Raw genomic sequence first — 55,694 nt, 5'->3', positions numbered from 1 at the left:
CTTGGCCAGCCTGACGCCACGGCCATAGACCTCATCGATGGTCATCTGGGCGAGATCGGAGACGATCAGGAGATCGGCCAGCCTGCCCGGCGCGATCGAGCCGACTTCCCGCTCCAGCCTGAAATGCTGGGCGGTGTTCAGCGTCGCCATCTGGATCGCCGTCACCGGCTTCAGCCCCTGCTGAATCGCATGCCGCACCACCCGGTCCATATGGCCTTCATGCACCAGCGTGCCGGAATGGCTGTCGTCCGTGCACAGGATGAAGTTGCGCGGATCGATGCCGCCTTCCGTCACTGCCTTGATCTGGGCCGCGACGTCATACCAGGCAGAACCCAGCCTCAGCATCGCCTTCATGCCCTGGCGCACGCGGGCGATCGCGTCTTCGGCGCGCGTGCCTTCATGGTCGTCCTCGGCGCCGCCGGCGACATAGCCGTGGAAAGGCAGGCCGAGATCGGGCGAGGCATAGTGGCCGCCGACCGTCTTGCCGGCCTTGACGGTCTCGGCGATCTCGCCCGACATCACCGGATTGTTGGCGGCGACACCGGGAAAATTCATCACCTCGCCGAGGCCGATGATGTTTTCCCAGGTCATCGCCTCGGCGACGTCGGCGACTGTCAGCTCTGCGCCGGCATGCTCCAGGCCGGGCGCCGAAGGCACGCAGGACGGCATCTGCACATGCACGTTGATCGGCATTGCAACGGCCTCGTCATGCATCAGCCGGACGCCCGGCAGGCCCAGCACATTGGCGATCTCGTGCGGATCGATGAACATAGAGGTTGTGCCGTGCGGGATCACCGCGCGGCAGAATTCCGTCACCGTCACCATGCCGCTTTCGACATGCATATGCGCGTCGCAAAGACCGGGCACCAGATAGCGTCCGCCGGCATCGACCACCTTGGTCCCCTGCCCGATCGCATGGCCGGCATTCGGCCCGCAATAAGCAAAGCGGCCGGCAGCGATCGCAATATCGGTGCCGGGAATGATCTCGCCCGAATGGACATTCACCCAGCGGCCGTTGCGGATCACGAGGTCGGCTGGCTTGCGGCCCATCGCAACATCCACCAGATGCGTCGCCACCTCGGTCCAGAGCCTGGGTTTCATCTTATTCGCGCTTCCCGCCATGACGGACTCCTGTTTGCCCGACTGTGCCAAGCGGGCGCGGTTTTGACCAGTTGGCAAAACTGGTTTGTTTTTAAGGCAAACAGCAGTTTTGGCGGATAATCTCCTCCGGCAAGGCGAAATCGCTTAGACTGACGGCCCAGGCTGTCGTCCGGATAAAAGATGGCACAGACGATTCGGTTCGCAATTTTCGTGTTGTCGGCATGTCGCGCCGGCCTGGCCTTCTTCACCTTTCATTCGTTCTGGGCATGGGCCGCGCCGATCGCCATCCTCATCGCCGGCTCGTTGTTTACCGAATACGCTTTCAACCGGCTGGCCTCGTCCGAGGAGAAACAGCGCGATCTGGAAGATCGCGTGCACAACCCGCCGACGTAAACCACTGTTGCAGAAATACAATTCCGTTTTGCTGCGAATAACGCTAGGTTGTGCCAAGGAGTCTTTCGAAACCGCCATTTCGGAGCGCTCGATGCGTCGCCTGACGCTCGCCAGTGCCGGCTTTTTCGCCCTGCTGTCCGGGCCTGCCCTGGCCGCGGACATAGGCGCCGATTTGCCCATGACCGCGCCCGGTTTCGACTGGACGGGCTACTATGCCGGCCTCCAGGCCGGTTACGGCTGGGGCCGCTCCGACATCGCCGGCACGGAAGGCGAGCCTTTCGCCGCTTCACCCGATCTCGACGGCGGCTTTGTCGGCGGCCATGTCGCCGGCCTGTGGCAGTTCAACCAGGCGGTGATCGGTGCGCGGGCCGAACTCAACTATTCCGCGGTTGACGGTTCGGCCCTGCTGGCTCCCGGCAATTCCGTCGGCACCGACATCAAATGGCTGGGATCGGTCAATGCCGAGGCCGGCTTGGCGGCCGATCGCTGGCTGATCTACGGCGTCGGCGGCGTCGCCTTCGCCGGCATCGAGACTTCACAAGACGCCGGGCCCAGCTTCGCCGAGACACGCACCGGCGCCGGCTGGACGATCGGCGCCGGCGTCGACTATGCGTTGAGCAACAACATCGTCGTCGGCGCGCAGTACCGCTACTACGATTTCGGCAAGGAGCATTTCGACGTCCCGAACGACTTCTCCGATCGCGACCAGGACGTGAAGCTCCACACACTGGGCGTGAACTTCAGCTACAAGTTCTGAATTGCAAAGCAGCAGCAACGGAACGAAGGTGGCCGGCGCCCGCAGGGGGCGGGGGGGAATGGGTAGGGCCTGAAAGACGCCGGCCGCGGCGGATCAAGTCCACCGCGAGGAACCGTAGCGAACGCCTCCGGAGGCGTAATTGCGCGATCACGCCACTATCCAGGATCAAGCCGAAGTGGTCTTCCCGGCCGGCATGGCGGCCAGGCACTCCTCCAGCCGCTCCAGGCGCGCCTTTTGCCACCGCAAGCTGTGCGCAATGTCGTGGAGCTTTCCCTTGCCCCCCGAGTTGGCGGCCTCGATCAAGTCGAGCTCAAGCTGGGCAATCTCGCGCCGCAGCTCCTGCGCCTCGGTTGCCCGCAATCCTTTGATCCACCCTGCCCCGCGCATGGCTGCACGCATTCTGCCATCAACTTGGGCTCGATGTTGGCAAGGAAATGCTAACGATATCGGCTAGGACAATCTCGAATTTTAAACATAGCTAATATATTCGCACCGTGGTGCCGTTGTGCCTGTCATGGTTCCCGCAAGGACGCTTGTCTCGAAACATGCCTTGACGGCTACGGGCTGGCATCTGAAAAGGGCTTCGCCAGCGGACGTGGCGGAATTGGTAGACGCAAGGGACTTAAAATCCCTCGATCTCTGATCGTACGGGTTCGATTCCCGTCGTCCGCACCACATTGAAATTGCTAGAAGCGGCCGGCGTTGAATTCATCCCCGAGAATGGTGGCGGCGCCGGTGAGGCTCAGGAAGCGATCGGCGCTCTCGAATCAGTTGCCCGACGGCGAAGGCGGCATCATCGACAACAGCGAGATGTAGGTGGGGAGCAAATGCCGAATAGCAGGTGGCGCGTTCGGGTCTGGGCAATCAAGGTCTGACAATTCTTCACACGGAGAGGGTTGATCGCCAACGCCGCCATAATGTTCCACGAGTTTTGCGAATCCATAGGCGAAGGCGAAAAGAAGCGCCAGGACAACCACTATTCGGACGGCCATAAGGGACTGTAGCAGCATCCCGCATAGAATTGAGCATACCGCAAATTGCAGCATCCTCGATGCGATCATCCGTTTACCGCGCGCGCCACCTCCTGCTGAAATCGTCAAGCACTCCCCTTGCGGGAGCCGGCTTATGCGCGCCACAGTTGCGCGATTGGTTTCGGCTGGGACGGCGGGGCTTTCGTGATGATCAAGCCAGAACAAGAGGCACATATCGAGCGCCTCAAAAAGCGACGTCCGCAGGCTCTTGGCGTTCTTCTGGTGGGGCTCCCCTTGGCTCTCTTACTTGTAAAGCTCTGCAAGGCCGAAGGTTGGAATGGTCGGGTATATGTGCCCATCGTAACCGGCATCAGTATCTTGGTGGGGCGCGTTTCAACCGTGATGGTGCAGCGGTTCATCGCCAAGAAGTAAGCGACGTTCCCGTTCGCTGAGAACGTCAGGCCGCTCCCTTCGGAGACCGCTTGCCTTTGCGATGCCCGCACCAGTAGCATTCCGACTTCTTATTGGGTGCGGGGTTTGAATGAGCACATATGCGTTTGTGGACGGCTCGTCGCTGCTTTCGCTTATCGAGAGCGCCAGAAGCTATTTCAGCATGGATGAAGGCGCCATTTTCGATTTCGGCAGGTTCTTCCAATGGGAGGCTGACGCCGCAGCGCGAACCTTTTTTTACAACGCCTATCCTGACCAAAAGCCAGGTACTGACGAAGCTTCCCATCAGGTCCTGCTGGAGAAGAGCCAAAAGCTATTTGACAGGATCAATAGCTATCCTGGCGTTCACGTAAAGAACGGCGTAGCGAGGTCTAGGCCCAAGCGCGGGCAGGAGCAAAAAGGCGTCGATATATTGTTGGCGATCGATGTCTATCGACAGGCTGTAAATGGTCTCCATCGGGCTTTCCTGTTCGCCAATGACGGCGACTTTTACCCAGTCCTAGAGGCACTTCAAGGAACGCAAACCAGAACCATCCTCAAATGCATACGCGGCAAAACCCCGAAATATCTATATGAGTTGGCTGACGAGGTGTCCTACATCAACGAGCTTAACATCGTCGTTCATTTCGAAGGCGCTGGCGACGACGACCTATACGGGATAAGTGAATTGACGCCGAACCCGCCCTTGACCACGATCACCGATCAAGGCTTTGGCTTTTCCAAGACGTTCGTATTTGAAGGTGGCCACTCCTACGACATCTATGAGAACGCTCACCATCCGCACATCTACGCTGCGAAAGACAACCGGGCGATCTACAAGATGAGAAAACCCGAAGTATTCCTGAAATATGTGGAACGCCAATTCGGCCTGTTTCCACGGAAGGAGCCCGGTCGATAGTTCCGCTCTACATCGCCGCGATCGGGCCGTAATGCTCGCCAGCGCGGTCGGCGCTACCCCGCAAGACCGGCCCCTCCTCGAATCGCAGGCGCGCGTAGCGAAGTGTAGCATTTTAATACAATCCTCAATTTGTAGACTCCTGCGATGCATCGGCAGCTAGTGTCTCCGCCCAGGCTAAAGGAGGGAAACGCCGCGGACCGGGAGGAAAGCGATGTCTGTCCAAAAAGAAGACTTTCGAACGAACAGAGCCGACTATGCGATCGCCTCGATGCGAGGCCGAGCGGCCGCTGATGACGATCGCCATGAGATACTGGAAAGCAAGAACTCTCTGTGGCTAAGAGATCGGCGAATCGCCAGATTGGCTGCAAATCCGTGTGAAAGCTTGCCACCAAGAGCCAGACCCCCGCGCGGGGATTAGCGACGCTGGTGTTTCGTTAGCCGGTGCCCGGCGCTAGCCTTGCCGGGCCGCTTCCGGCTTCAAGGACAAGGCATCCAGCCCTTACGCTTATCCGGCGTCATTGCATGGTTGGTGAAATGCAAATTCCGATCATCGCAGCCGGCGGCGCGGCATTCGTGGCAATAGAGCACCTTAATCAGATCCCAATGCATCGCTCCGTGATCCGGCCCGAGCCGGCGCACCAGTTCTGCAACGTCAAGGATCGCATGGCGCCGGCAAGTGAGGCAGTCGACCGAAAGGCCTGTGCCGGCTTCCGGCTTCTTGCCAAGCGTGCCTTCGACGAAGGGGAATTTCATTGTCGTGACGATCTCCGAAATGAGGTCGCCGCACCGGGAGGATTATATTCCTCATCGCCGACAGGTTGCCAAGAGGTTACGCGATCACGCCATGTCCTTTTGAGGTAGAGATTAGCTATCTTGCATGTGCGGCGGACCAATCAGTTCGCCAGGCCGGCACCGGGCTCAGGCAATTCTCCCCCACGAGAAGGCGCCGGTCACCTTAGCCCGCCGCGCGGGTGTGGGGGCACACCCAGCGGCGGGTTATCGGCCCGTCTTCTGCCGAATATTAGCATCCTCTTGACGAGGTGGAAGCCAGCGCCAGACTCGTTGCATGGCGAAGGGCTCTATTAGCATCGGCGACGAGGTCGCCATCACCGCGACCGTGCGACGGCGGGTCACTGAAGACCGCATCAGCGTCTCGATCCCGTCCTACGGCTTCCCGCACTCGATCGTCGACCGCACGTCCAAGGTGAAGAAGGGCCAGCCGGTCGAGTTGATCGGCGATGTCACACATATCGATGGCGAGTGGGTGACGGTCAATCTCGGTGTGCCGGTAACGGTGAACATCGACACGCTCAGGCTGGTGACAGCCTATAAGCCGCCGACCAGGAAGGCGCCTTTGGTGGACAAGCCTAGATGAGCTGTCTCGTTTCGGGACCAGAATGCTGGCACCTGTCTTGCATTGAAGATATTGCCGGTACCTCCTCCACCGGCCCTGGTCGGGGGGCCAGGATACCTAATCTCGCCGGGCTTGAGGTGGCGGGGCCTCGCCCGGCGAGTCTTTCTTTCAGCAGTCGCTAAGAACTGGAGTCTTCGCACCAGATGATGGGATTCACAGCGATTCCATTTCGATCTAAGATTCATCCGAAGCCTTGGCGAAGGAGGAGTGTTGGCGGCTCGATGCAGCACCGCTGAGGCACCGGCAACGACTGCTGAGAAGGCAAGGTTACCCGATCGAAAGCTTTTCCGTGCATCAATGGCTGACGCGCATGGGAAGGGCTCGGGATGTCGACAATCGGGGCGATCTACCGCCGCACCCCTGCCTCGGTCGCGATCGTCTGGCTGGCGCTCAGCGCTGTTCTGAGCCTGCTGCTGTTGCAAGGCAAAATGCCCAACGGCGACGTCGACGACCTGATGAAGCTGCATGAAATCAGGCATCTGCTGCAAACGGGCAATCCGTTCGACAGGACGCTGACGGGCATCGCCCAGCCCGAACCCATGGTTTCGCACTGGCCGTGGATCGTCGACGCGCCCTATGCGCTGATGGCCGCTGCGATTGCGCCCTTTGTCGGGATGGAGGCTGCGGTCGCAGTCGCGGTATTCACCGTGCCGTTGCTGCTGCTGCTGGTCGCAGTGACCTTGCTTTTCCTGCTGATCAGGGAATTCGAGTTCGAACACCCCGGCGCGGTGCTGGCTGTCGCTGCGTTTGCCGGACTGCCGTCATTTTCCGAATTTCAACCCTGGCGTATCGACTACCACAATCTGCAGATGCTTATCCTCCTCGGCACGGCGCTGCTGACGATCCGTGGCGGACGGGTTGCCGCCGTGCTGAACGGTGCCTTGATGGCTCTATCCACTGCGATCAGCGCCGAAATGGCGCCGTTCCTTGTTCTGCCGGCCGGCTTCTACGCCTTGGCGTTCATCGCCGGTGAGAGCGACGCAGGGAAAGATCTCAGGGCTTACGGTCTCGCACTGGCGGCTGCCGGGATTGCAATGTTCTTTGTGGTCGTAGGGCCTCGGACTTATACAAGTGCCGCTTGCGACCGCTATTCGCTTCTGCACCTCACCGCGCTTGCAGTCACCGGTGTTACGCTTGCGGGCATCTCCACCGCGGGAACGGCCGGAAGCTGGCGGATAAGGGCCGCCTGTCTTTTGGTCGCCGCCTGTGCGAGCGCCGCGCTGCTTGTGTTCTTCTTTCCCCAGTGCGCAGGTGGACCGCTTGTCGGCGTGAGCGACTACGTGCGCGGCAATTGGCTTTTGCGCATCGACCAGGAACGCAGCATCTTCTACAGCGCGGACTTTATAAGCTCCGACCGTTTCACCCGTTTCTTCCTCGCCATTCTGGGCACTGCTGCGACATGCATCCTGGCCATCTCCGGCACGACAAGAAAGCGAACCTGGGTGGTTCTTGCGGTCTTCTCGACAGTCGGCCTCCTGTTAGGACTGCTCTATCTGCGATATCTCCGTTTCTTCCCGCTTTTCGTCGGTCCTGGGACAGCCCTGCTTATCCACCAGGGCCTTCCTGTCTGGCTGCCGCTAAGGCGCTATTTCGGCATAAGGTCGGACAACGGGTTGCCCGGCGTTTCGCTTCTTGCCGCTCCTGGAGTGGCGATTATCGCTGCCCTTTTTGCGGGCCATCTGGTCTGGCCTCCCCAGCTGACAAAACCAATCGGCATCGACATCGCCGATGCTTGCGAGAAAGCCGATGCCGGTCCTCATTTCGTCTGGCCGCAAGGCGCACGGCTGTTTGCGCCTCCCAATATCGGGGTCGCCGCGTTGGGGTCGCCGGTCGCCCTCGATGTCGTGGCCGTTCCCTTTCACACGGCGGCCAAGGGCATTGAGCGCATCCTGCGATTTTTCGATCCGGCTACGCCGGACCCGGCGCGACTGCTCGATGAAACGAAGGCCACCCATGTGGCGGTCTGCCGCGTGGAGGAGACAACGCTAAAGTCGATCGAAGCCCAATTCCCGCTGGCCAGCCGCTTGGCGACGGGAAAGCCTCCGGACTGGCTGACGGAGTGCCCCGTTGCCGGGCCGCTGCGCATCTATCGATATTCGGCGGCAGGCGGCCCTTCCGGCCAGTGTCCTGTCGCGGGCCAATGAGCCTTGGCGCCGTGACGTCCGTCAGGGCGCGATCGGGTTCAACTTCAAATGCTGGATCAGGATGATGGTCTTGGCGTCGACGATGCGGCCGTCGGCTATGCCGGCCAGCGCCTCGTCGAGCGGCATCTCCAGAACCTCGATGTCCTCGCCCTCCTCCGGCGCCCCGCCGCCATCGGAGATGCGGTCGGCCGGCGAATAGCGCGCAACGAAGAACCAGAGCCTTTCCGTCACGCTGCCGGGGCTCATATAGGGCGCGAACAGCCGCTGCACGTTCTTCAGCCGATAGCCGAGTTCCTCCTCCGCTTCCTTGCGGATGCAGGTTTCCGGATCGTTTTCATCGAGCAATCCGGCGCAGGCCTCGATGAGCGGCTCGCGATGGCCGGTGGCATAGGCCGGATAGCGGAACTGCCGCACCAGGAGCACCGTGGAGCGCTCCGGGTCGAAGGGCAGGATGACCGCGCCGTCGCCCCGGTCGTAGGTCTGGCGCGTCTGCGTTTCCCAGCGCCCGTCGCGGCGGCGGTAGTCGAGCACCGTCTTCTTCAGCACCGCCCAGTCGTCGGACAGGACTTCCTCCGAGCGGATGCGGACGCGATCTTCCATGGTGGGACTCCATGCTGCCGGCGGCAAGGGTTAGCCGCGAACCCGCGCCTGCGCAATCCCAGAAACCGACTGGTCCAGCGGGGCTTTCACCGGCTCGTGTCTGGCGCAAAGCGCCGCGGCTGCCTAGATAGCGATATCTCTCCCAGGAGCCCGTTTCATGACATCATCGCTTTTCCAGCCGATCACCCTCGGCGGTCTCACCTTCCCCAACCGCATCGCGGTGGCGCCGATGTGCCAGTATTCGGCCGAGGACGGCTCCGCCAGCGACTGGCACCTCCATCACTGGATGAACCTGGCCATGTCCGGCGCCGGCATGGTGACCGTCGAGATGACCGACGTCGAGCGGCGGGGCCGCATCTCGCATGGCTGCCTCGGCCTCTACTCCGACGACAACGAGGCGGCGGCCAAGCGCACGCTCGACGCTGCCAGGCGCGTCGCAGCACCCGGCACCAAATTCGGCGTCCAACTCGCCCATGCCGGCCGCAAGGCCTCCAACAGGAAGCCTTGGGAAGGCGGCGGCCCCCTGCAGCCGGGCGAGGATCCCTGGCAGACCGTTTCGGCTTCGGCCGTCGCCTACGACACGGGGTGGAATGTGCCGCACGCGCTGGACGAAGAAGAGATCCAGCAAGTCATCGGACGTTTCGCCGCGGCGGCCAGACGCGCCGCGCGCGCCGGCTTCGACTTCATCGAGCTGCACGCCGCTCACGGCTATCTGATCTTCCAGTTCCTGTCGCCGCTCTCCAACCAGCGCACGGACCGCTGGGGCGGCTCATTGGAAAACCGCATGCGCTTCGCCATCGAGATCGCCAGGGCGGTGAAGAAGGCCGCACCGGACCTGATGCTCGGCGCGCGCCTTTCGGTGAAGGAATGGGTCGATGGCGGCTTCGACGTCGAAGAGGCGATCGAAGTGGCCAAGGCGCTGAAGGCGGAGGGCGTCGCCTATCTCTGCTGTTCCAGCGGCGGCAATTCGCCTCTGCAGAAGCTGCCCAGCGGTCCCGGCTACCAGGTGCATCTGGCGGAAGCGATCCGCAAGGGCGCCGGCATCGCGACGCGCGCGGTGGGACTGATCGACAATCCGAAGCAGGCGGAAGCGATTGTCGCCGATGGCCGTGCCGACTTGGTGGCGCTGGCGCGCGCCTTCCTCGCCGACCCACGCTGGGGCTGGCGCGCGGCGGCGACGTTCGGCGAGGAGATCCGCCCGGCGCCGCAGTTGGCGCGTTCGGTCACGACCATGCAGCATTGGATGAAGGCGGCCAGTTGACGCCACGGACCTGAGACCATTGGGCGCAGGGGTTCCGTCACGATTGCAACCAAATTGGCCGCTTTGCGTTGGCGGCCATGACAGACAACAAGCCATTTGAAAAGCCGGTGGTGGTCGAACTCGGCCATGTCGGCAAATATCGCCAAATAAGCAGCACGCGCGAAGCCGCAGAGTGCCTGATGACGGTTTGGCCTCTCAATCGGGGCCAGCGGCATCGTGATGCGCTCGACACTTGCCTCAAGGCGCTGGAGGGTTATCGTTCGACGGCGGACGCACGCCGCGCATTGATCGAGGCGGCCGAGGAATCGGAAGTGCTGGTCCCCGAAGACAGGTTGCCTGACGAAAAGCTGCATTGAGCGAGCAAGGGTTTCTCGACCGGAGGATTCCATGGCGAAACTGACTTACAAGATCATCGAGCATGACGGCGGTTGGGCCTACAAGGTCGGCTCGACTTATTCAGAAACATTTCCCACCCACCAGGACGCGCTGCGCGCCGCCGAAATTGCTTCGGCCGAACAACAGGTCGCCGGCAATACGGACGGTATCCAGTATGAGGATTCCGAGGGTGTCTGGCATGACGAGCTGGCCGACGGTCGCGACCGGCCGCAAACCGAAGTCTCCGACTAGCTTTTACGCCCGCGCCGCGACCGACCATGCCCTTGCCTTCATGCCGGCCGCTGGCGGACGCGTCAGTTATTATTTGCCGCAGTACTGATCGTTGACGTTCTGCCCGGCATTGGCGTCGGGTCCGGGCGTATTCGAGGCGCATGGGCCGATGGGACCTGGATTGCCGAGGCTGTTTAGGCCGGTGGCTTCGCTGCTCGAAGAGATACTGCCGGTGGCGTAAGGATCGACCGGTACCGTCCGTTCGTTCGAAACCGGACGATCATGGTGCCACCACGACCACATGTCCGAGGACTGCGCCATAGCCGAGGTTGCCATACCCAGCATGAGCGCGGAGGCTGCAAGAATTTTCGTAAGCATTGGATACTCCATTTGGTTGGTCGCCGAGGTGTGACGGCGACGCCAATGAAACCCTGGGTTGGATGCAAAAGTTCCAAGAGAAAATCGGCGTGGAGCGGGATGCGCGACACGTTTGTGTGACGAGGCCGTGAGCAGCCGGATCATTCGGCTCGGCGCAATTGCCGTCGAAATTCAGGTCACGCCGGCAAACGCACGTGCGGCGATACGCTGGATGAAGGCGACAACGCGTTCCGGCTACGACGGGCATGTGGCCAAGCCCCTCGATCCGTTCGAAATCGAGCCCGTTGATCTTGTCCAGCATCGGCTCGCCATGAGTGGCAATGCCGATGACGCGATCCTCCGTGCCGAACAGAATGCCGGCCGGCACGGCGATCTCGCCATAGTGCTGCTCCAGGCGGCCGAGATCCTCTTCCACAGCCACCACATCGGTCGAAGTCGCGTGGAAATGAGTAGGCCGCAGCCCAAGCCATCCACCTCCAGCGATCATATAGTCCTCGGGAACGGTTTGCGGCGCGAAGATGAATTTCATCGTCGGTTCGGCGTATTTCAGACTGGCTGGTATCGCCACAGTATAGGCTATCACCCGACGCCACAGGCGTGAGGGAATATAGAGCAGGTCGAATTTCTGGCGCACCCGTTCTTCCAGATGCGTGAGCGGTGCAAGCAGCGCGATGCCGGAAATCGCCGCCGGATGCCCGACAGCAAGTGCAAGCGCGACGGCGCCGCCAAGCGAGTGGCCGACGATCAGGGGCCGTTCCAGCCCAAGTTCTCCGATGAAGCGCCGCACCATTTCGGCTTGCTCAGGCAGACGACCAGACGCCCCATCGGCCCGAACCGAATATCCCGAACCCGGCCGGTCGAGCGCGATCAGCCGGTAGCCGGCACCGAAATGTCCGAACAGCGTATGGCGGAAATGGTGAAGCTGCGCGCCGAGGCCGTGCAGGAAGACGATCGGCCTGCCCTCACCTGCTTCGACATAGTGGATGCGGTTGCCGTCGAACTCGACGAACTTTCCGCAAGCCGGCACCAGCCTTTCGGCCCGGGCCGCGATCCGCCATGTTGCAAGCATCAGGCCGAGCACGACGACAGCCGCCGCAACGAGCACGCCGCCGATCAGCCACGACAAAATAGATATCAGCATCTTCCACCCGAGCCGGACCGGCTCACCTTACCCGCAACCGGCTCTGCCACAAGAGCACCACCTTGCCTGCGCATTGCGGCCGGCCGCCGGCCGCGTTATCTCAGGCGAACTTATTGCCGGAGTGAGCCATGCCTGAAATCGTCACCGCCGCCATGCTTGTCATCGGCGACGAAATCCTCTCCGGCCGCACCAAGGACAAGAACATCGGCCATCTCGCCGACATCATGACGGCGATCGGCATCGACCTGAAGGAAGTACGCATCGTCCCCGACGAGGAGGACGAGATTGTCTCCGCCGTAAACGCGCTCCGCGCCCGCTACATCTACGTCTTCACCACCGGAGGCATCGGACCCACGCATGACGACATCACCGCCGACTCCGTCGCCAAGGCTTTCGGCGTGCCTTGCGAGTACGATGCCAAGGCCTATGCCATGCTCGAAGCAAGCTATGCTCAGCGCGGCATCGAATTCACCGAGGCGCGCAAGCGCATGGCGCGCATGCCGCGCGGCGCCGACCACATCGATAATCCGGTCTCGATCGCTCCCGGCTTCCGCATCGGCAACGTTCACGTGATGGCCGGCGTGCCGTCGATCTTCCAGGCGATGCTCGACAATGTCGTGACGACGCTGAAGACAGGCACCAAGATGCTGTCGGCCACGGTGCACTGCCCGTTCGGCGAAGGCCTGATCGGCGGGCCGCTGGCCGACATCCAGAAGGCGCACCCCGACACCATCATCGGCTCCTACCCGAAATACGGCGACGGCAAGTTCTGGACAGAGCTCGTGGTGCGCGCCCGCAGCGAAGAGGCGCTCGAGGCCGCGCGCAGGGACGTCGAGGCCATGGTGGCGGGCTTGTCGGCTGCAAGCTGACACCATCGTCGGACCGGAACCAAGGACGCCGTTACGGCGTTTGTTTTCCGGCGCGTTTGCGCCGGCATTTGAGGGCCGGACGCACATCTCGCGCCGACTCTTTTTTTGGGGGATGTCATGCGCTTCAAGACGATCGTCGCCATTCTGCAGAACGAGCAGGACGCGGAGCGCGTGCTCGACTGCGCCATTCCGCTCGCCGAGCGGTTCGAAAGCCACCTCGTCGGCATCCACGCGGAAGCGCTTCCGGTGCCCTATACGTCGGCCACCGGTTTTCCCGATACCGAATTTCTGCAGGTTTCGGCCGAGATGAACAAGGAGCGCGCCGACAGGCTGCAGGCGGTGTTCCTCGGGCGCGTTGAGGATTCCGGTCTCTCCTTCGAGTGGCGCAGCCTGGAAAGCTTCTCCGGCGACAGCGCGCTGACCGGCATATCGAGCGTGCGGGCGGCGGATCTGATCATCGCCGCGCAGCGCGATACGGGAGGCGATCCGGGCGCCGATGTCGACACACTGGTCTATGACGCGGGCCGGCCGGTGCTTGTCGTGCCGCATGCCGGGCCGCTGGTCACCACCTTCAGGCGTGTGCTGCTCGCCTGGAACGGCAGCAAGGAGGCGGCTCGCGCCGCATTCGATGCCCTGCCCTTCATCATTGAAGCCGACAAGACCGACATTCTCGTCATCGACCCGCCGGAGACACTGGATGAGGCTCCCGAGGCAGCGGGCGCCGAGATAGCGGCCGCGTTATCGCGCCATGGCGCCAATGTCAGCGTTTGCGTGCAGAAATCGAGCGGCGCCTCGGTCGACGATATCATCCAGGAAAGGATTGCCGAATCCGGCGCCGACCTGCTGGTGCTGGGCGCCTACAGCCACTCCTGGCTGCGCCAGCTTCTGTTCGGCGGCGTCACCCGCACCGTGCTGCACACGGCAAACGTTGCAGCCTTCCTGTCGAGATAAGCATGTCTGCCGAAAGTGGGAACCGGTTTCGGGACAAAGACACGCTGAACGCGTTTCGGCGCGACGCGCTGTAAGTCCACAGCCACCGCGAACTCCCACCTTGCCAAGCCTGGCGCTTTCCGGCTAATTCCGCCTGCATTCCATAGTATTTGCGCGCCGCGGCGCGCTTGCGGAGTGCGCGAACCATGTCCCTTCCTGAAAAAGCCTTTCCGGTCTCCTGGGACCAGTTCCACCGTGACGCCCGCGCGCTCTCCTGGCGGCTTTCCGGCGCCAACAAGGGACAGTGGAAGGCGATCGTCTGCATAACCCGAGGCGGCCTGGTGCCTGCGGCCATCATCGCGCGCGAGCTCGGTATCCGGGTCATCGAGACCGTCTGCGTGGCCTCCTACCATGACTACACGAGCCAGGGTCAGTTGCAGGTCCTAAAGGAGATCTCGCCTCCGCTGCTTGCCGACGACGGCGCCGGCGTGTTGATCATCGACGACCTCACCGATACCGGCAAGACGGCGGGCATCGTGCGCGCCATGATGCCGAAGGCGCATTTCGCGACGGTCTATGCCAAGCCGAAGGGCCGGCCTCTGGTCGATACATTCGTCACCGAGGTCAGCCAGGATACCTGGATCTACTTTCCATGGGACATGGGCTTCACCTACCAGAAGCCGATCGCCGACGATCACGCCGGCTGAGCACCGAGAAATTTTCAAAGAATCCGACTTTGAGGGCACGTTTGTGCCCCTCAAATCCTACCGGATGAACACAATTGCTTTTGGGACATTGACTTTTTCTGGTGGGATTTTCCCGAACGAGTGAAGTTTTTTACTTTTAAAGCTCATAATTCGCCGTAAGATTCGTAAAATGGCAAACGATTCCGGAGGCTGGGGGCAGCTTCTCCAATGTTGACGAGGCCGACGACGCACAACCAGATGGCCGAAAGAGTCAGGCGACTCTTCGGCATCGCGCCGTGCCGCCTGCAGGTTGCCGCCTTGCCCTGGCGCAAGGGTGAAAACGGCGTCGAGATCATGCTGATCACCAGCCGCGACACCGGACGCTGGGTTCTGCCCAAAGGCTGGCCAGAGGCCAGGGAGCCGCTTTGCGAGGCCGCCGCTCGGGAAGCGGGCGAAGAGGCCGGATTGCGCGGCACCATCTCGCATCTCGAAGCCGGCCGTTACTTTTACGCCAAGGTTCTGGCTTCAGGCGAGGAAGCGCCTTGCGAGGTCCTGGTGTTCCCGCTCAAGGTCGACCGCGTTGCCGACCGCTGGAAGGAAAAGCGCGCACGAACCCGCAAATGGGTCGGCTCCGCCGAGGCCGTCAGCATGGTCAATGAGCCCGATCTTTGCCAGATCATCACCTATTTCTGCGCCGATCCGCATAGATTCGCCTAATCATCGATCACATAACCACATATGCAGTGCGACGAGCATGCCCCGCATTGCGGCGCGCGGGCATCGGTGCTTTGTTTGCCGCTGCAAGTGCCGATTCGGCTAACGGCGTCGATCGATGATGAACCCCGCGCAACCACTCGAAGAAACCTCCGGCGAACACCGGCGCGAGCATCGCCAGCGCGTGCTCAAGGGCGGGACGATCATCACCGGCATCCAGAATTCCGAAGTCAGTTGTACGGTGCGCAATCAGAATCCCGGCGGCGCCGAACTGAAAGTGGCACCGGAATCGCGCGTTCCCGATCATTTCCTGCTCTACGTTCCGGTCGATGGCGTGGCCTATCGGGCGGAAGTGCGCTGGCGGCGCAACGACCGCGTCGGTGTCAAGTTCACCGGTATTGAGCCCAAGCCCAAGCTGCACTACGGCTGACTGTCCGCAAGGCAGGAAGGCATCCGGCCGAAGCCGGATGCCTTCCGTTTCACGCGACGAGCCCTTTGGTCAGTTCGAGCGCCTGGCGCTCGAACAGCCGCCGGTAGATGCCGCCATTGAGTCGGATCAGCTCGTCATGCGAGCCTTCCTCGACGATGCGGCCGCGGTCGAAAACCAGCAGCCGGTCGAGCGCACGCACGGTCGAAAGCCGGTGCGCGATGACCAATGTCGTGCGCCCGACCATCAGCCGCTCCATCGCCTTCTGGATGAGCACCTCCGATTCGGAATCGAGGCTCGATGTCGCTTCGTCGAGGATCAGGATGCGCGCATCGGCCAGGAAGGCGCGCGCGATCGCCACACGCTGGCGCTCGCCGCCCGACAGCTTCACGCCCCTTTCGCCGACCAGGGTTCCGTAGCCCTTGGGCAGATTGGCGATGAAATCGTGCGCGCTCGCGAGCTTCGCCGCATGCTCGATCTCGGCCTGCGTGGCGCCCGGCCTTGCGTAGGCGATGTTCTCGGCCAGCGAGCGGTGGAACAGGATCGGCTCCTGCTGCACGATGGCGATCTGGCTGCGCAGCGATGCCTGCGCCACCTGCGAGATATCCTGGCCGTCGATCCGGATCCTGCCCGCGTTCACGTCATAGAGGCGCTGGATCAGCTTGACGAAGGTCGTCTTGCCCGATCCCGAATGCCCGACCAGTCCGATGCGTTCTCCCGCCGCGACTTCGACCGAAAAGTCGCGATAGAGCGGCAGCCGATGGTTGCCGTAATGGAACGTCACCTTGTCGAACGCGATGCGGCCGTCGGTGATCCGGATCGGCGGCGCACCGGGCCGGTCCTCGATGCCGAGCGGCTCCGACCGGAAGTCGACCAGTTCCTCCATGTCGTTGATCGAGCGCTGCAGGTTGCGGATATGCGTGCCGATGTCGCGCAGATAGCCTTGCAGGACGAAGAACGACGTCAGCACGAAGGCGACATCGCCAGCGCTCGCCTGCCCCCATGCCCAGAGCATCAGCGCAAGGCCGATCACCGCGGCCCGCATCAGAAGCAGCATCGTACCTTGCGTGGTGCCGTTGAGCGTGCCGCGAACCCAGGTGCGGCCCGTGCGCAGCCGCCATTTGGCCACGACCCTGGCAAGGCGCGTCTCCTCGCGGGTCTCGGCGCCGAAGCCCTTGACCACCGCGTTGCAGCTCACCGCATCGGCCAGCGAACCGCCGACGCGCGTGTCCCAACTGTTGGCAAGGCGTGCCGCGGGCGCGACATAGCCGAGCGACAGCATCGTGGTGACGGCAATGAACAGCACCGAGCCGATCGCGACCACCAATCCCATCATCGGCCAGAACCAGCCGAGCAGCAGCGTCGAGCCGACGAGCATGACGAGCGACGGCAACAGCGCGATCAGGATCGTGTCGTTGAGCAGGTCGAGCGCCCACATGCCGCGCGTGATCTTGCGCACAGTCGATCCGGCGAAGCTGTTGGCGTGCCAATCGGTCGAGAAGCGCTGCACGCGGTGGAAGGCGTCGGCGGCAATGTCCGACATCATCTTCAGCGTGAGTTCGACAATGCCCATGAAGGCGGCGTTGCGCAGCACAACGCCGGCAAGCGCCAGCGCCATCAGGATCGAGAACGCCGTCATTGCGGCGTGCCACGCAACCTCATCGGCGCCGGCGCTGCTGGCGACTGCATCGACCAGCCGCCCGGAATAGAGCGGCGTCAGCACGTCGGCGAGCGTCGAGAGCAGGAACGCGCCCATGATGAGCGACAGCCGCCACGGCTGGCGGCGCCAGTGGCCGAACGTGAAGCCAAGCACGCTGCGAAAGGCGCTGGCGCGCAGATCAATCTTGAAACGAGCCATGATATTATCCGGGCGCAAACGTGCCCGGTCCCGGTAAAGTCGAATTGGAAAACCCGCGGCGGCGCCTGGGCGCCTGCAATGCGGAGGGTTCAATATGGCTGGCCGCTCGCCCTGGGGCGGCGACCGGCAACGGCAAAAGCCTCTCCCAGGTCCTGCCTTGCTCCGAAAGCCCTTCGGAGCGGCGCTGACCTAGGCCTCGCGGCCTCGCATAACGATGTCAAATCCTGCCATACGGTCCTCCCGAAAGGGAATCGCGGAGAGGCTCTTATAGAGTCGGCTCACCACCTCGCCAAGGCAGGCTGTCGCCAAAACGACATTTGGCCCAAGCACTGCGATGAATTTGCAACAACGGCCGGTTGTGCCCGATCCGAGCCGTCAGGCGGCAGGGTTGCGCTCCAGTCGCATATAGCGCCCGTCGGTCTCGAACCCGAACTTCCGGTAGAGGCTGTGGGCGTCGCTGGTCGTGAGGCTCCAATGGGACACGGTCTTCACCTCGGGGTGGTCGAGGAGGGCCTGCACGAGCCGCTTGCCAATGCCACGCCCGCGATGCTCCGGCCAGATGATGATGTCGGCAAGATAGGCGAAGACCGTGTAATCGGTGATCGCTCGGGCGAAGCCGACTTGCTTGCCGTCGACATAGGCGCCCACGCAAAGCGAGTGGGCGAAGGCTCGATGATGCATCTCGTCGTTGCGCGCGCCGCCCCAATAGCTCGCCATCAACTGGTCCGAGGTCGCCCGGAAGTCGATCCGCGACGGGTCGAAGCTGATTTCAACGTCAGGCATGGGCTGTGTCGACATACTGGGAGATATGCTAGCCGCGATCCCGGAACCGGTTGGTGATCGGGTAGCGGCGGTCGCGGCCGAAATTCTTCCTTGTGATCTTCACCCCCGGCGCTGCCTGCCGGCGCTTGTATTCGGCGATGTAGAGCAGATGCTCGACGCGCGCCACCGTGGCACGGTCATGGCCGCGCGCGACAATATCGTCGACGCCCATCTCATTCTCGACCAGGCATTCGAGGATGTCGTCCAGCACCGGATAGGGCGGCAGCGAATCCTGGTCGGTCTGGTTCTCGCGCAACTCGGCCGACGGCGCCTTGTCGATGATGTTCTTCGGAATCACCTCGCCCGATGGGCCGAGCGCGCCCGGCGGCACATGACTGTTACGCCAGCGCGACAGCGCATAGACCTGCATCTTGTAGAGGTCCTTGATCGGGTTGAAGCCGCCATTCATGTCGCCATAGAGCGTGGCGTAGCCGACCGACATCTCGCTCTTGTTGCCGGTGGTGACGACCATCGAGCCGAATTTGTTCGAGATCGCCATCAGGATCGTGCCGCGCGCGCGGCTCTGCAGGTTCTCCTCGGTAATGCCCTCCTGCGTGCCTTCGAAGAGCTGGGTCAACGCGTGCCGAAAACCTTCGACAGGCTCGAAGATCGGCACGATGTCGTAGCGGCAGCCGAGGGCACGGGCGCAGTCCTCGGCGTCTTTCAGCGAGTCCTTGGATGTGTAGCGGTAGGGCATCATGACGGTGCGCAGCCGCTCCTCGCCGAGCGCGTCGACGGCCAGCGCGGCGCAGATCGCGGAGTCGATGCCGCCGGAGAGGCCGAGCACCACATTCTTGAAGCCGTTCTTGTTGACGTAGTCGCGCAGGCCGAGCATGCACGCCCGGTAGTCGGCCTCTTCCCGCTCGGGAATCTTCGACATCGGGCCTTCCGAGCAGACCCAATGGTCGGAATTGTTTGCATTTTGCGCGCCTGCGGCGACGCGGCTTCTTTTCCATGTGGTGACGGCGACCGCTTCCTCGAACTGGCTCATCTGGAAGGCGAGCGTCTTGTCGGCGCCGATGGCAAACGAGGCGCCATCGAAGATCAGCTCGTCCTGGCCGCCGAGTTGGTTGGCATAGATCATCGGCAGGCCGGTTTCGATGACCTGGCGGATGACGACCTGGTGGCGGACGTCGATCTTGGCGCGGTAGTAAGGTGAGCCGTTCGGCACCAGGAGGATCTCGGCGCCGCTTTCGGCCAGCGTCTCGCAGACGGCGATATCGCCCCAGATGTCCTCGCAGATCGGAACGCCGATGCGCACGCCGCGGAAATTGACCGGCCCCTGCAGTTCCGGCCCGGCCTGGAAGACACGCTTCTCGTCGAACTCGCCATAGTTCGGCAGATCGAGCTTGTAGCGTTCGGCAATGATCTTGCCGCTATCGGCGAAGACGATCGAATTGTGCGTGCCCGACTTGCGCTTCAGCGGCGTGCCGATGATGACGCCCGGACCGCCATCGGCGGTGTCCTTGGCGAAATCCTGCGCTGCCTTTTCGCAAGCTTTCAGGAAGGCCGGCTTCAGCACCAGGTCTTCCGGCGGGTAGCCGGCGAGGAAGAGCTCGGTGTAGAGCACGAGGTCTGCGCCCTGGCGGGCGGCATCCGCCCTCGCCTCGCGCGCCTTGGCAAGATTGCCGGCGACGTCGCCGACAGTCGGATTGAGCTGGGCGACAGCGATGCGCAGGATGTCGGGTGCGTGGGTCATGCAGCGGATTTACCGTGGCCGAACACGCGCGGCAATGCCGATTGCTTGTGCCAATTAGGATCGATCGATTTTCGATCGTATCCTGATCGATCGATTTCGATCGCGACATCTCGCCGGTCAGGCCTAGTCGTTCATGTACTCGCTTAGCGCTTCCACGGAGCGGTTCTCGCCGATCGACATCGCCAGGATGCGCGATATGTGCCGGCGCGGCAGCCCGGTCTCGGCCGACCATTGATTGATCTGGGCCTGAATCCTGTCGAGATCTCGCTTCGAGGTCGGGCTTTCGGCGATGTCGAGGCCGGCATCGCGCAAGGCCGCCGCCATGTCGGTCGAGACGACAAAGGTGTCCCATTCCAGCCAGCGCAGGAAATACTGGCCGGTATTGCCGCCGAGTCGGCTGCCGTGCTTGGCGAGATAGGCGGTCAGCCCGACCTGGTCGTTAGCCGGCCATTCGGCGAGGAATTTGCCGAAGCTGCCATGCTCCTTTGACACCCGATCGACGAAGGCGGCATTGTCGCGGACGGATTTGATCTTCTGCGGGTTGCGCACGATCCGCTTGTCGGAAGCGAGCTCGTGCCAGAAATCGTCCGGCTGAAACAGGAGCCGCTTCGGCTCGAAACCAAGGAAGGCCTCCTCGAAACCCGGCCATTTCTGCTCGATCACGCGCCAGACGAAGCCGGCGGCAAAGATGCGCTCGGCCATGGTGGAGAGGATGCGGTCGTCGGGGACCTTCGCCACTGCCCGATTGTCGGGCATCGGCCCGAGCAGCGACGCCAGCGCTTCCTCACCGCCCTTGCGCTTTGCCGCCCGGGCTCGAATCTTCTGGAAGTCAAGCATCTGCGTCCTCGCCTGTGCCGATCAATCTATCACTTCCCGTTCACGCCGGCAGCCTCTACCTCTATGAGCAATTCCAGGAAAAGTGCATTGCGGTTTTCCGTCCGGAATTGCGTGGGAGCAGATATGCAGGCCTGGCGATGGAGAAGACGATGAACAAGACGGTCGAGGATATGGCGAACCGCTGGCTGAAGCGAAGGCCGGATGGTTTGAGCCCGCTTGAGAGCCGCGTGCTGCAATCCACGCTCGAACGCACCACCATCACCAGGGATACCAACAAGGCGATCGCCTTTCACCTGACCTTTGGCGACCGCGTCGCCGACACCATCGCCCGGATCGGCGGCTCATGGTCCTTCATCCTCGGCTTCATCGCTTTCCTCATCTTCTGGACTTTCGGCAATGTCTGGCTGCTTTCGCGCGACGCTTTCGACCCCTACCCCTTCATCTTCCTCAACCTCGTGCTCTCCATGGTCGCCGCCCTGCAGGCGCCGGTGATCATGATGTCGCAGAACCGCCAGACCGAGCGCGACCGCATCGACGCCGCCCACGATTATGAGGTCAACCTGAAGGCCGAGATCGAGATCATGGCCCTGCATGAAAAGCTCGACGAGCTGCGCCACAGCGAAATCATCGGCATGCGCGACGAGATCCTGCGCATGGCCGAGCAGATCAGGCGGATCGACGAGAAGCTGTCGGCGCGGTCCGAAAGCTGATGACCGAGGTTATCCACCGTCTCATCGAACAATACGGCCTGGTCGCGGTATTCCTGGGCTGCGTCGCCGAGGGCGAAAGCGCCGCGATCCTTGGCGGCTTCTTCGCGCATCAGCAGGTCTTCGTGCTCTGGCAGGCTTTCGTGGCCGCATTTCTCGGCGCCTTCGCCGGCGACACGTTCTTCTTCACCCTCGGCCGCAGCTTTGCCGATCATCCCTATGTCGTCAGGCTGCGCAGGCGGCCCGGGTTCCGCCGCGCCTACCGCCTGCTCAACACCCATCCCAACATCTTCGTGCTGACCAACCGCTACGTCTACGGGATGCGCCTTGTCGGCGGCATCGCCGCCGGGCTGTCAACCGTGTCGGTGCCGCGCTTCGTCATCCTGAACGCCATCTCGTCGGCGGTCTGGGCTGCCCTGTTCGGCACTGTCGGCTACGTCTTCGGATTGGGAGCGGAGCGCATGGTCGGCCAGGCGTTCGCCCGTCACGAGCGTCTGCTGATTGCGTTGGCGGTCGGTCTGGGGGTGGCGATCCTTGCTTGGCTGGTCGCTCACCACTTCGCCGGAAAGGAGCGCGTCAAGGACGCACGGGACGGCCAGGCAAATCGTTGATTCTGGGTTTCGTCCTGTACCGGCAAGATCAGATCGGCGCTCCGACGATGCGTTCGATAAGAGCGATGGCCCAGACAGCGGCCGCAACCACGATCGAAATCAGCACGGCCAGCGAACCACAATCCTTGGCGAGTTGGATGTCGACGTTGAATTCGCGGCTGAACGCATCGCAGGCCGCCTCGATTCCGGTGTTGAGCACTTCGACTATGATCAGCAGCAGCACTGCGGCGATCAACAGCGCATAGCCACGCCAAGACACCGAGATGAACCAGCCAGCCGGCAGGGCAAGCGCCAGCAGCAAGAGTTCCTGCTGGAATGCCTTTTCATGGGCAGCCAGCTTGCGGAAAGCCCGCACCGAATTGATGAAAGCGTCGATCAGCCGCTGCATGCCCAGCCTCGTTTCGAGTCACAGGCAGGGGATTATCGCAATGGCCGGATCAAGGGAAGCCGCCCAAAATCATCCGTCCGCAACCTTGATCGCCGGCGTCGACTTCTCGAACTGCGGCAGCCCGTCGTAGATCGCGTAATAATCTCCCTTGTCGCCGACGAAGATGTGGCTTTCGGCCGAAAGGCCGGTCGGTTTGTCGAACGAACCGGCCATGATCGAGATGGTGTCCAGTTCGTTGTGCTTCCAAAACAGCACCGAGCCGCAGCCGCGGCAGAAGCCGCGTTTCGCGACATCGGAAGCGCCATACCAGGTGAGCGCCTCGGCGCCCTCTATGTCGATATCGGCATCTTTCGAGGCGGTCGCGGCAACGAAATGGCCGGTTTGCTTGCGGCATTGCGAGCAATGGCAATAGACCACCCCGCGCAACGGTCCCCTCGTCCTGAAGCGCACCGCCCCGCACAGGCACGATCCACTATGATTGTCGTCCATCCCGGCCTCCTTCGATATCGTTCGCCTCGATCGTCGCCGGACAGAATTCCAGCTTTATGGTTGCCGGGCATGGACAAATGCGACACCGAAGCGGCGCTATTCGAAAGCCGTTTCTGCACCGAACTGCCCCCTGTGGTAGCGACAATGATGAGGAAATGCAGGCTATTAAGGAAACTTTAGCGCGGCTGCATTTATGATTCCTGCAAGCGATGGTCGTGTTGGGGACGCGCCATCGCATCGCAAATTCTGATTCAAATCCCCGTGTGGGCGACTCCCGGCGGTGGCAAGGTCTCCGGTCGCACTGAAGGGTGATGAACAGGATATGCAACCGGCAGCGGTCCCGACCGACAGGAATAGCGACATCGCCAGCACCGTTGTGGCGACCATGCGCCAGCTTGGCGTGCTCGGCCTGCCGCGCAACTACGAGATCTTCTACGAAGCGCTCAACGGCAGCAATCACGAACTCAGCCTTGCCGTCGTCTCGTTGAGCAACCGGCCAACGCAGGAGGATCTCGACGGCATCGGGCGCAGCTTCTTCCCGCAGCACCATGGCCCCGCCATTGTCGAACATGCCCGCGAGATGGTCGCCAAGGAGCTCGAGGACATCGCCTCGCTGTTGCGGAGCGAGCGCACGCATATCGAAAAATACGGCCGCATCCTCGACGAGACGTCGAGCGGCTTGAGCAATCGAAGCCTGCTCTCGCAGGATCTGCTGCACAAGATTGCCGGCGCCATGTCGGCAGCCACCAGTTCGACGCTGGACCACAACCGCCAGATCGCCAGCACGCTCAGCGAAAAGACCGCCGAACTCGAGAGCGTCAAATCGAAGCTCGAGGAATACAAGCGGCTCGCCGATACCGATCCGCTGACGCAGATCTGGAATCGCCGCGCCTTCGACAAGGAAATCACCCGCATCTACAACAGCAACCGCGGCATCCTGTTCAACGCGTTGATCCTTGCCGATATCGATCGCTTCAAGGACATCAACGACCGCTACGGCCACCCGGTAGGCGACAAGATCATACAGATCGTCGCCGAGATCTTCCGATCCAGCGTCCGCGCCGACATGTTCGTGGCCCGCACGGGCGGCGAGGAGTTCGCGCTTATCGTCGAAGGCGCCAGCGAGGACACCACCTACGAGATCGCCGAGCGGATCCGCGTGCTGATCGAACAGACGCCGTTCACCAGCAGCCAGACCGGCATGAACTATGGCACCGTGACCGTGTCCATGGGCATCTGCATGGCTTCCGAGGCCGACAACCCGGAAGACCTCTACACCAAGGCCGACCGTGCGCTCTACCGCTCCAAGGTCAGCGGTCGCAACCGCGTGACAAGGCATTCCACCATGGCCGGCCGTGCCGGCAAAGGTTGGCTGCTCTACAAGAAAGATTGAGTTCAGCAAACGCATCCTCCGTCGGGGCAGCCCCTTTCCAAATGAATTTTTGTGGACTATATTTTCCACAGAAATGAAAGGGTGCGCTCATGCCACGTCCAGTCGCTGCCGCGACGGCGATGGAGAATGCCGTCATTACCAAGGCTACGCTGCGCGCGGCCGACCTACTCGACATCACCGCGAGGACGCTGGCGCTGGTCATCGGCGTCTCGGAAGCGACGGTCTCGCGCATGCGCAAGCAGGAATTCCTGCTCGAGCGCGGCACCAAGCCGTTCGAGCTTGCGGTGCTGTTCGTCCGGCTGTTCCGCTCGCTCGACGCCATCGTCGGCGGCGACGAGACCGTCGCCCGGGCATGGCTGAAGAACCCGAACACGGCGCTCGACGGCACGCCGCTCGAAAAGATCCTCACCATTGCCGGACTTGTCGATGTCATCGCCTACCTGGACTCCCGACGCGCTCTCGTCTGAGGCCGTCAGGCTCGAAGGCAAGTATTGGCGGATGGTCGAGGCGCAGCACCGCGTCTCGACGCTCAAGCTCGTCGACACGCTTGACGAACAGGGCCTGCTGGAGGACCTCATCGAGGAGACCAAGCCGCGGGTCCCGCTCGAATGCCGCCATCTTCATTATCTTCTGGCGACACCCTTCCGCTACGGCTCGATCTATCCGTATGGCTCGCGCTTCCGCCGCGCGGGCAAGACCAAAGGCGTCTACTACGCCGCCGAAACCGTGCTGACGGCCGTGGCGGAAATGGCCTTCTACCGCTTGCTGTTCTTCGCTGAATCGCCGCAGACGCAATGGCCGAACGACGCGGCCGAATACACCGCCTTTGCCGCGGCGATCAAATGCGAGAAGGCGATCGACCTCACCCGGCCGCCGCTCGACCGCGACGAGAGGGTCTGGACGCATCCGACCGACTATGCCGCCTGCCAGGCCATCGCCGACGTCGCGCGCGAGGCCGAGATGCAGGCGATCCGCTATCGTTCGGCGCGCGATCCGAAGGGCGCCAACATCGCGCTCCTGACGTGCAAGGGCTTTGCCAAGGCCAAGCCGCTCGAGCCTCACACCTGGCGCATCCGCATCGGCTCGCTCGGCGTCCAGGCGATTTGCGAATTCCCCGACAAGCGGCTCGAATTCTCGCGCACAGCCTTTGCCGATCCAAGACTGGCGAACATGCGCTGGGTGCGCGGCCACTGACGTTTCGACCTAAGCGAGGATGTTCACGGCACGCGCAGCCACCAGCGCGATCGTCAGCAGCGAGATCATCGCCTCGGCCATCATCAGGAGCTTGGCGCGTTGGGTGAGCGGCAAGGTGTCGGTCGGCGAAAACGCCGTCGCGTTGGTGAACGCAAGAAACACGTAGTCGACAAAGCCCGGCAGCCAGTCGCGGACCTCGCGGTCTAGCAGCGTCATCTGCGGGAACAGGAAATCGGCATGCGCGCGCTTGACCAGACCGCAGGTCGGCGGGCCGCCGCGATCGGTGCTCCAGAACCACAGCGCGAAGACGATGACGTTGGTGACCCAGATATTCAGCGCATCGAGCAGCAGTGTCGTGCCGGCGCCGGCATGGCCTTCGAGCAGCGCCCTGACCAGGAAGACCAGCGAGCCGCAATTCATGATGCTGATGACGCCGGTCATGACCAGGGCGGTGCGGCGGATGAAGACGCGGAACCGGCCGATCGCGTACCAATGTTCGTGGTCGACGGCCTTCTGCGTCGCCATCTGCGTCCAGGCCGTCGCGACCGACAGGGGCACCAGCAGCGCCGCCTCGATCGCGGGCGCCAACCAGCGCGGACCGAACGACAGATCGTTGATGACCAGAAGCTGCAGGCAGATGACGACAAGCACCGCCGCCCGCGCCGACCAGAAGTCGATCGCGCGGTGATGGATGATGGCATGCTCGTGACGCATGGCGGAACCTGTGCCGTGTGCGCGGTTTCTCGACCGCGGCGGCGACACCTCCACCTCAATCTTGGTCTTGCGATGGTCGCGTAACTATAAATTTTCGTAAGGTTTTTGGCGAAACGCCGTGCCGGGCCGGCCCCAAACGAAAAGAGCGCCGGATTTGCTCCGGCGCCCGGGTTCGATCGCCAGCAGTTGGCTCAGGCGCTGGCGGCCTGCTTGTGCTGGACCGGATGGCTCTTCTTCAAGAGGTCTGAGACCAGGAAGGCGAGCTCGATCGCCTGGTCGGCGTTGAGGCGCGGATCGCAATGCGTGTGGTAGCGATCCTGCAGATTCTCGGCGGTAATGGCGCGGGCGCCGCCCGTGCATTCGGTGACGTTCTTGCCGGTCATTTCGACATGGATGCCGCCCGGATGCGTGCCCTCGGCGCGATGCACCTCGAAGAAGGTCTGCACTTCCTTGAGAATGCGGTCGAATGGCCGCGTTTTGTAGCCGGCCGCCTCGATGGTGTTGCCATGCATCGGGTCCGACGACCACACCACGTTGCGGCCTTCCTTCTTCACCGCCCGCACCAGCTTCGGCAGATGCTCCGCCACCTTGTCGGATCCAAAGCGCGCGATCAGCGTCAGCCGGCCCGGCTCGTTCTCGGGGTTGAGCAGGTCGATCAGTTCCATGAGGCCGTCCGGCGTCAGCGACGGACCGCATTTCAGGCCGAGCGGGTTCTTGATGCCTCGGCAATATTCGACATGCGCATGGTCGGGCTGGCGGGTACGGTCGCCGATCCAGATCATGTGGCCCGAGGTCGCGTACCAGTCGCCCGAGGTCGAATCGACGCGGGTCAGCGCTTCTTCATAACCCAGCAGCAGCGCCTCGTGGCTGGTGTAGAAATCGGTCTCGCGCAGCGCGAAATTGGTTTCCGACGTGATGCCGACCGCGCGCATGAAATCCATCGTCTCGGTGATGCGGTTGGCGAGCGATTCGTATTTTTCGCCTTGCGGGCTGTCTGCGACGAAGCCCAGCATCCAGCGATGCACGTTCTCCAGGCTGGCATAGCCGCCCTGCGCGAAGGCGCGCAGAAGATTGAGTGTCGCCGCCGACTGGCGGTAGGCCATCTCCTGCCTGGCCGGATCGGGGATGCGCGACTTGGCGTCGAACTCGATGCCATTGATAATGTCGCCGCGATAGCTCGGCAGGGTTACGCCGCCCTTGGTCTCGCTGTCGGACGAGCGCGGCTTGGCGAACTGGCCGGCGACGCGGCCGACCTTCACCACCGGTTGCGCGCCGGCGAAGGTGAGCACGACAGACATCTGCAGGAAAACGCGGAAGAAGTCGCGGATGTTGTCGGCGCCATGCTCGGCAAAGCTCTCGGCGCAGTCGCCACCCTGGAGCAGGAAAGCTTCGCCGGCAGCGACCGCCGCCAGTTGCTTCTTTAGCTTGCGCGCCTCACCGGCAAAAACGAGCGGCGGGTAGGTGGCAAGCCGCGCTTCCGTGACCTCCAGCGCCGCAAGGTCCGGATAGACCGGAACTTGCTTGATCGGCTTTGCTCTCCACGAATTCGGCGACCATTTCGTCATCGCTGCACCCAAACGCCCTTTCAGAACAATTCCCGGAAAGTGTGAAACGTTTAGGCTCGGCGACTTCGCCGTGCCCACCATCCGGAATTGCGTCAATCGAACAAGCAGGCCCTCGCCCGCAAAACCCTGTGACTAGGATCGCGGCTCCTTACACGAAGCCGATTTCCTATTCTAGACGGGAATTTCAGCAGTGGCGAATGCCTTCGCCTGCCAGAGCGCCGCGGCGAAGCCGTTAGGCGGCTTTGTCGACCAACCGCGCCAATTGCGTCATCACCACTGCCGATCCGGCCAAGCGTTTCTCTGCGTTCGGCCAGTCGCGGATGAAGACGACGCTGTGATCGGCCCTGATCTTGGCCAGCGACCCCTGCTCGCCGATGAACCTGACCAGTCCGACGGGGTTGGGGAATTCGCGCTTGCGGAAGTGAATGACGACGCCCTTGGGTCCGGCGTCGAGCTTCTCGACATTGGCCTTGCGGCAGAGCGCCTTGATGAAGACGATTTTCAAAAGGTGCGTCACCTCCTCCGGCAGCGGCCCGAAACGGTCGATCAGCTCGGCGCCGAAACCATCGATCTCCTCGGTGGTTTCGAGTTCGCCGAGGCGGCGGTAGAGCGCCATCCTGAGCTGCAAATCGGGCACATAGCTTTCCGGGATCATCACGGCCGTGCCGACCGCGATCTGCGGCGACCAGCCGCCATCCTGCACTTCGCCCGAATCCTTCACCTCGGCCACCGCCTCCTCCAGCATCTGCTGGTAAAGCTCGAAACCGACCTCCTTGATGTGCCCGGACTGCTCTTCGCCGAGAAGATTGCCCGCGCCGCGGATGTCGAGGTCATGGCTGGCGAGCTGGAAGCCGGCGCCGAGCGTGTCGAGCGACTGCAGCACCTTCAGCCGGCGCTCGGCCGTGTCGGTGAGCTTGCGGTTCGCCGGCAGCGTGAACAGCGCGTAGGCGCGCACCTTCGAGCGGCCGACACGGCCGCGCAACTGATAGAGCTGGGCCAGGCCGAACATGTCGGCACGATGGATGATCAGCGTGTTGGCGGTCGGGATGTCGAGGCCGGATTCGACGATGGTCGTCGACAGGAGCACGTCGTACTGGCCGTCGTAGAAGGCATTCATGATGTCGTCGAGTTCGCCGGCCGGCATCTGCCCGTGGGCGACCGCCACTTTCAGCTCCGGTACGGATTCCCTCAAGAAATCATGGATTTCGGCAAGATCGCTGATGCGCGGCACGACATAGAAGGAATGGCCGCCGCGATAGCGCTCGCGCAGCAGCGTCTCGCGGATGACCAGCGGATCGAATGGCGAGATGAAGGTGCGCACCGCCATGCGGTCGACCGGCGGCGTGGCGATCAGCGACAGTTCGCGCACACCGGTCAGCGCCAGTTGCAGCGTGCGCGGGATCGGCGTCGCCGACAACGTCAGCACATGCACGTCGTTCTTGAGCTCCTTCAGCCGCTCCTTGTGCTTGACGCCGAAATGCTGCTCCTCGTCGATGATCAGCAGGCCGAGATTCTTGAACGAGATCGAGCTGCCGAGCAGCGCGTGGGTGCCGACCACGATGTCGACCGTGCCTTCGGCGATGCCTTTCTTGGTTTCGGCCAGTTCCTTTGAGCCGACCAGGCGCGACGCCTGCGCGATGCGGATCGGCAGGCCGGAGAAGCGCTGCGAAAAAGTTTTGAAGTGCTGGCGCGACAGCAATGTCGTCGGCACCACCACCGCGACCTGGAATCCTTCCATCGCCCCGATGAAGGCGGCGCGCAGCGCCACTTCCGTCTTACCGAAGCCGACGTCGCCGCAGACCAGCCGGTCCATCGGCTTGCCGGCGCCGAGATCGTCCATGACGGAATCGATCGCCGTCTGCTGATCGTCGGTTTCCTCATAGGGAAAGCGGGCGGCGAACTCGCCATAGAGGCCTTCAGCCGGGATCATAGTCGGCGCGGCGCGCATCTGCCGCTCCGCGGCGATGCGGATCAACTGCCCGGCCATATCGAGCAGGCGCCGCTTCAGCCGCGCCTTGCGCGCCTGCCAGGCGCCGCCGCCGAGCTTGTCGAGCGCGGCTTCCGCCGAGTCCGACCCGTAGCGCGACAGGAGCTCGATGTTTTCCACCGGCAGAAACAGGCGGTCGTCGCCGGCGTAGTGGATTTCGAGGCAGTCATGCGGCGCGCCGACCGCCTCGATGGTGCGCAGGCCGACGAAGCGGCCGATGCCGTGATCGGCATGGACGACGATGTCGCCTGAAGACAGCGACGTGGCCTCCGCGATGAAGTCGGAAGCGCGCTTCTTGCGCTTCGAGCGGCGGATCAGCCTGTCGCCGAGAATGTCCTGCTCGGCGACGACGACCATGCCGTCGGTCTCGAAGCCCGATTCGAGCGGCAGCACGGCGAGCCCCGCCTGCCCCGGCTCGAGCTTTTCAACCTCGGCAAGCGTCGCGACGGGCTTGAGGTTGCCGAGATGGTGTTCGGCGAGGATCTGGCCGAGCCGGTCGAGCGAGCCTTCGGTCCAGCCGGCGACGACGACACGGCGTCGCGCGGCGCGCTCGTCGGCGATGTGCTTCACCACGACGTCGAAGACGTTGATGTTGGGGTCGGCGCGCTCCTCGGCGAAGCGGCGGCCATGCCGCGAGCCGGCATGGAAGACTTTTCTGCCGCCGACATCGGGCGCATCGAAGACGGTGAAGTCGATGTCTTCGCGCGGGCCGAGCGAAGCTCTGAGGTTCTCCGGCGAGAGGTAAAGCAGGTCCGGCGCCACCGGCTTATAGGGCACCGCATCCTTCAGCGCGCCGTCGGCCTGCTTGCGGCGAGCCTCATAGTGGTCGAGGATCAGCGTGTGACGCTCGGCCAGCGCCTCATGCGCCAGATGATCGAAGACAACCGGCGCATCCGGCAGATAGTCGAACACCGTCTCCAGCCGTTCGTAAAAGAAGGGCAGCCAGTGCTCCATGCCGGCGAAGCGGCGCCCTTCGCTGACCGCGGCGTAGAGCGCGTCGTCGCGCGACGGTGCGCCGAAAGCCTCGATATAGGAGCGGCGGAAGCGGCTGATCGTCTCCGGCGTCAGCGCCACCTCGCTCATCGCCTGCAGCGCCATCGACTTGCGCTGTCCGGTGGTGCGCTGGGTCGCCACGTCGAAAATACGGATCGATTCCAGCGTGTCGCCGAAAAAGTCGAGCCTCAGCGCCTCGCTCCAGCCGGGCGCGAAGAGGTCGAGGATGCCGCCGCGCACAGCGAATTCGCCGACGTCGCGCACGGTCGGCACGCGCTCGAAGCCGGAGGTCTCCAGCCGCGCGATCAGCACCTTCATGTCGATCTGGTTGCCGGGCCTGGCATGGAAGGTCTGCGCTTCGATCAACCCGGCCGGCGGTATGCGCTGAAGCAGCGCATTGGCGGTGGTGAGGATCACGGCGCGATGCGGCTTCCTGGCGAGCGCAATGATGGCGGAAAGCGCGTCGAGCCGCCGCGCGGCGGCATCCGCGCCGGGCGACACACGGTCATAGGGCAGGCAGTCCCAGGCGGGCAGTTCCAGCACCGGCAGGCCGGGCGCCGCGAAGGCCAGCGCTTCGATGATCGCCGGCAGCCGCTGGCCGTCGCGCGCGACGAACAGCACCGGCTTGTCGGGTGCGATCTCCTGCGCCGTCCGCACCAGCGCGAAGGCTTCATAGCCGTCGGCGACGCCGTCGACGACGAACTGGCCGGCGCGGCCCTTGGGCAGGCCGATGGAAGGGATGAGGCTCATGGGTTATGCGTTTTTCACAATGTCATGGTCCGGCGCGACGCCAGGATCTTGTGCAGCACCGCGCAATCGATATCGGGCGGAACCGGGCGTTCGCCGGTGATCATCGGCAGGAATTCGGTGTCGGGGATTTCGAGGAGCTTTTCATATTGGTCGATTTCGTCGCCGGTCAAGGCGCCGATCTCGGCATCGGCGAAGGAACCGAGTATGAGGTCCATCTCGCGCATGCCGCGGTGCCAGGAGCGGAACAGGAGCTTACGCCGGCGGGCATCCAACCCCTCGCTTGATCGCTGTGTTCCGGTCATTGCGCCGCATCCCTGTTCGAGCGGCGCATATAGCGTGGATAGCGACCGGTGTCAGCCTTTGCGCTGCGGCCGTCGCGACATAAGCTGACACCCATGCGTCCTACCATCCTCGATCCTCTGTTCGTCCCGATTACCTCGCTTGCCGGCATTGGTCCGAAAGTCGGGACCATGATCGAACGGGTTGTGCCGGCTGATCTCGGCGATCGTCCCGCGCGTGCCGCCGACCTCTTGTTCGTGCTGCCGAACACGGTGATCGACCGCCGCAACCGGCCCGGCATCGCGCTCTCGGCCGAGGGCCAGATCGTCACCCTCGAGGTGCGGGTCGACCGCCACCAGCCACCGCCGCGCGGCAACAGGTCCGTGCCCTATCGGGTCTATGCCCATGACGACACCGGCGAGATCGCCCTGACCTTCTTCCATGCCCATGCCGCCTATCTGCAGAAGATGCTGCCGGAAGGCGAGCATGTCGTGATTTCCGGCCGCATGGAATGGTTCAACGGCCGCCCGACCATGGTCCATCCCGACCATATCGCGCCAATCGACGAGGCCGAGGGCCTGCCGCTGGTCGAGCCGGTCTATCCGCTTACCGCCGGCCTGTCGGCAAAAGTGCTGCGCCGCGCCATCGGGCAGGCGCTCGGTCGCCTGCCTGAACTGCCGGAATGGCAGGACGACGCCTTCATGCGTCGCCACACTTTTCCGTCCTTCGGCGATGCGCTTACCCGCATCCACAATCCGGCGGATCCGATCGACGTCGCCGTCGAGGGTTCGGCCTGGCGCCGCCTGGCTTACGACGAATTCCTCGCCGGGCAGGTGTCGCTGGCGCTGGTGCGGGCAAGAATCCGCCGGCTGTCAGGCCGGCCGCTCACCGGCGACGGCCGCATCGTCGAGCGGCTGCGCGCGGCCCTGCCTTACAAGCTCACGCCCAGTCAGGAATTCGCGCTCGGCGAGATCAATGCCGATCTGGCCGACCCCGAACGCATGCTGCGCCTGTTGCAGGGCGACGTCGGCTCCGGCAAGACCGTGGTTGCCCTGCTCGCCATGGGGCGAGCGGTCGAGGCAGGCGGCCAGGCCGCGCTGATGGCGCCGACCGAGATTTTGGCACGCCAACACCTGGCGACCATCGCGCCTCTGGCGGAAAAAGCCGGGCTGCGCGTTGCCATCCTCACCGGGCGCGAAAAAGGCCGCGAGCGCACCGAGACGCTGGAAGGTCTTGCCGGCGGCACGATCGACATCGTCGTCGGCACCCACGCGCTGTTCCAGGAAACGGTCACGTTCCACGACCTCGTGCTTGCCGTCGTCGACGAGCAGCACCGCTTCGGCGTCCACCAGCGGCTGGCGATCACCGCCAAGGGCGACGCACCCGACATGCTGGTGATGACGGCGACCCCTATTCCCCGCACGCTGGTGCTCACCGCCTTCGGCGACATGGATGTCTCGAAACTTACAGAGAAACCGGCCGGCCGGCAGCCGATCCGCACGGTCACCTTGCCGATGGAGCGGCTGGACGAACTGGTCGGGCGCATGCGCGACGCCGTCGCCGAAGGCCAGAAGATCTATTGGATCTGCCCACTGGTCGAGGAATCCGAAGAGGTCAAGCTGATGTCGGCTGAGGACCGTTTCGCTTCGTTGAAGCCGCTGTTCGGCGACCAGATCGGCCTGGTGCATGGCCGCATGAAGGGTGCCGAGAAGGACGAGGCGATGCGCGCTTTCAAGCAGGGCGAGACGCGCATCCTGATCGCAACCACCGTCATCGAGGTCGGCGTCGACGTGCCGGACGCCACCATCATGGTTATCGAACATGCCGAGCGCTTCGGCCTTGCGCAACTGCACCAGTTGCGCGGCCGCGTCGGGCGCGGCGACCGGGCCTCCTCCTGCGTGCTGCTCTACAAGGACCCGCTCGGCGAGACGGCGAAGCGCCGGCTTTCCGTGATGCGCGAGACCGAAGACGGCTTCCGCATCGCCGAGGAGGATCTGAAGCTGCGTGGCGAAGGCGAGTTGCTGGGCACCCGCCAGTCCGGCACCCCCGGCTTCCAGGTGGCGCGCATCGAATTCCATGCCGATCTGCTCGAAGCCGCGCGCGACGAGGCGCGACTGATCCTGTCGCGCGATCCGGAACTGCAGTCCGAACGCGGCGAAGCGCTTCGGCTGCTGCTTTACCTGTTCGGTCGCGACGAGGCGGTGCGCTTGCTGCGGGCCGGCTGAGGCCCGGCGCCGACTGGCGGGTTGGCAAGCGGACCCTCGATCCGTTCGCCGTTCAGCGTCACCAGCTTGGTCTTGACCTCCGGCGCCACAAGGCCAGCCGAAACGATCAGCTTGGCGCCATCCTCGATGCTCATGTCGAGCAGCACAATCTCGGATTTCAGCACATACATCAGGAACCCCGTGGTCGGGTTCGGCGTGCAGGGCATGAACACCGCGATCAGCGGATCGCCTTCCTGGTCGAGCTTCTGGTTGATCTCGGTTTCTTTCTCGCTGGCGACGAAGACCAGCGACCAGACTCCTTTTCGCGGATATTCGACCAGCCCGACCTGGCGGAACATGTCGCCCTTGTTCGACAGCACCGTCTCGAAGATCTGCTTCAGCGAGCTATAGATGCCGCGCACCAGCGGCATTCGGCCAAGCAGTCGCTCGCCGAAATTGACAATGGCGCGGCCGACGATGTTTGCCGTCATGAAGCCGATGAACGTGATGAGCACCAGCGCCACGATCAGCCCGAAGCCGGGGACCGGGAACGGCAGATAGGTGTCGGGATTGTAGCGGGCCGGAATGTAGGGCTTCACCCAGGAATCGACCCATCCGATGAGGGACCAGGCGATATAGGCGGTGATCGCCAGCGGCGCGCAGACGACGAAGCCCGTCAGGAAATAGTTCCTGAGCCGGGCAATGCCAGAGGTCTTCAGGGCGTCGGACATAGGATCACCGCAGCGCAGATTGCGACGCTGAGATTAGTGAACCGCGGGCTTGTTTGGAACTGCGAAGTTTTTAAAGAAGGTTGGCTAAGGCGAGGCTTTCAGCGTTCCAGATGGAAGCTGCTTCCGTTTGGAATTAGCCGAAACATCCTTCCCTTCGTCATTCTCGGGTCTGCGCAGGAGCTTCGCTCCTGCTCCGCCCGTGGATGACGAAAGAAGGGACCATCCGCAGCCGTACTTCGAACTGCGCGAGGCAAGCTAACGGTACTATTCCACCGTCACCGATTTCGCCAGATTGCGCGGCTGGTCGACATCCGTGCCCATGAACACGGCGGTGAAATAGGCGAGCATCTGGACCGGCAGCGCATAGATGATCGGCGAGATGATCTCCGGCACTTCGGGCAGGATGATCGTCTCCATCGTCTTGATGCCCGCCTGGGCGGCGCCCTTGGCGTCGGTGATGAGGATGATCTTGCCGCCGCGCGCCGCCACTTCCTGCATGTTCGACACGGTCTTTTCGAAGATGCGGTCATGCGGCGCGATGACGATCACCGGCATGTTCTCGTCGATCAGCGCGATCGGTCCATGCTTCAGCTCGCCGCCGGCATAGCCTTCGGCATGGATGTAGGAGATTTCCTTGAGCTTCAGCGCCCCTTCCATGGCCAGAGGGAAATTGGTGTCTCGGCCGAGATAGAGCACGTCCTTGTAGCGCGAGAGCTCGCGCGAGATGCGTTCGATCTGCTCGTCGAGCTTGAGCACCTGGGTGGCGTAGCGCGGCGCCTCGGAAAGCTCGCGCACCAGCCGCCTCTCCTCATCGCGCGAGATCGTTCCGCGCGCGACGCCTGCCCGCACGGCGAGCGAAGCCAACACCGACAGTTGGCAGGTGAAAGCCTTGGTCGAGGCGACGCCGATTTCGGGGCCGGCAAGCGTCGGCAGCACGACGTCGGATTCGCGCGCCATGGTCGATTCCCGCACGTTGACGACCGCGCCGATCTTCATGCCGGCCTTGCGGCAATAGCGCAGCGAGGCCAGCGTGTCGGCGGTCTCGCCCGACTGCGAGATGAAGAAGGCCGCATCGGTGGCCGACAGCGGCATCTCGCGGTAGCGGAATTCCGAGGCGACGTCGATGTCGACCGGCAGCCGCGCATAGCGCTCGAACCAGTATTTGCTGATCAACCCGGCCAGATAGGCGGTGCCGCAGGCCGAGAGCGCCAGCCGGCCGATCCGGGCAAAGTCGAACGGCAGTTCAAGCGGCCTGGAGATGCCGGAGACGAAATCCACATAATGCGCCAGCGTGTGCGAGATCACCTCCGGCTGCTCATGGATCTCCTTTTCCATGAAATGGCGGCGGTTGCCCTTGTCGACCATGAAGCTGGTCGACAGCGACTGCTGCCGCTTGCGGTCGACCTTGTTGCCGTCGATGTCGTAGATCTCGACGCTGTTGCGGCGCACCACCGCCCAATCGCCGTCCTCCAGATAGGTGATCGAATTGGTGAAGGGCGCCAGCGCGATGGCGTCCGAGCCCAAAAACATCTCGCCGTCGCCATGGCCGACGGCTAAAGGCGGACCGTTGCGGGCGCCGACGAGCAGGTTCTCGTCGCCCTTGAACATGATCGCCAGTGCGAAGGCGCCCGAGAGCCGCTTCAGCGCCTGATGCGCTGCCTCGACCGGCTTCAACCCCTTGGCGAGTTCCCGCGCCACCAGATGCGCGACGACCTCGGTGTCGGTCTGCGAGGTGAATGTGTAGCCGTCGCGAACCAGTTCATCGCGCAGCTCGGCGAAATTCTCGATGATGCCGTTGTGGACGATGGCGACGCCGTCGGAAAAATGCGGATGCGCGTTGGTCTCGTTCGGCACGCCATGCGTTGCCCAGCGCGTGTGGCCGATGCCGATCGTGCCGTCGAGCGGTTCTTCCTTCAACCGGCGTTCGAGGTTGATCAGCTTGCCTTCGGCGCGGCGGCGGCCGAGCTCGCCATTCTCGATGGTTGCGACGCCGGCCGAGTCATAGCCGCGATATTCGAGCCGCTTCAACGCGTCGACGATGAGCGGCGCGACCTGCGAATGGCCGACAATTCCAACGATACCGCACATGCGCTGCCCCCGATTCCCTGCGGAAACCCGGCGTTATCTAGGGATTGCCGGCCTGCCGCGAAAGTCACTTTGCGTTTCGTTCCGTGTCACCGGAACGGTTTTTGCTGCATGCACCATGACGGACCGCTCTTGCAATCCGGTTACTGCAATTGCTCGGCTTTTTGCGGCGCCGCTTCCCGATTGTTCATCGTTGGCGGCAGTCGCGTCGGCGCGGCAAAGGCCCCGTGGCGATCATTCCGCGGCCTTCTTCCTTGCCGCTGCCGCGGAGGCGAAGCGTTCCCGCAACTCCTTGCCCTTGCCGGGGATCGTCTTCTGACGGGCGCGGCCGAAGGCCAGCGCGTCGTCGGGCACGCTTTCGGTGATCACGCTGCCCGAGGCGATGTAGCCGCCCTTGCCGATCGTGACCGGCGCCACCAGCGAGGAATTCGAGCCAATGAAGGCGCCCTCGCCGATGTCGGTGAAGAATTTCGAAAAGCCGTCATAGTTGCAGGTGATGGTTCCGGCGCCGATATTGGCCCCGGCTCCCACGCGCGCATCGCCGATGTAGGTCAGGTGGTTGACCTTGGCGCCCTCCTCGATCGTCGCCTGCTTGACCTCGCAGAAATTGCCGACCTTGGCCTTTTTTCTGAGATCGGCACCGGGACGCAACCGGGCGAACGGTCCGACCTCGCAGTTCGCGGCAATGGTGGTGCCTGCGAGATGGCTGAAAGCATGGATCGTGACGCCGGCGGAAATCTTGACGCCCGGGCCGAACCACACATTCGGCTCGACCACTGTATCGGCGCCGATTTCAGTGTCGTGCGAGAAATAGACGGTTTCGGGCGCGATCAGCGTCACGCCCGCAAGCATCGCTTCGCGCCGCCGGCGCGCCTGCCAGATGGCTTCCGCTTCGGCGAGCTCGGCCCGGTTGTTGATGCCGAGCGCATTTTCGAAGCTCGCCTCGGTGGCGACCACGTCGAGGCCCTCCGCTCCGGCGATTTCGACGATATCGGTGAGGTAGAACTCACCCTTGGCGTTGCTGTTGCCGACCTTGTCGAGCAGTCGAAGCGCATGCTTGCCGGCCACCGCCATCATTCCGGCATTGCAGAAGCCGATCTTCTTTTCCGCCTCGGAACAGTCCTTTTCCTCACGGATGGCGACCAATCGGCCACCTTTTTCGATCAGCCGGCCGTAGCCGGTGGGATTGGGCGGACAGAAGCCGATGACCGCAACAGCGGCCCCTTCCGCCAGCTTTTGCCGCGCGGTCGCCAGCGCTTCGGCATCGATCAAAGGCGTATCGCCGAACATAACGAGAATATCGTCGTAACCCTTTGATATCGCTTCGCGAGCGGCGAGCACGGCATGCGCGGTGCCGAGCCGCGTCTCCTGCACGAAGGTCTCGGCCTTCGGCGCGAATTTCTGCGCGGCTTTGCGCATCTCCTCGGCGCCATGGCCGATCACCAGCGCCAGACCCGTCGCTCCGGCGGCCTCCGCCGCCTTCACCACATGAGCCACCATCGGTAGGCCGGCAATGGCGTGCAGCACCTTGGGCATCGCGCTTTTCATGCGCGTGCCTTCGCCGGCGGCGAGGATGACGGACAGGCAGGATCTCTGGCTCATGAAAGGACAACCGTACGAAAAGCGTTTGAATCAGCATGCTAGCAGTGCTGCTCATGCTGCACCAATGCGGTTAAATTCCGATGAGACGGCGGAGCGAAGTCTCTAAGCGCGGACGTCTGGTGGGATGCCCGATACAAAAGCACCGCCGCGATGGCGTCAACCGGTTACACACATAGGAGATATCTCCGGCCTTCTGGGAGTGGTGTGTCAGCGCCCCCAGAGGCTGCGTGGGCGTGTCGTCGGTTGGTTGTTAGCACGGCGGCTGGAGCGCTCCACGCTCGCAAGCGGGATGACGAAATCTCGTGAAGGCAAGGTCAAGGCGCGTTCTCCGTTCCGCATCGGCGACGGGCGGAGACTGGGAGAGATGAATACCATGCGCGTGGCGCGTCTGGAAGTTGGCAGGACATGGACGCGGGGCGGCCCGCGTGCAGGCGCTTGGCCGAGCGGTGCAGAGACCACGCAGCGCCACCTCGCAGCGATCCTGGCTTGCGATGTGGTCGGCTATTCGCGCCTGACAGAGCGCGACGAGCGCGGCACGCTCGAGCGGCTGAAGGTCTACCGCAGGGACCTCCTCGAACCGCTGGTATCCGAACACAGGGGTCGGATCGTCAAGCTCACCGGCGACGGCATGCTGTGCGAGTTCGCGAGCGTCGTTAACGCGGTGACCTCGGCGATGGCGATCCAGCAGGCCGTGACAGAACACGAGGCGGAGACGCCCGAGGAAGAGCGGATTCGCTTCCGCATCGGCATCAATCTCGGCGACGTGGTCTGCGAGGAGGATGGCGACCTCTACGGCGACGGGGTCAACATCGCCGCCCGCCTCGAAAGCGTCGCCGATCCCGGCGCCGTGGTCGTCTCGGGCACCGCCTACGACCACCTTCAGGGCAAGCTCGACTGCGGCTTCACGCCGCTAGGCAACCTGCGCCTCAAGAACATCGAGCGGTCTGTGCGCGCCTACCGCGTTGACACCGACGCCAGCGCCTCGGTGGCTGCGCCGCCTCCCCTGCCCGAGAAACCCTCGATCGCGGTTCTGCCTTTCACCAACATGAGCGGCGACCCCGACCAGGAATACTTCGCCGACGGGCTGGTGGAGGACATCATCACCGGATTGAGCCGGGTGGACTCCTTCTTCGTGATCGCCCGCAACTCGTCCTTCACCTACAAGGGCCGGGCGGTGGACCTGCGCCAGGTCGGGCGCGAGCTGGGCGTCCGCTACGTGCTCGAAGGCAGCATCCGCAGAGCTGGATCGCGGGTGCGCATCAGCGGGCAGTTGGTGGATGCGATCAGCGGACACCATGTCTGGACCGACCGCTTCGAGGGCGACGTGAGCGACATCTTCGACCTGCAGGACAAGGTGACCGAGAGCGTCGTCGGCGCTGTCGAGCCGAGCATCCGGCTGGAGGAGATCAAGCAGGCGCGCATGAAGCCGACCGACTACATCAGCGCCTACGACCTCTACCTTCGCGCGCTGCCGCGCTTCTACAGCATGACGCGCGAAGGCTTTGCCGACGTGCGCCGGCTCACCAACGAGGCCCTCAGCATCGACCCTGGCTTCAGCTTGGCGAAGGCACTCGGCGCCTATATCCGCAGCCTGTCCGTGAGCCAGTGCTGGCACGAGCCCGACGATACCAGAGTCGCCGCGCGGATGGCGCGCGAGGTCCTGGCGGAAGCGCGCGACGACCCCACGAGCCTACGCTTCGCCGCGCAGGTGATCGCCTACAGCGCGAAGGAGTACGAGATGGCGCTGGGCACGATCGAACGATCCCTGCTGCTCAACCCCAATTCGGCGCAGGGCCATACGGGCTGCGGGTGGGTGAACGCACATTCCAGCCGCCCGCTCGTCGCGATCGAGCACTTTCACAGGGCAATGCGACTGAGCCCGATCGATCCCGAGAAGGGCATCGCGCTCTCCGGCATCGGAATGAGCTACCTGATGCTCGAGCGCTACGAGGAAGCGCTGGCATGGGGAGAACGCGCGCTGCACGAGATGCCGAACTACGGCTCCTCGCACCGGGTGGTGATCATGGCGCTGGTCAAACTCAACCGGCTGGAAGAGGCGCAGGCGGCGGCGCGGCGGCTGATGGAGGCGTTCCCGACCTACACGCTCACCCTGCAGAGACAGATCAACCCATGGCTGGACAAGGTTTTTGCCGAGCGTTACGTCGAGGCGCTGGCTATCTCCGGCGTGCCGGAGTGATCGTCGCGGTTGCAAAGACGCATTCTCCTGCGCGTCACGTCCGGTCCTGCGACGTCCCTTGTGGCAAATTACCCCAACCTTCCCAGCACCGGAAAATTCTCCAGGAGCCAGTAGGACGCGCTCTGCACCCCGCCGGTGAGGAAAAACACGCCGGCGACGACCAGCAGCGCGCCCATCACTTTCTCGACGCGACCGAGATGGACGCGGAATTTGCCGAGGAATCGCATGAAGGCGCCGGAAAACAGCGCCGCGATCAGGAAGGGAATGCCGAGGCCGAGCGAGTAGGCGGCGAGCAGCATTGCACCCTCGCCCACGGTTTCGCGGCCGCCGGCTAAAGTCAGGATCGGCCCGAGCACCGGACCGATGCAGGGCGTCCAGCCGAAGGCGAAGGCGAGCCCCATGACATAGGCCGCAACCATGTTGGCCGGCTTGCCCTGCGACTGGAAGCGCGCCTCGCGCGACAGCAGCGGAATGCGCAGGATGCCGAGAAAATTCAGCCCCATGATGATGATCAGCGCGCCCGCCACCATCGCCAGCGGCTCCTGCCAGACGCGCAGCAGACGGCCGATGGTCGAGGCGCCGGCCCCGAGCGCGACGAAGACGGTGGAAAAGCCGAGCACGAAGGCTATAGAAGCATAGAGCAGGGCGCCGCGCGCGCCCTCCCGTGCCGTCACGCCCTGGTTGCCGCGGAAATCATCGACCGAGACGCCGGCCATGTAGCAGAGATAGGGCGGCACCAGCGGCAGCACGCAAGGCGACAGGAACGAGATGGCCCCCGCCCCGACCGCGCTGACATAGCCGATGTCCAATGCCATTTCATGAGCCCAGATTGTGCTGGCGCCGATATAGCGATGCCGAAGCCGCCCTGCCAATCACCATTGTGTGGCATGTGGTCGCCCGGCCAGGAAGAAACGGCCTCCCCCATGCGTTGACTGAGCAGGCGCGCGATTGCCGCGCGCCCGTTCTCAGGGAGAGATTGCCATGAAATCGATCGCACTCGGATTTGCGGCCCTTTTGCTTGGCGCCACCGCGGCCCACGCCGCCGAGGCATGGAAGGAAGCCGAAGTCGGCGGCAAGAAGATCTACACCGATGCCATGGGCATGACGCTTTACACCTTTGACAAGGACGAAAAGGGCAAATCCAACTGCTACGACAAATGCGCCGCCAACTGGCCGCCGCTGAAGGCCGAGGCCGGCGCTAAGGCCGATGACGAGTGGACGATCGTCGAGCGCACCGACGGCACCAAGATGTGGGCCTATGACGGCAAGCCGGTCTACACTTTCGTCAAGGACAAGAAAGCCGGCGACATGACCGGCGAAGGCGTCGCCGGCGCCTGGCACGTCGTCGCGGCCGACTGAATTTTCTCGAAGGAATCGGCAGGTTGCCGGCGATTCTCCGCTGGCAGCCTGCCACCTCGCCGCCTGCGAGACGTGGCCTTCACCCATCCCCAAAAAATGTGATCTTCGCCATACACTCTAAGAGTGTATCGCTGGCGGCAGGTCCGCAAATTGGCTCCTTCCCCTTGACCGATCGCAAAAGCACGGCCATGTGAGCGACGAAAAGAGTGGGATTTCGTCGTGCGCTGCGGAGTTCTTCCGCCGCCTCATAATTGATAAGAGACCTTATGGACGTCGTCGTCGTCGAATCGCCGGCCAAGGCGAAGACAATCAACAAATATCTGGGCAAGAACTATAAGGTCCTTGCCTCGTTCGGCCATGTCCGCGATCTGCCGGCCAAGGACGGCTCGGTACGTCCCGACGAGGACTTCGCCATGTCCTGGTCGGTCGACACGGCCTCCGGCAAGCGGCTTGCCGACATCGCCAAGGCGGTCAAGGACGCCGACGGGCTCATCCTCGCCACCGACCCGGATCGCGAGGGCGAGGCGATTTCCTGGCATGTGCTGGAAGTACTGAGGCAGAAGCGGGCGCTGAAGGACAAGCCGGTCAGCCGCGTCGTCTTCAACGCCATCACCAAGTCTTCCGTGCTCGAGGCCATGGCCAATCCGCGCCAGATCGACGCGCCGCTGGTCGACGCCTATCTCGCTCGCCGCGCGCTCGACTATCTCGTCGGCTTCACGCTGTCCCCCGTGCTTTGGCGCAAGCTGCCGGGCGCCCGTTCCGCCGGACGCGTGCAGTCGGTGGCGCTGCGCCTCGTCTGCGATCGCGAATCCGAGATCGAGCGCTTCATCCGCGAGGAATACTGGCAGATCGCCGCCATCCTCGACACGCCGCGCAACGACAGCTTCGAGGCGCGGCTGACCGCCTATGCCGGCAAGAAGCTGCAGAAGCTCGACATCGCCAACAAGGCGCAGGCCGACGACATCAAGGCGATGCTGGAGGGCGCTGCCTTCAAGGCGCTGTCGGTGGAAGCCAAGCCCACCAAGCGCAATCCGGGCCCGCCCTTCACCACTTCGACGCTGCAGCAGGCCGCCTCCTCGCGGCTCGGCTTCTCGGCCAACCGCACCATGCAGGTGGCGCAGAAGCTCTACGAAGGCATGGATGTCGGCGGCGAGACCGCCGGCCTCATCACCTATATGCGAACCGATGGCGTGCAGATGGCGCCGGAGGCGATCGAGGCCGCGCGCGACGCCATCGCGAGCGAGTTCGGCGCGAAGTACCTGCCGGAGAAGCCGCGCTACTATTCGGTCAAGGCCAAGAATGCCCAGGAAGCGCATGAGGCGATCCGCCCGACCGATTTCAAGCGCACGCCGGCATCGGTCCGGCAATATCTCGATGCCGACCAGGCGCGGCTTTACGAGCTGATCTGGAAGCGCGCCATCGCCAGCCAGATGCAGCCGGCCGAGATCGAGCGCACCACGGTAGAGATCGAGGCGATCAACGGCGCCCGCACCGCCGAGCTCCGCGCGGTCGGCTCGGTCGTGCGCTTCGACGGCTTCATCGCCGCCTATACCGACCAGAAGGACGAAGATGCGGAGGACGAGGAAAGCCGCCGCCTGCCCGAGATCCGCGCCGGGGAGCAGCTTGCCCGCCAGGCGATCAACGCTACCCAGCACACGACCGAGCCGCCGCCGCGTTATTCCGAGGCGTCACTGATCAAGAAGCTGGAAGAGCTCGGCATCGGCCGGCCGTCGACCTATACGGCGATCCTGAAGACGCTGGAGGATCGCGACTACGTCGCCATCGACCGGCGCAAGCTGGTGCCGCAGGCCAAGGGCCGGCTGCTCTCGGCCTTTCTCGAAAGCTTCTTCGAACGCTATGTCGAGTACGACTTCACCGCTTCGCTCGAGGAAAAGCTCGACGAGATCTCCGATGGCAAGCTCGCCTGGAAGGACGTGCTGCGCGACTTCTGGAAGGATTTTTCCGGCGCCGTCGACGACATCAAGGAACTGCGCGTCACCGACGTGCTCGACGCGCTGAACGACGAGCTGGCGCCGCTGGTCTTCCCCGAACGCGAGGACGGCTCGAACCCGCGCGTCTGCCCGAAATGCGGCTCAGGCAACCTCTCGCTGAAGCTCGGCAAGTTCGGCGCCTTCGTCGGCTGCTCGAACTATCCGGAATGCTCCTACACCCGCCAGCTTGGCGATGCCGCCAATCCCAATGGCGAGAACGGCAACGGCGAGGACGGCGTCAGGCTGCTCGGCAAGGATCCGTACACGGCCGAGGAGATCACGCTGCGCAGCGGCCGTTTCGGTCCGTACATCCAGCGCGGCGAAGGCAAGGAAGCCAAGCGCTCCAGCCTGCCCAAGGGCTGGGCGGCCGACTCGATCGATCATGAGAAGGCGATCGCGCTGCTGTCATTGCCGCGCGACGTCGGCAAGCACCCGGAAACCGGCAAGATGATCTCGGCGGGTCTTGGCCGCTACGGACCCTTCGTGCTGCATGACGGCACCTACGCCAACCTGGAAAGCATCGAGGACGTGTTCTCGATCGGTCTGAACCGCGCCGTCTCGGTGATCGCCGAGAAGCAGCAGAAGGGCAAGGGCGGCCGCAACGGCGCCACGCCCGCTGCGCTGAAGGAGCTTGGCGACCATCCCGACGGTGGCGGCAAGATCGTCGTGCGCGACGGCAAATACGGCCCCTACGTCAACTACGGCAAGGTCAATGCGACGCTGCCGAAGGGCAAGGATCCGCAGTCGGTGACGATGGAAGAGGCGCTCGCTTTGATCGCCGAGAAGGAAGCCAAGGGCGGAGGCGGCAAGAAGCCGTTCCGCAGGGCGGCGAAGAAAGGGTAGCGGAACGTGGCGCGCAGGATCTCCGGAAGAAGCCACGGCGATCCGCGCGGCGCCGACACCAGGGCCAAGGTCAAGGACGACTACCGGCCCTCGCGCGACGAAATCCTGCGCTACATCGCCGAAAATCCCGACCGTTCCGGAAAACGCGAGATCGCCAAGGCTTTCGCGTTGCGCGGCGAGGACCGCATCTGGCTGAAGGACCTGCTGCGTGACCTTCGGGACGAAGGTCTGCTGACGAAGGAACGCAAGCGCCTCACCCGCGCGGGCGCCCTGCCCCATGTCGCCGTGCTCGACATTGTCGGCCGCGATGCCGACGGCGTGCTTCTGGCCAATCCGAGCGAATTTACCGGCCCCGGCTCGCCCCCTGTCATCGCCATTCGCATTTCGCGCGGCGCCACTGGCCCGGTTCCCGGCATCGGCGACCGCGTGCTCGCCAAGACCTTCCCGACCGAGGATCCTACCGGCCCTGCCTATACCGGGCGGGTGATGAAGATCTTCGAGAAGCGCAGCGAAGCAGTGCTCGGCATTTTCCGCGTGCTGAAGGACGGCAGCTTCCGCATCGAGCCGGTGGAGCGGCGGCAGCCAGAACTGATCGTCGACAAGGAATTCCAGAACGGCGCCAAAAACGGCGATCTGGTCGAGGTCGAGCCCGCGCGGGCATCCCGCTATGGCCTGCCGCGCGCCAAGGTGCTGGCCGTCCTTGGGTCGCTGACCAGCGAGAAGGCGGTCTCGATGATCGCCATCCACGCCCATGACATTCCGCATGTCTTTCCGGCCGACGTCATCGCCGAAGCCGAGGCCGCCAAGCCGGCGACGCTTGCCGGCCGCGAGGATTGGCGCGACCTGCCGCTGGTCACCATCGATCCGGCCGACGCCAAGGACCATGACGACGCCGTCTTCGCCACACCCGACACCGACGAGAAGAATCCCGGCGGCGTCATCGTCACGGTGGCGATCGCCGATGTCGCCGCCTATGTCCGCTACGGCACGCCGCTCGACCGCGAGGCGCTGAAGCGCGGCAACTCGGTCTATTTTCCGGACCGCGTCGTGCCGATGCTGCCCGAGCGCATCTCCAACGATCTCTGCTCGCTGCGCGAAGGCGAGGATCGCCCCGCGATTGCCGTTCGTATGACCTTCTCGGCGGAAGGCCGCAAGCTTAGGCACTCCTTCCACCGCATCATGATGAAGTCGGCGGCCAAGCTTGCCTACCCGCAGGCGCAAGCAGCGATCGACGGCGCGCCCGACAAGAAGACACGGCCGATCCTCGACAACGTTCTGAAGCCCCTGTGGGATGCCTATGCCGTGCTGAAGCGCGGCCGCGACGCGCGCCAGCCGCTGGAGCTCGAGCTGCCGGAACGCAAGATCCTGCTCAAGCCAGACGGCACCGTCGACCGGGTCATCGTCCCGGAGCGCCTCGATGCCCACAAGCTGATCGAGGAGTTCATGATCCAGGCCAATGTCGCGGCCGCCGAGACGCTGGAAGGCAAGAAAGAGTCTCTCGTCTACCGCATTCACGACGCGCCTTCGCTTGCCAAGCAGGAATCGCTGCGCGAATTCCTGGCGACGCTTAGCCTGTCGCTGGCGCGGGGCGCACAGATGCGGCCAAGCCAGTTCAACGGCATTCTGGAGCGCGTGCGTGGCGCCGACAACGAGGCGCTGGTCAACGAGGTGGTGCTGCGCTCGCAGAGCCAGGCCGAATACTCGCCGAAGAATATCGGCCATTTCGGCCTCAACCTGAAACGATACGCCCACTTCACCTCGCCGATCCGCCGCTATGCCGATCTGATCGTGCATCGCGGCCTGATCGCAGCGCTTGGCCTTGGACCTGGTGGCCTGACGCAGCCCGAAGCCGACCGGCTGGAAGAGGTGGCCGCGCTGATCTCGGCCACGGAACGCCGCGCCATGGCTGCCGAGCGCGATACCGTGGACCGACTGATCGCCGCCTACCTCGCCGAGCGCATCAACGACACCTTCGACGCGCGTATCTCCGGCGTCACCAAGGCGGGACTCTTTGTCCAATTGCCGCAGTACGGCGCGGATGGTTTCATCCCGGTGTCAAGTTTGGACGGCGACTACTATATCTACGACGAAACCGCTCGATCGCTGTTCGGAGAACGCACCGGCAAGGGCTACCAGCTTGCCGACCGCGTCGAGGTTCGGCTGCTCGAAGTCGCGCCGATGGCCGGCGCCATGCGTTTCGAGATGCTGACCGACCCGAAGCCGCTGCCAGGCTCGCGACGGTCGTTTCACAAAGCCAAGGGCCGCGCCCGCGCGTCACAATCGCGCTTCGGGCCGCGCGGCAGGAGAAGATGATGCCGAAGGGACTTGGTGTGGAAGAGCAGGTTTTCGGCGGTGAGCATCATTCAGGCCGCGTCGCGCGTCCGCTGTGGACGGCAATCAAGCGCGGTCTGCTCGGCCGCTGCCCGCATTGCGGCGAAGGCAAGCTGTTCTATGCCTTCACCAAGTCCGTCGACAAATGCAGCGTCTGCGGCGAGGAGCTCCATCACCATCGCGCCGACGACCTTCCTGCCTATCTGGTGATCGTCATCGTCGGCCACATCGTGGTTGGCGCCTTCATGGGTGTGGAGGCGACCTCGACGCTCACGCTGTGGCAGCACGCGCTGATCTGGGTGCCGCTGACCTTTGGTCTGGCCGTCGCGCTGCTGCAGCCGGTCAAGGGCGCCGTCATCGGTCTGCAATGGGCACTCTATATGCACGGCTTCAGCGGTGAGAAGGACGAGCTTGAGCCGCACTCCTAGGCTTGGAGCGGCAAGTTTGTTTCTACGCAATTCCCGACGGAAAACCGCTGAGCTCTTTTCCAGGGGTTGCCACAGCAGCGACTTTTCGTCCGGGGCTGGTGCAAAGATCCGAACCCGCAAGCCACTTTCGCATTCGAGAAGTTTCCGCTAGGTCGGGCGCATGGAAGGAATGACCAAGGCGGATGTCGATAAACTCGATAAAGGCTTGGCCGTGCACGGCGGCCGGCCGCTTCGTCCGCGCGATGCCGCAACCTTGATCCTGCTCAATCGGAGCGGCGGCGACGTTCTGGTGCTGATGGGCCGGCGCCATGCCCGGCACGCCTTCATGCCCGGGAAGTTCGTCTTCCCCGGCGGCCGCACAGACCCTGCCGACAGCCGCATTCCGGTGGCCGCCCCGCTGCACGCCAAGGAAGAGGCGAGGCTTGCCAGCGGTCCGGGACGCGCGAGCGCTGCGCGGGCGCGCGCCATCGCCTTGTCGGCAATCCGCGAGACTTACGAGGAAGCCGGCCTGCTGATCGGCCGCAAGGGCCCGTTCGCGACCGCCAAGCGCGACTGGCAGGGTTTCGTCGAACACGGCGTGACGCCATCGCTTGACGTCCTGCGCTTCATCGCCCGCGCCATCACCCCACCCAACCGCGTGCGCCGCTTCGACACGCGCTTCTTCAGCGCCTGGCGCGATGACGTCGCCGTGGAATTGCCGGAGGGCGGTCCGACCAACGAGTTGGAAGAACTCGTCTGGCTGCCGCTTGCCGAGGCCCGCAAGGCCGACATTCCCGACATTACCCGTACGATCCTGGAAGAACTGGAAAAGCGGCTCGCCCACGATCCCTTGCTGCGTCCGGGCGGTGCCGTGCCGTTCTTCCGGCTCGTCCGAAACCGCTTCGTCCGCGAAGTCCTTTAGAAGCAGAGCATCCATATCCCATGACGGTCGATACCCAGCAACAGGGCGACGAACGCGTACACTGGCTGCCGATGATCGCGGCAATCTCCTCGATCAGCGTGGTCGGCATCGCCATCGGCCTCGGCATGCCGCTGCTCAGCGTCATCCTGGAGACGCGCGGTCACTCGGCCTCGATGATCGGCCTCAACACTGCGGTCGCCGGCCTCGCCTCCATCGCCGGCGCCCCGCTCGCCACGCCCCTTGCCGTGCGGCTCGGCGTCGCATGGACGATACTTTTGATGATTGCCGCCGGCGCGCTTGCCTTTGTCGGCTTCCATTTCGCGCCGGACTTCTGGATGTGGTTTCCGCTCCGTGTCGCGCTGCATATCTCGCTGACGGTGCTGTTCATCCTTTCGGAATTCTGGATCAGCACCTCCGCGCCGCCGCATCGCCGCGGCCTGGTGCTCGGCATCTACGCCACGGTGCTGTCGCTCGGCTTCGCCGCCGGTCCCTGGCTGTTCGCCCATCTGGGCTCGAGCGGCTTCCTGCCTTTCGGCGTCACCATCGGGCTGGTGACGCTCGCCGCCATTCCGGTGCTTGCGGCCCGCAACGAGAGCCCGGCGATCGTCGCCGACGGCGAAACCAGCCACTTCCTGCGCTATGTCTGGATGGTGCCGACCGCGACCTTCGCCGTGCTGGTGTTCGGCGCCGTCGAGACCGGCGGCTTCTCGCTGTTCCCGGTTTATGGCAGCCGTATCGGCTATTCGGAGGCCGACGCGGCGCTGTTGCTCACCATGATCGGCCTCGGCAACGTGCTCTTGCAGATTCCGATCGGCATGATCAGCGACCGCGTCTCCGACCGCCGCCACTTGCTTCTGGCCTGCGCCACGGTCGGGCTCGCCGGCACCGCCTTCATGCCGCTCTTCGCCCAGAACTGGCACCTGATGGCGGCGCTGCTGTTCGTCTGGGGCGGCGTGGTCGCCGCCATGTACACGATCGGGCTTGCCCATCTCGGCTCGCAGCTATCCGGTCATGAGCTCGCCTCCGCCAATGCCGCCTTCGTGCTCTGCTATGGCGTCGGCATGGTGATCGGCCCGCAAGCGATCGGCATCGGCATGGACGCCTTCGGCCCTTCGGGCTTCGGCTGGTCGCTCGCGGTGTTCTTTGCCGCCTACATGCTCCTGGTCTGCGTCAGGCTGGTGCGGAAGATTCTCTAGCCGGAAATGTCGCCAAGGCGCGGGCAATCCTGACATCACCGTGTCAGCAGCACCCCTGCTATACCCTCGCTCGAACGGACGAAGAGCAAGGAGAGATCAGATGATTGACAGCGGCTTTGAGACCAAATCCCTCAGGATGGAACTGCTTCTGCTCGTCACTTTCCAGGCGCCGGCGGCCGATGTCGAACGCATCATGGAGGCGGTCGTGGCGATCACGCCGCTGCGCATGGGCAAATATGACGGCAATGCCTATCAGTCGGCGCAAGGCATCGAGCGCTACCGGACGCTCGAAGGGGCTGCCGCGAGCGCCGAAATCGAGTTGCGCCGGCGGCCGGGCACCGTCGAGGTGTCGTTCGAACTGCCCGATGACCAGGCGCTTGCCGCTCGTGTCGTCGAGGCCATCTACCAGGCGCACAGCTATGAGGAACCGGTGATCCGCCTGCAGCCCCTGCTTGCCAGCCGTTCGAAAGGGCTCGACGATCGCGCCAATCCCAACCGCTGGTGGAACACGACGGGGGATTGGAAACAGTCTGCCTCGCCGGTCCGGGAGAGCGCCTGAAGCACCGCCAGCCTGCCGCCGGCCCCATTCGCCGTTACCGGCGGCAGGCGCATTGGGCCTCGCGAAGCCCGCTCGGGCTTGACTTTCCGGGCGCGTTCTTTATGTGTCGCGCCAAGTTTCCCGCGTCCGGGTGTTTTCCCCGTGCTCCAGCGGCCAAAACTCCACGAACATTAACGGACGAACATCATGGCCAAAGCCGCAAACATCAAGATCAAGCTTCTGTCGACCGCCGACACCGGTTTCTTCTACGTGACCAGCAAGAACAGCCGCACCAAGACGGACAAGCTGTCGTTCCGCAAGTACGACCCGGTCGCCAAGAAGCACGTCGAATTCAAGGAAACCAAGATTAAGTAATCTGGTTATCCCGAAATGCCGAAACGCCGCCCCCTCGGGCGGCGTTTTTGTTTTCGGCGGACGGATCCGCAAGCAGGAACGAGCACCGCTGTCTGCAGCGGGCCTTGACATCATGTCTTGGAAAAAAGGGGGCCGGTCGGCGGTTGGCAGCGGTACGAGGAGGCCACTATGTGCCAGCGCCGGCCGGCCGACCCCACGGACCCAGGAGATGCGGCGGACCTGAGCATCATGGGGTATTTTTCGGATCGAGCCGGGCAGTCTACCCTCGTGCCGGCTTCGTCTTCGGTCTATGCGAAGCAGATTTGCTCAAGAACGTATGAAAATCAACCATTTCTTAACCACGGCTCGCGAATCGCTTGGATTAAGGTAAATTCGTAACCTGTCGGATGGCCGGGTATTGACGGCTGCTACAACGCATGCTGCTCAAAAGTGCGCGGCGGTTTGAGAAATCGCCTAAATCCGTTTCAGCGTGACGCGCTTCAGGCAGCCTTGGCGACAACCCGGTTGCGGCCGCCGCTCTTGGCCTCGTAGAGGGCAAGGTCGGCGCGCTTCATCAGTGACGCGACCGTATCGGCTCCCTTCAGCACCGACGACACGCCGACGCTGACCGTCACTTCGATGGTCTTGCCATCCGCCCCGATCGCGAACGGCACCTGCGCGATCTCGGCGCGGATGCGTTCGGCCACCTTCTCGGCAACGGCGCCTTCGGTGTCCGGCATGACCACGACGAACTCCTCGCCGCCAAACCGGCAGGCAAGGTCGATGCCGCGCACGTTCTTGCGCAGCCGCCTGGCGAACTCGCGCAGCACGTCGTCGCCCCCGTCATGGCCATGGGCGTCGTTGATGGACTTGAAGCGGTCGAGATCGGTGATCATCACCGACAGCGGCCGGCGGCGCGCCACGGCGCGGTCGAACAGCGTCTCGAGATGGCTGTCGAGATAGCGGCGGTTATGCAGTCCGGTCAATCCGTCGGTCACTGCCATCTCGATGGTCTGGGTGACGCTGGCGCGCAACTGATCGTTGTAGCGCTTGCGCCGCACCTGCGTGCGCAGGCGCGCCGTCAGTTCGTGCTGATCGATCGGCCGCGTCAGATAGTCGTTGATGCCGAGTTCGAGGCCGCGGATGATGCGTCTCTCCTCGCCCTCATCGGCCAGGAGCATGATCGGCAGGAAGCGGGTGCGGTCGAGCGAGCGCAGTTGCGAGCAGAGCCTGAGCGCATCGAAATCGGCGAAGGCCGTCGAGATCAGCACGCATTCATAGGATGCCTCGGCGGCCTGGAAGAAGCCGGCATTCGGATCGGTAGCGACGTCGAGTTCGGCGCTGCCGCGCAGCATCTTCTGAATGCGCTCGATCGACGACTTGCGCTCATCGATCAGAAGCACCTTGGGCTTGGTGTCTTCGGTCGCGAAGTTGCGGCTCAAAAGCTCCTCGATGCCGATATTGCGCGTGGTCGAGGCGCGCAGCCGCAACTCGTCGGTCAGCGACTTCAGCCGGACCAGGCTCTTCACCCGGGTCATCAGTTGCAGATCATTGACCGGCTTGGTGAGGAAATCGTCGGCGCCGGCCTCGAGGCCGCGCACGCGGTCCGACACCTGGTCGAGCGCGGTGATCATGACGACCGGAATATGCGAGGTCGCCGGGTCGCTCTTCAGCCGCTTGCAGACCTCGAACCCGTCCATGCCCGGCATCATCACGTCGAGCAGCACCACGTCGACCTTGCCGTTCTCGCAGGTCTCGATCGCGTCGGGGCCGTTGCCGGCTGTCATCACCTCGAAATATTCGGCGAGCAGCCGGACCTCCAGCAGCCGCACATTGGCGGGGATGTCATCGACGACGAGGATCCGCGCGGTCATCTCAGAGGCTCCGGCTCGGCATCAGGCATCGCCCAGATAGGATTTGATCGTCTCGATGAAGCGTGGCACCGAGATCGGCTTGGAAATATAGGCCTCGCAACCGCCCTGGCGGATGCGCTCCTCATCGCCCTTCATCGCGAAGGCGGTGACGGCGATGACCGGGATCGAATGCAATTCGTCGTCTTCCTTCAGCCATTTGGTCACTTCCAGGCCTGAAACCTCGGGCAGTTGGATGTCCATCAGGATCAGGTCCGGCCGGTGCTGGCGCGCCAGGTCCAGTGCTTCCAGGCCGTTGCGCGTGCGAACTGTCTCGTAACCGCTGGCTTCGATGAGGTCCCGAAAGAGCTTCATGTTGAGCTCATTGTCCTCGACGATCATGACCTTCTTAGCCATCAATTTCCCGTCCCGACTGCCTCCGGAGCCGAAGACCGTCGTTATGCGTCCCTTCCGGATCGCACCCAACCCTTTTTCACTCTACGCCAATATCATTGACGAAACGGAAACCGAACGTTGGAAAAGCGTCAGGATTCCATCCGCGGGTGCAGGGCTGAAGCGGCTGAGACTTGCCGCAAGCGACGCTTGCCATTACTGCGGAGGAAAGACTCACATCCACACCAGCAGAAGGTAGTGATGGCGAACGCAGCGTCAATGCGCGAGGAGGCGGAAACCCTTGCTGTCAGGGCGCTTGGCTTCGTCGCCGGCGACCCGGAGCTTCTGCCCCGCTTCCTGGCGATAACCGGTATCGAGGCGCACTCGATCCGCAAGGCGGCGCAGGAGCCGGGCTTCCTCGCCGGCGTGCTGCAGTTCATCCTCGCCCATGAGCCGACGCTTCTGCGCTTTGCCGAGGAAACCGGCACGCCGCCGGCCGCCGTCGGCAAGGCTTTGCGCGCGCTGCCGCTCGGCAATGACGATCACGAGCGCTCGACGTGAGCGACGATCCCGAGACCGCGCGTCAGATCGAGGAGCTTGCCGCCGACGACCGGCCCCTTCTGGTGCTGGACGTCGACGACGTCGTGCTCGAATTCGTCCGGCCCTTTCCGCATTTCCTGAAAACGCGCGGCTTCCAGTTGACGCTCGCCTCCTTCCGCCTCACAGGCAACATCGCCAAGACGGCATCCGGCCGGCTGATCGAGCAGGCCGAGGTCACGGCCCTTCTCGGCGATTTCTTCGACGCGCAGGCCGATTGGCAAAGCATCACCGACGGCGCCGCGGAGGCGCTGGCGATGCTCGGGCGCCGCGCCGAGATCGTCCTGCTGACCGCCATGCCGCACAGGCATCGCGCCGTGCGCCGGGCGCATCTCGACGCGCTCGGCCTGAACTACCCGCTGCTGACCACGGAAATGGCGAAAGGACCGGCCATCGCCAAGCTGCGCGGCGCCAAGGGCAGGTCCGTCGCCTTTGTCGACGACCAGCCTTCCAACCTGATGTCGGCGCGCGACTCAGTCGCCGACGCGCACCTCTTTCACCTGATGGCTGACAATTCGCTGCGCGCCTTCCTGCCGCCGACTCCGGACGACATCATCTCTGTCGAGAGCTGGCGCGACGCGGCCCCGAAGATCGCGGGCGCTCTCGGCCTCTAAGGCCGCTAAGGCTGCAGCTTCGCTCCGGCGCCGCCATTGCCGTCCTGGCCCGAGCCGTCCTCTTGATCCGAGCCGTCGTCCTGGCCCGAGCCGTCATCCTGGCCGGCGCCGTCGTCCTGAACGGCATCGGCCGGCTTCAGCATGGCGCCATTGACCGTGACAGAACCGTCGGCCTTGGCATTGATGACCCATTCCAGCCGGCCATCGGGCAGCGTCTTGCCAAAACCTTTGACGGCGAGCGCGAAGGGGAACGCCTGTGCCAGTTGCTCGTCGCTCTTGGCCCCCTCTTGCAGGACCTGCACGATCTTGTCGTAGCCCGCGACATCGACGATCATTGTCGCATCCGGCTTCTTGCCCGGAAACGTCATCTCGCCTTCCATCGCGACCTCGATATCGCCGTTCTTCACCGTGCTGTGGCCAAGGACGAACTTGGGTGTCTTGGCCAGGAAATCGGCGACCAGAGCGTCGCCGAACTCATCCGACAGCGGCGGATTCTTATTGAGATCAAAGGCTTCGATCGCTTTCTTCGCCATGGTGTCGAGATCGATATTGGCGCCGCCGAAGTTCAGCTCGACATCCGTCGGCAGCAGAGCGACGCTCCAGCCGGGTAGCATCTGCCGCGGGATCGTCAGGCCGGAAGCCTTGATCGCGTAGTCGACTTTGCCGTTCTGGGAGACGCCGTCCATGCCGAACGCAGCGCTGAACTGCGTCGCTCCGAACTTGCCGACAGGGCTCTCCACCTCGAAATCCTTGAAGCCGTAGTTGCCGTCGATCCTTTCCCAGACGGGCAGCGCGGCCTGCAGAAGCGTCTTGAGCTCCGCCTGGTTGGCCTTGAGCTTGGCTTCGTCCTCATTGGCCACGGCAAAGGCAAGCAGGTCGAGCAGCGGCTTCGTCCGCACGCCCTTGCCCTTCGCGTCCACCGACAATTCCGGCGCTTTCAGCGTCAACGGAAAATTCATTCCGCTGTCGGGATCGTCGACCTTGATCGTCTCGACGAAGCTCGAGACTTTTTGCGTCGCGGTGAAGTCGACACCGCCATTGGCCGACTTGGTGGCGGCGATGGTCGCGGTGCCGGCGCCGGCGGTGACGTCCGCCTGCTGCTTGGCTTCCCGCGATGTCATGGTCATGCCGGCCATCGAGCTGGCGCCGCTGGTGAAGGCGGCGAGGTTCGGATCGTAGACTGCGGTGCCCTTGCCGTCCTTGACCGCGAGTTGCATGCTTTGCGGACCTTCCGGTCCGTTGAATTCGAAAGACATGCGTTGCGAGAAATCCGAGGCGACGTCCCAGGAACCATCGCTGCGCGGCTTCACCGTCAAGGCGTAGGGCGCCAGGTCGAATTTCAGCGACTTCTCTTCCGGTAGGGCATTGACCAGCGCCTTGATGTCGACAACGACTTTGTAGGCATCGCCTTCCACCGAGACCTTGACCACGCCACTGTCAAACGCCTGTTTGCC

General features: G+C 63.5%; 54 protein-coding genes and 1 tRNA gene (2 of these 55 running past the window's edge). 32 read left to right on the top strand and 23 right to left on the bottom strand.

The window, feature by feature from the left end; genetic code table 11:
• Positions 1-1,122, bottom strand: the 5' portion of a protein-coding gene (gene ade, locus EJ070_RS23830; RefSeq protein ID WP_126093537.1) for an adenine deaminase. The gene continues 690 nt to the left of window position 1, outside the view; the window shows 1,122 of its 1,812 coding nt (coding positions 1-1,122); the start codon lies at positions 1,120-1,122; its stop codon lies off the left edge, out of view.
• A 159-nt stretch (positions 1,123-1,281) separates the two neighbouring features.
• Here ade and EJ070_RS23825 point away from each other — a divergent pair, with 159 nt between their 5' ends.
• Together EJ070_RS23825 and EJ070_RS23820 are read left to right on the top strand one after the other, a co-directional pair.
• The gene (locus EJ070_RS23825; protein ID WP_126093536.1) at positions 1,282-1,494 is read left to right on the top strand and encodes a hypothetical protein; all 213 of its coding nucleotides are present in this window, start codon (positions 1,282-1,284) and stop codon (positions 1,492-1,494) included.
• 91 nt (positions 1,495-1,585) lie between these two features.
• Positions 1,586-2,251 (top strand): outer membrane protein, encoded by a 666-nt coding sequence (locus EJ070_RS23820; RefSeq protein ID WP_126093535.1) that lies wholly within the window; start codon positions 1,586-1,588, stop codon positions 2,249-2,251.
• Between the two features lie 165 nt (positions 2,252-2,416).
• Here EJ070_RS23820 and EJ070_RS23815 read toward each other — a convergent pair whose 3' ends face one another.
• Positions 2,417-2,650: a hypothetical protein gene (locus EJ070_RS23815; protein WP_245464657.1), complete on the bottom strand. Its 234-nt coding sequence runs from the start codon at positions 2,648-2,650 to the stop codon at positions 2,417-2,419.
• Positions 2,651-2,840: 190 nt separating this feature from the next.
• On the opposite strand from EJ070_RS23815, the gene EJ070_RS23810 reads away from it, so the two are divergent.
• Positions 2,841-2,926, top strand: a tRNA-Leu gene (locus tag EJ070_RS23810).
• A gap of 92 nt (positions 2,927-3,018) precedes the next feature.
• Here the strand turns inward: EJ070_RS23810 and EJ070_RS23805 are convergent.
• Positions 3,019-3,351, bottom strand: coding sequence for a hypothetical protein (locus tag EJ070_RS23805; protein WP_126093534.1), 333 nt, complete (start codon positions 3,349-3,351; stop codon positions 3,019-3,021).
• A gap of 78 nt (positions 3,352-3,429) precedes the next feature.
• Here EJ070_RS23805 and EJ070_RS23800 point away from each other — a divergent pair, with 78 nt between their 5' ends.
• Both EJ070_RS23800 and EJ070_RS23795 read left to right on the top strand, forming a co-directional pair.
• A complete protein-coding gene (locus EJ070_RS23800) occupies positions 3,430-3,654 on the top strand; it encodes a hypothetical protein (RefSeq protein WP_126093533.1) in 225 nt (74 codons plus the stop codon).
• Positions 3,655-3,763: 109 nt separating this feature from the next.
• Positions 3,764-4,570 (top strand): NYN domain-containing protein, encoded by an 807-nt coding sequence (locus EJ070_RS23795; RefSeq protein WP_126093532.1) that lies wholly within the window; start codon positions 3,764-3,766, stop codon positions 4,568-4,570.
• A gap of 477 nt (positions 4,571-5,047) precedes the next feature.
• On the opposite strand, the gene EJ070_RS23785 is transcribed toward EJ070_RS23795, so the two are convergent.
• Positions 5,048-5,323: a hypothetical protein gene (locus tag EJ070_RS23785; RefSeq protein WP_126093530.1), complete on the bottom strand. Its 276-nt coding sequence runs from the start codon at positions 5,321-5,323 to the stop codon at positions 5,048-5,050.
• Between the two features lie 313 nt (positions 5,324-5,636).
• Between EJ070_RS23785 and EJ070_RS23780 the strand changes: the two genes are divergently transcribed.
• Positions 5,637-5,945, top strand: coding sequence for a hypothetical protein (locus EJ070_RS23780; RefSeq protein ID WP_126093529.1), 309 nt, complete (start codon positions 5,637-5,639; stop codon positions 5,943-5,945).
• Positions 5,946-6,310: 365 nt separating this feature from the next.
• Positions 6,311-8,128: a hypothetical protein gene (locus tag EJ070_RS23775; RefSeq protein WP_126093528.1), complete on the top strand. Its 1,818-nt coding sequence runs from the start codon at positions 6,311-6,313 to the stop codon at positions 8,126-8,128.
• Positions 8,129-8,149: 21 nt separating this feature from the next.
• Here EJ070_RS23775 and EJ070_RS23770 read toward each other — a convergent pair whose 3' ends face one another.
• Positions 8,150-8,728 (bottom strand): NUDIX domain-containing protein, encoded by a 579-nt coding sequence (locus EJ070_RS23770; RefSeq protein ID WP_126093527.1) that lies wholly within the window; start codon positions 8,726-8,728, stop codon positions 8,150-8,152.
• Positions 8,729-8,885: 157 nt separating this feature from the next.
• On the opposite strand from EJ070_RS23770, the gene EJ070_RS23765 reads away from it, so the two are divergent.
• From EJ070_RS23765 to EJ070_RS23755, 3 genes are all read left to right on the top strand, one after another.
• Positions 8,886-9,989 (top strand): NADH:flavin oxidoreductase/NADH oxidase, encoded by a 1,104-nt coding sequence (locus EJ070_RS23765; protein WP_126093526.1) that lies wholly within the window; start codon positions 8,886-8,888, stop codon positions 9,987-9,989.
• A 77-nt stretch (positions 9,990-10,066) separates the two neighbouring features.
• Positions 10,067-10,345, top strand: a complete 279-nt coding sequence (locus EJ070_RS23760; RefSeq protein ID WP_126093525.1) for a DUF982 domain-containing protein — start codon at positions 10,067-10,069, stop codon at positions 10,343-10,345.
• A 31-nt stretch (positions 10,346-10,376) separates the two neighbouring features.
• Entirely contained in the window at positions 10,377-10,616 is a 240-nt protein-coding gene (locus EJ070_RS23755; RefSeq protein WP_126093524.1) for a DUF2188 domain-containing protein, read from the top strand.
• 259 nt (positions 10,617-10,875) lie between these two features.
• Here the strand turns inward: EJ070_RS23755 and EJ070_RS23745 are convergent, their stop codons facing one another.
• A complete protein-coding gene (locus EJ070_RS23745) occupies positions 10,876-12,114 on the bottom strand; it encodes an alpha/beta hydrolase (protein ID WP_245464655.1) in 1,239 nt (412 codons plus the stop codon).
• A gap of 128 nt (positions 12,115-12,242) precedes the next feature.
• Here EJ070_RS23745 and EJ070_RS23740 point away from each other — a divergent pair, with 128 nt between their 5' ends.
• From EJ070_RS23740 to EJ070_RS23720, 5 genes are all read left to right on the top strand, one after another.
• Entirely contained in the window at positions 12,243-12,983 is a 741-nt protein-coding gene (locus EJ070_RS23740; RefSeq protein WP_126093522.1) for a competence/damage-inducible protein A, read from the top strand.
• Between the two features lie 117 nt (positions 12,984-13,100).
• Positions 13,101-13,934 (top strand): universal stress protein, encoded by an 834-nt coding sequence (locus EJ070_RS23735; RefSeq protein WP_126093521.1) that lies wholly within the window; start codon positions 13,101-13,103, stop codon positions 13,932-13,934.
• 185 nt (positions 13,935-14,119) lie between these two features.
• Positions 14,120-14,620: a xanthine phosphoribosyltransferase gene (gene gpt / locus EJ070_RS23730; protein ID WP_095765134.1), complete on the top strand. Its 501-nt coding sequence runs from the start codon at positions 14,120-14,122 to the stop codon at positions 14,618-14,620.
• 207 nt (positions 14,621-14,827) lie between these two features.
• Complete coding sequence (locus EJ070_RS23725) at positions 14,828-15,316, top strand: NUDIX hydrolase (protein WP_126093520.1); 489 nt, start codon at positions 14,828-14,830, stop codon at positions 15,314-15,316.
• A 115-nt stretch (positions 15,317-15,431) separates the two neighbouring features.
• Positions 15,432-15,743 carry a PilZ domain-containing protein gene (locus tag EJ070_RS23720; protein WP_126093519.1) on the top strand — a complete coding sequence of 104 codons (312 nt, stop codon included), beginning with the start codon at positions 15,432-15,434 and terminating at the stop codon, positions 15,741-15,743.
• 49 nt (positions 15,744-15,792) lie between these two features.
• Here the strand turns inward: EJ070_RS23720 and EJ070_RS23715 are convergent, their stop codons facing one another.
• The 4 genes from EJ070_RS23715 to EJ070_RS23700 form a co-directional block, all read right to left on the bottom strand.
• Positions 15,793-17,598, bottom strand: coding sequence for an ABC transporter ATP-binding protein (locus EJ070_RS23715; protein ID WP_126093518.1), 1,806 nt, complete (start codon positions 17,596-17,598; stop codon positions 15,793-15,795).
• A 375-nt stretch (positions 17,599-17,973) separates the two neighbouring features.
• Complete coding sequence (locus EJ070_RS23710) at positions 17,974-18,381, bottom strand: GNAT family N-acetyltransferase (RefSeq protein ID WP_126093517.1); 408 nt, start codon at positions 18,379-18,381, stop codon at positions 17,974-17,976.
• A 28-nt stretch (positions 18,382-18,409) separates the two neighbouring features.
• Positions 18,410-20,119, bottom strand: coding sequence for an NAD+ synthase (locus EJ070_RS23705; protein ID WP_126093516.1), 1,710 nt, complete (start codon positions 20,117-20,119; stop codon positions 18,410-18,412).
• 123 nt (positions 20,120-20,242) lie between these two features.
• Positions 20,243-20,956 carry a DNA-3-methyladenine glycosylase I gene (locus EJ070_RS23700; protein WP_126093515.1) on the bottom strand — a complete coding sequence of 238 codons (714 nt, stop codon included), beginning with the start codon at positions 20,954-20,956 and terminating at the stop codon, positions 20,243-20,245.
• 149 nt (positions 20,957-21,105) lie between these two features.
• On the opposite strand from EJ070_RS23700, the gene EJ070_RS23695 reads away from it, so the two are divergent.
• Both EJ070_RS23695 and EJ070_RS23690 read left to right on the top strand, forming a co-directional pair.
• Positions 21,106-21,666 carry a DUF1003 domain-containing protein gene (locus EJ070_RS23695; protein WP_126093514.1) on the top strand — a complete coding sequence of 187 codons (561 nt, stop codon included), beginning with the start codon at positions 21,106-21,108 and terminating at the stop codon, positions 21,664-21,666.
• Positions 21,666-22,274 (top strand): DedA family protein, encoded by a 609-nt coding sequence (locus tag EJ070_RS23690; RefSeq protein ID WP_126093513.1) that lies wholly within the window; start codon positions 21,666-21,668, stop codon positions 22,272-22,274. Before EJ070_RS23695 ends, EJ070_RS23690 begins: the two co-directional genes overlap by 1 nt.
• 28 nt (positions 22,275-22,302) lie before the next feature.
• Here EJ070_RS23690 and EJ070_RS23685 read toward each other — a convergent pair whose 3' ends face one another.
• Positions 22,303-22,662, bottom strand: a complete 360-nt coding sequence (locus EJ070_RS23685) for a diacylglycerol kinase (RefSeq protein WP_126093512.1) — start codon at positions 22,660-22,662, stop codon at positions 22,303-22,305.
• Between the two features lie 69 nt (positions 22,663-22,731).
• On the bottom strand, positions 22,732-23,151 hold the full coding sequence (locus EJ070_RS23680; RefSeq protein WP_126093511.1) for a GFA family protein: 420 nt from the start codon (positions 23,149-23,151) through the stop codon (positions 22,732-22,734).
• 322 nt (positions 23,152-23,473) lie between these two features.
• On the opposite strand from EJ070_RS23680, the gene EJ070_RS23675 reads away from it, so the two are divergent.
• From EJ070_RS23675 to EJ070_RS23665, 3 genes are all read left to right on the top strand, one after another.
• Complete coding sequence (locus EJ070_RS23675; protein WP_126093510.1) at positions 23,474-24,544, top strand: GGDEF domain-containing protein; 1,071 nt, start codon at positions 23,474-23,476, stop codon at positions 24,542-24,544.
• Positions 24,545-24,633: 89 nt separating this feature from the next.
• Entirely contained in the window at positions 24,634-25,011 is a 378-nt protein-coding gene (locus tag EJ070_RS23670) for an antitoxin Xre/MbcA/ParS toxin-binding domain-containing protein (protein ID WP_126093509.1), read from the top strand.
• Positions 24,971-25,738 (top strand): RES family NAD+ phosphorylase, encoded by a 768-nt coding sequence (locus EJ070_RS23665; RefSeq protein ID WP_126093508.1) that lies wholly within the window; start codon positions 24,971-24,973, stop codon positions 25,736-25,738. The genes EJ070_RS23670 and EJ070_RS23665 overlap by 41 nt, the downstream gene beginning before the upstream one ends.
• A gap of 9 nt (positions 25,739-25,747) precedes the next feature.
• Here EJ070_RS23665 and EJ070_RS23660 read toward each other — a convergent pair whose 3' ends face one another.
• The 4 genes from EJ070_RS23660 to EJ070_RS23645 all read right to left on the bottom strand — a co-directional run bounded on the left by EJ070_RS23660 (position 25,748) and on the right by EJ070_RS23645 (position 32,049).
• Positions 25,748-26,452, bottom strand: coding sequence for a hypothetical protein (locus EJ070_RS23660; protein WP_126093507.1), 705 nt, complete (start codon positions 26,450-26,452; stop codon positions 25,748-25,750).
• A gap of 191 nt (positions 26,453-26,643) precedes the next feature.
• Positions 26,644-28,017: a 3-deoxy-7-phosphoheptulonate synthase class II gene (locus EJ070_RS23655; RefSeq protein ID WP_126093506.1), complete on the bottom strand. Its 1,374-nt coding sequence runs from the start codon at positions 28,015-28,017 to the stop codon at positions 26,644-26,646.
• Positions 28,018-28,249: 232 nt separating this feature from the next.
• Positions 28,250-31,747, bottom strand: coding sequence for a transcription-repair coupling factor (mfd, locus tag EJ070_RS23650; protein ID WP_126093505.1), 3,498 nt, complete (start codon positions 31,745-31,747; stop codon positions 28,250-28,252).
• Between the two features lie 14 nt (positions 31,748-31,761).
• Complete coding sequence (locus tag EJ070_RS23645) at positions 31,762-32,049, bottom strand: succinate dehydrogenase assembly factor 2 (protein WP_126093504.1); 288 nt, start codon at positions 32,047-32,049, stop codon at positions 31,762-31,764.
• A 93-nt stretch (positions 32,050-32,142) separates the two neighbouring features.
• Between EJ070_RS23645 and recG the strand changes: the two genes are divergently transcribed.
• Positions 32,143-34,251, top strand: a complete 2,109-nt coding sequence (gene recG, locus EJ070_RS23640) for an ATP-dependent DNA helicase RecG (protein ID WP_126093503.1) — start codon at positions 32,143-32,145, stop codon at positions 34,249-34,251.
• Here the strand turns inward: recG and EJ070_RS23635 are convergent.
• The 3 genes from EJ070_RS23635 to glmU form a co-directional block, all read right to left on the bottom strand.
• The gene (locus EJ070_RS23635) at positions 34,203-34,961 is read right to left on the bottom strand and encodes a DUF502 domain-containing protein (protein WP_126093502.1); all 759 of its coding nucleotides are present in this window, start codon (positions 34,959-34,961) and stop codon (positions 34,203-34,205) included. The two genes, recG and EJ070_RS23635, sit on opposite strands and share 49 nt — an antisense overlap.
• 264 nt (positions 34,962-35,225) lie before the next feature.
• Positions 35,226-37,049: a glutamine--fructose-6-phosphate transaminase (isomerizing) gene (glmS, locus tag EJ070_RS23630; RefSeq protein WP_126093501.1), complete on the bottom strand. Its 1,824-nt coding sequence runs from the start codon at positions 37,047-37,049 to the stop codon at positions 35,226-35,228.
• A 231-nt stretch (positions 37,050-37,280) separates the two neighbouring features.
• Entirely contained in the window at positions 37,281-38,648 is a 1,368-nt protein-coding gene (gene glmU, locus EJ070_RS23625) for a bifunctional UDP-N-acetylglucosamine diphosphorylase/glucosamine-1-phosphate N-acetyltransferase GlmU (RefSeq protein WP_126093500.1), read from the bottom strand.
• 364 nt (positions 38,649-39,012) lie between these two features.
• Here glmU and EJ070_RS23620 point away from each other — a divergent pair, with 364 nt between their 5' ends.
• Positions 39,013-40,845, top strand: a complete 1,833-nt coding sequence (locus EJ070_RS23620) for an adenylate/guanylate cyclase domain-containing protein (RefSeq protein WP_245464654.1) — start codon at positions 39,013-39,015, stop codon at positions 40,843-40,845.
• A 68-nt stretch (positions 40,846-40,913) separates the two neighbouring features.
• Here EJ070_RS23620 and EJ070_RS23615 read toward each other — a convergent pair whose 3' ends face one another.
• Complete coding sequence (locus EJ070_RS23615) at positions 40,914-41,660, bottom strand: cytochrome c biogenesis CcdA family protein (RefSeq protein ID WP_126093499.1); 747 nt, start codon at positions 41,658-41,660, stop codon at positions 40,914-40,916.
• 166 nt (positions 41,661-41,826) lie between these two features.
• On the opposite strand from EJ070_RS23615, the gene EJ070_RS23610 reads away from it, so the two are divergent.
• The 8 genes from EJ070_RS23610 to rpmG all read left to right on the top strand — a co-directional run bounded on the left by EJ070_RS23610 (position 41,827) and on the right by rpmG (position 50,807).
• The gene (locus tag EJ070_RS23610) at positions 41,827-42,204 is read left to right on the top strand and encodes a hypothetical protein (protein WP_126093498.1); all 378 of its coding nucleotides are present in this window, start codon (positions 41,827-41,829) and stop codon (positions 42,202-42,204) included.
• A 266-nt stretch (positions 42,205-42,470) separates the two neighbouring features.
• The gene (gene topA / locus EJ070_RS23605; protein WP_126093497.1) at positions 42,471-45,038 is read left to right on the top strand and encodes a type I DNA topoisomerase; all 2,568 of its coding nucleotides are present in this window, start codon (positions 42,471-42,473) and stop codon (positions 45,036-45,038) included.
• A 6-nt stretch (positions 45,039-45,044) separates the two neighbouring features.
• Positions 45,045-47,351: a ribonuclease R gene (gene rnr, locus EJ070_RS23600; RefSeq protein WP_126093496.1), complete on the top strand. Its 2,307-nt coding sequence runs from the start codon at positions 45,045-45,047 to the stop codon at positions 47,349-47,351.
• Positions 47,351-47,797: a DUF983 domain-containing protein gene (locus tag EJ070_RS23595; protein ID WP_126093495.1), complete on the top strand. Its 447-nt coding sequence runs from the start codon at positions 47,351-47,353 to the stop codon at positions 47,795-47,797. Before rnr ends, EJ070_RS23595 begins: the two co-directional genes overlap by 1 nt.
• Before the next feature lie 160 nt (positions 47,798-47,957).
• A complete protein-coding gene (locus tag EJ070_RS23590) occupies positions 47,958-48,698 on the top strand; it encodes an NUDIX hydrolase (protein ID WP_126093494.1) in 741 nt (246 codons plus the stop codon).
• Between the two features lie 20 nt (positions 48,699-48,718).
• On the top strand, positions 48,719-49,894 hold the full coding sequence (locus tag EJ070_RS23585; protein ID WP_126093493.1) for an MFS transporter: 1,176 nt from the start codon (positions 48,719-48,721) through the stop codon (positions 49,892-49,894).
• A 100-nt stretch (positions 49,895-49,994) separates the two neighbouring features.
• Positions 49,995-50,453 carry a hypothetical protein gene (locus EJ070_RS23580; RefSeq protein ID WP_126093492.1) on the top strand — a complete coding sequence of 153 codons (459 nt, stop codon included), beginning with the start codon at positions 49,995-49,997 and terminating at the stop codon, positions 50,451-50,453.
• 186 nt (positions 50,454-50,639) lie between these two features.
• On the top strand, positions 50,640-50,807 hold the full coding sequence (gene rpmG, locus EJ070_RS23575) for a 50S ribosomal protein L33 (RefSeq protein WP_006201775.1): 168 nt from the start codon (positions 50,640-50,642) through the stop codon (positions 50,805-50,807).
• Between the two features lie 479 nt (positions 50,808-51,286).
• Here rpmG and EJ070_RS23565 read toward each other — a convergent pair whose 3' ends face one another.
• Positions 51,287-52,660 (bottom strand): PleD family two-component system response regulator, encoded by a 1,374-nt coding sequence (locus tag EJ070_RS23565; RefSeq protein ID WP_126093491.1) that lies wholly within the window; start codon positions 52,658-52,660, stop codon positions 51,287-51,289.
• 21 nt (positions 52,661-52,681) lie between these two features.
• Positions 52,682-53,053: a response regulator gene (locus tag EJ070_RS23560; RefSeq protein ID WP_027166515.1), complete on the bottom strand. Its 372-nt coding sequence runs from the start codon at positions 53,051-53,053 to the stop codon at positions 52,682-52,684.
• Between the two features lie 237 nt (positions 53,054-53,290).
• Between EJ070_RS23560 and EJ070_RS23555 the strand changes: the two genes are divergently transcribed.
• Both EJ070_RS23555 and EJ070_RS23550 read left to right on the top strand, forming a co-directional pair.
• Positions 53,291-53,590 carry a DUF3572 domain-containing protein gene (locus EJ070_RS23555; protein WP_126093490.1) on the top strand — a complete coding sequence of 100 codons (300 nt, stop codon included), beginning with the start codon at positions 53,291-53,293 and terminating at the stop codon, positions 53,588-53,590.
• Complete coding sequence (locus tag EJ070_RS23550) at positions 53,587-54,240, top strand: hypothetical protein (RefSeq protein ID WP_126093489.1); 654 nt, start codon at positions 53,587-53,589, stop codon at positions 54,238-54,240. Before EJ070_RS23555 ends, EJ070_RS23550 begins: the two co-directional genes overlap by 4 nt.
• Positions 54,241-54,245: 5 nt before the next feature.
• On the opposite strand, the gene EJ070_RS23545 is transcribed toward EJ070_RS23550, so the two are convergent.
• A protein-coding gene (locus EJ070_RS23545) for a hypothetical protein (RefSeq protein WP_126093488.1) crosses the window boundary here: on the bottom strand, positions 54,246-55,694 show its 3' portion. 114 nt of this gene lie beyond the right edge of the window; the window shows 1,449 of its 1,563 coding nt (coding positions 115-1,563); the start codon falls outside the window, past its right edge; its stop codon occupies positions 54,246-54,248.

The sequence above is a fragment of the Mesorhizobium sp. M1E.F.Ca.ET.045.02.1.1 genome, from assembly GCF_003952485.1.
GTDB lineage: Bacteria > Pseudomonadota > Alphaproteobacteria > Rhizobiales > Rhizobiaceae > Mesorhizobium.
The sequence above is the reverse complement of the archived record's forward strand: the minus strand, read 5'-3'. Positions and strand labels throughout refer to the sequence as shown.

Excerpts from the sequence above, each read along its gene's own strand:
- EJ070_RS23780 (WP_126093529.1), top strand. The coding sequence starts at position 5,637 with ATGGCGAAGGGCTCTATTAGCATCGGCGACGAGGTCGCCATCACCGCG.
- EJ070_RS23685 (WP_126093512.1), bottom strand. The coding sequence starts at position 22,662 with ATGCAGCGGCTGATCGACGCTTTCATCAATTCGGTGCGGGCTTTCCGC.
- gpt (WP_095765134.1), top strand. The coding sequence starts at position 14,120 with ATGTCCCTTCCTGAAAAAGCCTTTCCGGTCTCCTGGGACCAGTTCCAC.
- EJ070_RS23710 (WP_126093517.1), bottom strand. The coding sequence starts at position 18,381 with ATGCCTGACGTTGAAATCAGCTTCGACCCGTCGCGGATCGACTTCCGG.
- EJ070_RS23700 (WP_126093515.1), bottom strand. The coding sequence starts at position 20,956 with ATGCTTGACTTCCAGAAGATTCGAGCCCGGGCGGCAAAGCGCAAGGGC.
- EJ070_RS23795 (WP_126093532.1), top strand. The coding sequence starts at position 3,764 with ATGAGCACATATGCGTTTGTGGACGGCTCGTCGCTGCTTTCGCTTATC.
- EJ070_RS23715 (WP_126093518.1), bottom strand. The coding sequence starts at position 17,598 with ATGGCTCGTTTCAAGATTGATCTGCGCGCCAGCGCCTTTCGCAGCGTG.
- EJ070_RS23615 (WP_126093499.1), bottom strand. The coding sequence starts at position 41,660 with ATGGCATTGGACATCGGCTATGTCAGCGCGGTCGGGGCGGGGGCCATC.
- mfd (WP_126093505.1), bottom strand. The coding sequence starts at position 31,747 with ATGAGCCTCATCCCTTCCATCGGCCTGCCCAAGGGCCGCGCCGGCCAG.
- EJ070_RS23585 (WP_126093493.1), top strand. The coding sequence starts at position 48,719 with ATGACGGTCGATACCCAGCAACAGGGCGACGAACGCGTACACTGGCTG.
- EJ070_RS23705 (WP_126093516.1), bottom strand. The coding sequence starts at position 20,119 with ATGACCCACGCACCCGACATCCTGCGCATCGCTGTCGCCCAGCTCAAT.
- EJ070_RS23645 (WP_126093504.1), bottom strand. The coding sequence starts at position 32,049 with ATGACCGGAACACAGCGATCAAGCGAGGGGTTGGATGCCCGCCGGCGT.
- EJ070_RS23785 (WP_126093530.1), bottom strand. The coding sequence starts at position 5,323 with ATGAAATTCCCCTTCGTCGAAGGCACGCTTGGCAAGAAGCCGGAAGCC.
- EJ070_RS23670 (WP_126093509.1), top strand. The coding sequence starts at position 24,634 with ATGCCACGTCCAGTCGCTGCCGCGACGGCGATGGAGAATGCCGTCATT.
- EJ070_RS23635 (WP_126093502.1), bottom strand. The coding sequence starts at position 34,961 with ATGTCCGACGCCCTGAAGACCTCTGGCATTGCCCGGCTCAGGAACTAT.
- EJ070_RS23580 (WP_126093492.1), top strand. The coding sequence starts at position 49,995 with ATGATTGACAGCGGCTTTGAGACCAAATCCCTCAGGATGGAACTGCTT.
- EJ070_RS23755 (WP_126093524.1), top strand. The coding sequence starts at position 10,377 with ATGGCGAAACTGACTTACAAGATCATCGAGCATGACGGCGGTTGGGCC.
- glmU (WP_126093500.1), bottom strand. The coding sequence starts at position 38,648 with ATGAGCCAGAGATCCTGCCTGTCCGTCATCCTCGCCGCCGGCGAAGGC.
- EJ070_RS23555 (WP_126093490.1), top strand. The coding sequence starts at position 53,291 with ATGGCGAACGCAGCGTCAATGCGCGAGGAGGCGGAAACCCTTGCTGTC.
- EJ070_RS23770 (WP_126093527.1), bottom strand. The coding sequence starts at position 8,728 with ATGGAAGATCGCGTCCGCATCCGCTCGGAGGAAGTCCTGTCCGACGAC.
- EJ070_RS23665 (WP_126093508.1), top strand. The coding sequence starts at position 24,971 with ATGTCATCGCCTACCTGGACTCCCGACGCGCTCTCGTCTGAGGCCGTC.
- EJ070_RS23725 (WP_126093520.1), top strand. The coding sequence starts at position 14,828 with ATGTTGACGAGGCCGACGACGCACAACCAGATGGCCGAAAGAGTCAGG.
- EJ070_RS23620 (WP_245464654.1), top strand. The coding sequence starts at position 39,013 with ATGAATACCATGCGCGTGGCGCGTCTGGAAGTTGGCAGGACATGGACG.
- EJ070_RS23775 (WP_126093528.1), top strand. The coding sequence starts at position 6,311 with ATGTCGACAATCGGGGCGATCTACCGCCGCACCCCTGCCTCGGTCGCG.
- EJ070_RS23735 (WP_126093521.1), top strand. The coding sequence starts at position 13,101 with ATGCGCTTCAAGACGATCGTCGCCATTCTGCAGAACGAGCAGGACGCG.
- EJ070_RS23595 (WP_126093495.1), top strand. The coding sequence starts at position 47,351 with ATGCCGAAGGGACTTGGTGTGGAAGAGCAGGTTTTCGGCGGTGAGCAT.
- glmS (WP_126093501.1), bottom strand. The coding sequence starts at position 37,049 with ATGTGCGGTATCGTTGGAATTGTCGGCCATTCGCAGGTCGCGCCGCTC.
- EJ070_RS23760 (WP_126093525.1), top strand. The coding sequence starts at position 10,067 with ATGACAGACAACAAGCCATTTGAAAAGCCGGTGGTGGTCGAACTCGGC.
- rpmG (WP_006201775.1), top strand. The coding sequence starts at position 50,640 with ATGGCCAAAGCCGCAAACATCAAGATCAAGCTTCTGTCGACCGCCGAC.
- EJ070_RS23720 (WP_126093519.1), top strand. The coding sequence starts at position 15,432 with ATGATGAACCCCGCGCAACCACTCGAAGAAACCTCCGGCGAACACCGG.
- EJ070_RS23690 (WP_126093513.1), top strand. The coding sequence starts at position 21,666 with ATGACCGAGGTTATCCACCGTCTCATCGAACAATACGGCCTGGTCGCG.
- EJ070_RS23660 (WP_126093507.1), bottom strand. The coding sequence starts at position 26,452 with ATGCGTCACGAGCATGCCATCATCCATCACCGCGCGATCGACTTCTGG.
- EJ070_RS23745 (WP_245464655.1), bottom strand. The coding sequence starts at position 12,114 with ATGCTGATATCTATTTTGTCGTGGCTGATCGGCGGCGTGCTCGTTGCG.
- topA (WP_126093497.1), top strand. The coding sequence starts at position 42,471 with ATGGACGTCGTCGTCGTCGAATCGCCGGCCAAGGCGAAGACAATCAAC.
- EJ070_RS23560 (WP_027166515.1), bottom strand. The coding sequence starts at position 53,053 with ATGGCTAAGAAGGTCATGATCGTCGAGGACAATGAGCTCAACATGAAG.
- recG (WP_126093503.1), top strand. The coding sequence starts at position 32,143 with ATGCGTCCTACCATCCTCGATCCTCTGTTCGTCCCGATTACCTCGCTT.
- EJ070_RS23565 (WP_126093491.1), bottom strand. The coding sequence starts at position 52,660 with ATGACCGCGCGGATCCTCGTCGTCGATGACATCCCCGCCAATGTGCGG.
- EJ070_RS23680 (WP_126093511.1), bottom strand. The coding sequence starts at position 23,151 with ATGGACGACAATCATAGTGGATCGTGCCTGTGCGGGGCGGTGCGCTTC.
- EJ070_RS23590 (WP_126093494.1), top strand. The coding sequence starts at position 47,958 with ATGGAAGGAATGACCAAGGCGGATGTCGATAAACTCGATAAAGGCTTG.
- EJ070_RS23800 (WP_126093533.1), top strand. The coding sequence starts at position 3,430 with ATGATCAAGCCAGAACAAGAGGCACATATCGAGCGCCTCAAAAAGCGA.
- EJ070_RS23825 (WP_126093536.1), top strand. The coding sequence starts at position 1,282 with ATGGCACAGACGATTCGGTTCGCAATTTTCGTGTTGTCGGCATGTCGC.
- EJ070_RS23765 (WP_126093526.1), top strand. The coding sequence starts at position 8,886 with ATGACATCATCGCTTTTCCAGCCGATCACCCTCGGCGGTCTCACCTTC.
- EJ070_RS23695 (WP_126093514.1), top strand. The coding sequence starts at position 21,106 with ATGAACAAGACGGTCGAGGATATGGCGAACCGCTGGCTGAAGCGAAGG.
- EJ070_RS23820 (WP_126093535.1), top strand. The coding sequence starts at position 1,586 with ATGCGTCGCCTGACGCTCGCCAGTGCCGGCTTTTTCGCCCTGCTGTCC.
- EJ070_RS23815 (WP_245464657.1), bottom strand. The coding sequence starts at position 2,650 with ATGCGTGCAGCCATGCGCGGGGCAGGGTGGATCAAAGGATTGCGGGCA.
- EJ070_RS23675 (WP_126093510.1), top strand. The coding sequence starts at position 23,474 with ATGCAACCGGCAGCGGTCCCGACCGACAGGAATAGCGACATCGCCAGC.
- EJ070_RS23610 (WP_126093498.1), top strand. The coding sequence starts at position 41,827 with ATGAAATCGATCGCACTCGGATTTGCGGCCCTTTTGCTTGGCGCCACC.
- EJ070_RS23740 (WP_126093522.1), top strand. The coding sequence starts at position 12,243 with ATGCCTGAAATCGTCACCGCCGCCATGCTTGTCATCGGCGACGAAATC.
- EJ070_RS23655 (WP_126093506.1), bottom strand. The coding sequence starts at position 28,017 with ATGACGAAATGGTCGCCGAATTCGTGGAGAGCAAAGCCGATCAAGCAA.